At 65.7% G+C, this 56280-nt stretch carries 53 protein-coding genes and 2 tRNA genes (2 of these 55 running past the window's edge); 30 read left to right on the top strand and 25 right to left on the bottom strand.

The genetic code is table 11. The annotated features are described in order from the left end of the window. A protein-coding gene (locus AB4Y92_RS08550; protein ID WP_441819226.1) for an alpha/beta hydrolase crosses the window boundary here: on the bottom strand, positions 1-453 show its 5' portion. It extends 327 nt beyond the left edge of the window; only the first 453 of its 780 coding nucleotides appear in the window; its start codon is at positions 451-453; its stop codon lies beyond the left edge, outside the window. Between the two features lie 273 nt (positions 454-726). On the opposite strand from AB4Y92_RS08550, the gene AB4Y92_RS08555 reads away from it, so the two are divergent. Further along, positions 727-1773 carry a DUF2272 domain-containing protein gene (locus AB4Y92_RS08555; RefSeq protein WP_441819227.1) on the top strand — a complete coding sequence of 349 codons (1047 nt, stop codon included), beginning with the start codon at positions 727-729 and terminating at the stop codon, positions 1771-1773. A 41-nt stretch (positions 1774-1814) separates the two neighbouring features. On the opposite strand, the gene AB4Y92_RS08560 is transcribed toward AB4Y92_RS08555, so the two are convergent. Next, positions 1815-2150, bottom strand: a complete 336-nt coding sequence (locus tag AB4Y92_RS08560; RefSeq protein ID WP_441819228.1) for a DUF1244 domain-containing protein — start codon at positions 2148-2150, stop codon at positions 1815-1817. A 104-nt stretch (positions 2151-2254) separates the two neighbouring features. Between AB4Y92_RS08560 and folD the strand changes: the two genes are divergently transcribed. The 5 genes from folD to AB4Y92_RS08585 all read left to right on the top strand — a co-directional run bounded on the left by folD (position 2255) and on the right by AB4Y92_RS08585 (position 7896). Beyond that, the gene (folD, locus tag AB4Y92_RS08565; protein WP_057943219.1) at positions 2255-3133 is read left to right on the top strand and encodes a bifunctional methylenetetrahydrofolate dehydrogenase/methenyltetrahydrofolate cyclohydrolase FolD; all 879 of its coding nucleotides are present in this window, start codon (positions 2255-2257) and stop codon (positions 3131-3133) included. 315 nt (positions 3134-3448) lie between these two features. Then, complete coding sequence (gene guaB / locus AB4Y92_RS08570; protein ID WP_441819229.1) at positions 3449-4906, top strand: IMP dehydrogenase; 1458 nt, start codon at positions 3449-3451, stop codon at positions 4904-4906. A 118-nt stretch (positions 4907-5024) separates the two neighbouring features. Further along, the gene (guaA, locus tag AB4Y92_RS08575; protein ID WP_057943218.1) at positions 5025-6593 is read left to right on the top strand and encodes a glutamine-hydrolyzing GMP synthase; all 1569 of its coding nucleotides are present in this window, start codon (positions 5025-5027) and stop codon (positions 6591-6593) included. 672 nt (positions 6594-7265) lie between these two features. After that, a complete protein-coding gene (locus tag AB4Y92_RS08580; protein ID WP_441819230.1) occupies positions 7266-7424 on the top strand; it encodes a hypothetical protein in 159 nt (52 codons plus the stop codon). Between the two features lie 271 nt (positions 7425-7695). Beyond that, positions 7696-7896, top strand: coding sequence for a hypothetical protein (locus tag AB4Y92_RS08585; RefSeq protein WP_441819231.1), 201 nt, complete (start codon positions 7696-7698; stop codon positions 7894-7896). A 44-nt stretch (positions 7897-7940) separates the two neighbouring features. On the opposite strand, the gene AB4Y92_RS08590 is transcribed toward AB4Y92_RS08585, so the two are convergent. Beyond that, positions 7941-8624 (bottom strand): TetR/AcrR family transcriptional regulator, encoded by a 684-nt coding sequence (locus tag AB4Y92_RS08590; RefSeq protein ID WP_441819232.1) that lies wholly within the window; start codon positions 8622-8624, stop codon positions 7941-7943. A gap of 116 nt (positions 8625-8740) precedes the next feature. On the opposite strand from AB4Y92_RS08590, the gene AB4Y92_RS08595 reads away from it, so the two are divergent. Both AB4Y92_RS08595 and tadA read left to right on the top strand, forming a co-directional pair. Further along, positions 8741-9247, top strand: a complete 507-nt coding sequence (locus AB4Y92_RS08595; RefSeq protein ID WP_441819233.1) for a DUF1993 domain-containing protein — start codon at positions 8741-8743, stop codon at positions 9245-9247. A gap of 115 nt (positions 9248-9362) precedes the next feature. Next, positions 9363-9842, top strand: a complete 480-nt coding sequence (tadA, locus tag AB4Y92_RS08600) for a tRNA adenosine(34) deaminase TadA (protein WP_441819234.1) — start codon at positions 9363-9365, stop codon at positions 9840-9842. Between the two features lie 460 nt (positions 9843-10302). Here tadA and AB4Y92_RS08605 read toward each other — a convergent pair whose 3' ends face one another. From AB4Y92_RS08605 to AB4Y92_RS08620, 4 genes are all read right to left on the bottom strand, one after another. Further along, positions 10303-10860, bottom strand: coding sequence for a hypothetical protein (locus AB4Y92_RS08605; RefSeq protein ID WP_441819235.1), 558 nt, complete (start codon positions 10858-10860; stop codon positions 10303-10305). A 46-nt stretch (positions 10861-10906) separates the two neighbouring features. Then, entirely contained in the window at positions 10907-12040 is a 1134-nt protein-coding gene (locus AB4Y92_RS08610; RefSeq protein ID WP_441819236.1) for a Cache 3/Cache 2 fusion domain-containing protein, read from the bottom strand. 654 nt (positions 12041-12694) lie between these two features. Further along, a complete protein-coding gene (locus tag AB4Y92_RS08615) occupies positions 12695-13180 on the bottom strand; it encodes a DUF2721 domain-containing protein (RefSeq protein WP_057943213.1) in 486 nt (161 codons plus the stop codon). A gap of 108 nt (positions 13181-13288) precedes the next feature. After that, a complete protein-coding gene (locus AB4Y92_RS08620; RefSeq protein WP_441819237.1) occupies positions 13289-13786 on the bottom strand; it encodes a DUF2721 domain-containing protein in 498 nt (165 codons plus the stop codon). 68 nt (positions 13787-13854) lie between these two features. Between AB4Y92_RS08620 and orn the strand changes: the two genes are divergently transcribed. Then, entirely contained in the window at positions 13855-14421 is a 567-nt protein-coding gene (gene orn, locus AB4Y92_RS08625) for an oligoribonuclease (protein WP_441819238.1), read from the top strand. Positions 14422-14482: 61 nt separating this feature from the next. Here orn and AB4Y92_RS08630 read toward each other — a convergent pair whose 3' ends face one another. The 3 genes from AB4Y92_RS08630 to ppsA are packed head-to-tail and all read right to left on the bottom strand — an operon-like array spanning position 14483 to position 18234. Continuing rightward, positions 14483-14890: a DUF6508 domain-containing protein gene (locus AB4Y92_RS08630; protein WP_441819239.1), complete on the bottom strand. Its 408-nt coding sequence runs from the start codon at positions 14888-14890 to the stop codon at positions 14483-14485. A 4-nt stretch (positions 14891-14894) separates the two neighbouring features. Further along, the gene (locus tag AB4Y92_RS08635; protein WP_441819240.1) at positions 14895-15848 is read right to left on the bottom strand and encodes a mechanosensitive ion channel family protein; all 954 of its coding nucleotides are present in this window, start codon (positions 15846-15848) and stop codon (positions 14895-14897) included. Positions 15849-15855: 7 nt separating this feature from the next. After that, positions 15856-18234 carry a phosphoenolpyruvate synthase gene (ppsA, locus tag AB4Y92_RS08640; protein WP_441819241.1) on the bottom strand — a complete coding sequence of 793 codons (2379 nt, stop codon included), beginning with the start codon at positions 18232-18234 and terminating at the stop codon, positions 15856-15858. 135 nt (positions 18235-18369) lie between these two features. Here ppsA and ppsR point away from each other — a divergent pair, with 135 nt between their 5' ends. The 4 genes from ppsR (at position 18370) to AB4Y92_RS08660 (ending at position 20331) form a co-directional block, all read left to right on the top strand. Continuing rightward, entirely contained in the window at positions 18370-19191 is an 822-nt protein-coding gene (ppsR, locus tag AB4Y92_RS08645; RefSeq protein WP_441819242.1) for a posphoenolpyruvate synthetase regulatory kinase/phosphorylase PpsR, read from the top strand. A 351-nt stretch (positions 19192-19542) separates the two neighbouring features. After that, the gene (locus tag AB4Y92_RS08650) at positions 19543-20103 is read left to right on the top strand and encodes a DUF1249 domain-containing protein (RefSeq protein ID WP_441819243.1); all 561 of its coding nucleotides are present in this window, start codon (positions 19543-19545) and stop codon (positions 20101-20103) included. A gap of 22 nt (positions 20104-20125) precedes the next feature. Continuing rightward, positions 20126-20201: transfer RNA gene (locus AB4Y92_RS08655), tRNA-Ala, on the top strand. A gap of 54 nt (positions 20202-20255) precedes the next feature. Continuing rightward, positions 20256-20331: transfer RNA gene (locus AB4Y92_RS08660), tRNA-Glu, on the top strand. Between the two features lie 419 nt (positions 20332-20750). Here AB4Y92_RS08660 and AB4Y92_RS08665 read toward each other — a convergent pair. The 8 genes from AB4Y92_RS08665 to AB4Y92_RS08700 all read right to left on the bottom strand — a co-directional run bounded on the left by AB4Y92_RS08665 (position 20751) and on the right by AB4Y92_RS08700 (position 29162). Next, the gene (locus AB4Y92_RS08665) at positions 20751-21035 is read right to left on the bottom strand and encodes a hypothetical protein (RefSeq protein WP_441819244.1); all 285 of its coding nucleotides are present in this window, start codon (positions 21033-21035) and stop codon (positions 20751-20753) included. A gap of 477 nt (positions 21036-21512) precedes the next feature. Then, complete coding sequence (locus AB4Y92_RS08670) at positions 21513-22277, bottom strand: hypothetical protein (RefSeq protein ID WP_441819245.1); 765 nt, start codon at positions 22275-22277, stop codon at positions 21513-21515. Between the two features lie 181 nt (positions 22278-22458). Beyond that, entirely contained in the window at positions 22459-23358 is a 900-nt protein-coding gene (locus tag AB4Y92_RS08675; protein ID WP_441819321.1) for an STM4011 family radical SAM protein, read from the bottom strand. Between the two features lie 17 nt (positions 23359-23375). Beyond that, the gene (locus AB4Y92_RS08680; protein ID WP_441819246.1) at positions 23376-24758 is read right to left on the bottom strand and encodes an STM4012 family radical SAM protein; all 1383 of its coding nucleotides are present in this window, start codon (positions 24756-24758) and stop codon (positions 23376-23378) included. Then, positions 24755-25585: an STM4013/SEN3800 family hydrolase gene (locus tag AB4Y92_RS08685; protein WP_441819247.1), complete on the bottom strand. Its 831-nt coding sequence runs from the start codon at positions 25583-25585 to the stop codon at positions 24755-24757. Before AB4Y92_RS08685 ends, AB4Y92_RS08680 begins: the two co-directional genes overlap by 4 nt. Beyond that, entirely contained in the window at positions 25578-26732 is a 1155-nt protein-coding gene (locus AB4Y92_RS08690) for an STM4014 family protein (protein ID WP_441819248.1), read from the bottom strand. The genes AB4Y92_RS08685 and AB4Y92_RS08690 overlap by 8 nt, the downstream gene beginning before the upstream one ends. Positions 26733-26735: 3 nt before the next feature. Next, positions 26736-27647, bottom strand: a complete 912-nt coding sequence (locus tag AB4Y92_RS08695; protein WP_441819249.1) for an STM4015 family protein — start codon at positions 27645-27647, stop codon at positions 26736-26738. 117 nt (positions 27648-27764) lie between these two features. Beyond that, complete coding sequence (locus AB4Y92_RS08700) at positions 27765-29162, bottom strand: GntP family permease (protein WP_057943202.1); 1398 nt, start codon at positions 29160-29162, stop codon at positions 27765-27767. 424 nt (positions 29163-29586) lie between these two features. On the opposite strand from AB4Y92_RS08700, the gene AB4Y92_RS08705 reads away from it, so the two are divergent. Both AB4Y92_RS08705 and AB4Y92_RS08710 read left to right on the top strand, forming a co-directional pair. Next, the gene (locus AB4Y92_RS08705) at positions 29587-31818 is read left to right on the top strand and encodes a TonB-dependent receptor (protein WP_441819250.1); all 2232 of its coding nucleotides are present in this window, start codon (positions 29587-29589) and stop codon (positions 31816-31818) included. Between the two features lie 316 nt (positions 31819-32134). After that, positions 32135-35491 (top strand): hybrid sensor histidine kinase/response regulator, encoded by a 3357-nt coding sequence (locus AB4Y92_RS08710; RefSeq protein ID WP_441819322.1) that lies wholly within the window; start codon positions 32135-32137, stop codon positions 35489-35491. A 282-nt stretch (positions 35492-35773) separates the two neighbouring features. On the opposite strand, the gene AB4Y92_RS08715 is transcribed toward AB4Y92_RS08710, so the two are convergent. Beyond that, positions 35774-36439: a response regulator transcription factor gene (locus AB4Y92_RS08715; RefSeq protein WP_057943200.1), complete on the bottom strand. Its 666-nt coding sequence runs from the start codon at positions 36437-36439 to the stop codon at positions 35774-35776. 104 nt (positions 36440-36543) lie between these two features. Between AB4Y92_RS08715 and AB4Y92_RS08720 the strand changes: the two genes are divergently transcribed. The 9 genes from AB4Y92_RS08720 (at position 36544) to AB4Y92_RS08760 (ending at position 45278) form a co-directional block, all read left to right on the top strand. After that, complete coding sequence (locus AB4Y92_RS08720; RefSeq protein WP_441819251.1) at positions 36544-38529, top strand: 3-hydroxybutyrate oligomer hydrolase family protein; 1986 nt, start codon at positions 36544-36546, stop codon at positions 38527-38529. A gap of 263 nt (positions 38530-38792) precedes the next feature. Then, complete coding sequence (gene pssA / locus AB4Y92_RS08725; RefSeq protein WP_215058119.1) at positions 38793-39407, top strand: CDP-diacylglycerol--serine O-phosphatidyltransferase; 615 nt, start codon at positions 38793-38795, stop codon at positions 39405-39407. 350 nt (positions 39408-39757) lie between these two features. Then, positions 39758-40975: a class III poly(R)-hydroxyalkanoic acid synthase subunit PhaE gene (phaE, locus tag AB4Y92_RS08730; RefSeq protein ID WP_441819252.1), complete on the top strand. Its 1218-nt coding sequence runs from the start codon at positions 39758-39760 to the stop codon at positions 40973-40975. Between the two features lies 1 nt (position 40976). Then, complete coding sequence (locus tag AB4Y92_RS08735) at positions 40977-42047, top strand: class III poly(R)-hydroxyalkanoic acid synthase subunit PhaC (protein ID WP_441819253.1); 1071 nt, start codon at positions 40977-40979, stop codon at positions 42045-42047. A gap of 276 nt (positions 42048-42323) precedes the next feature. Continuing rightward, positions 42324-43052, top strand: a complete 729-nt coding sequence (locus AB4Y92_RS08740; protein ID WP_441819254.1) for an SGNH/GDSL hydrolase family protein — start codon at positions 42324-42326, stop codon at positions 43050-43052. Positions 43053-43060: 8 nt separating this feature from the next. Beyond that, complete coding sequence (locus AB4Y92_RS08745; RefSeq protein ID WP_441819255.1) at positions 43061-43474, top strand: DUF5329 domain-containing protein; 414 nt, start codon at positions 43061-43063, stop codon at positions 43472-43474. A 52-nt stretch (positions 43475-43526) separates the two neighbouring features. Continuing rightward, complete coding sequence (locus AB4Y92_RS08750) at positions 43527-43730, top strand: PspC domain-containing protein (protein WP_057943194.1); 204 nt, start codon at positions 43527-43529, stop codon at positions 43728-43730. A gap of 30 nt (positions 43731-43760) precedes the next feature. Beyond that, positions 43761-44174, top strand: a complete 414-nt coding sequence (locus AB4Y92_RS08755) for a hypothetical protein (protein ID WP_215058182.1) — start codon at positions 43761-43763, stop codon at positions 44172-44174. Between the two features lie 573 nt (positions 44175-44747). Next, positions 44748-45278, top strand: a complete 531-nt coding sequence (locus tag AB4Y92_RS08760) for a hypothetical protein (RefSeq protein ID WP_441819256.1) — start codon at positions 44748-44750, stop codon at positions 45276-45278. A gap of 203 nt (positions 45279-45481) precedes the next feature. Here AB4Y92_RS08760 and AB4Y92_RS08765 read toward each other — a convergent pair whose 3' ends face one another. After that, positions 45482-46294 (bottom strand): NRDE family protein, encoded by an 813-nt coding sequence (locus AB4Y92_RS08765; RefSeq protein ID WP_441819257.1) that lies wholly within the window; start codon positions 46292-46294, stop codon positions 45482-45484. A gap of 235 nt (positions 46295-46529) precedes the next feature. Between AB4Y92_RS08765 and AB4Y92_RS08770 the strand changes: the two genes are divergently transcribed. Both AB4Y92_RS08770 and AB4Y92_RS08775 read left to right on the top strand, forming a co-directional pair. Beyond that, complete coding sequence (locus tag AB4Y92_RS08770; RefSeq protein WP_441819258.1) at positions 46530-46871, top strand: hypothetical protein; 342 nt, start codon at positions 46530-46532, stop codon at positions 46869-46871. Between the two features lie 2 nt (positions 46872-46873). Beyond that, positions 46874-47047: a hypothetical protein gene (locus AB4Y92_RS08775; RefSeq protein WP_441819259.1), complete on the top strand. Its 174-nt coding sequence runs from the start codon at positions 46874-46876 to the stop codon at positions 47045-47047. 293 nt (positions 47048-47340) lie between these two features. Here AB4Y92_RS08775 and AB4Y92_RS08780 read toward each other — a convergent pair whose 3' ends face one another. Beyond that, a complete protein-coding gene (locus tag AB4Y92_RS08780) occupies positions 47341-48180 on the bottom strand; it encodes a LysR family transcriptional regulator (RefSeq protein WP_441819260.1) in 840 nt (279 codons plus the stop codon). A 109-nt stretch (positions 48181-48289) separates the two neighbouring features. On the opposite strand from AB4Y92_RS08780, the gene AB4Y92_RS08785 reads away from it, so the two are divergent. The 4 genes from AB4Y92_RS08785 to AB4Y92_RS08800 all read left to right on the top strand — a co-directional run bounded on the left by AB4Y92_RS08785 (position 48290) and on the right by AB4Y92_RS08800 (position 50687). Then, complete coding sequence (locus AB4Y92_RS08785; protein ID WP_441819261.1) at positions 48290-48784, top strand: lipocalin-like domain-containing protein; 495 nt, start codon at positions 48290-48292, stop codon at positions 48782-48784. Between the two features lie 67 nt (positions 48785-48851). Further along, the gene (locus tag AB4Y92_RS08790; protein WP_441819262.1) at positions 48852-49196 is read left to right on the top strand and encodes a 5-carboxymethyl-2-hydroxymuconate Delta-isomerase; all 345 of its coding nucleotides are present in this window, start codon (positions 48852-48854) and stop codon (positions 49194-49196) included. A gap of 87 nt (positions 49197-49283) precedes the next feature. Beyond that, complete coding sequence (locus tag AB4Y92_RS08795; protein WP_441819263.1) at positions 49284-49739, top strand: hypothetical protein; 456 nt, start codon at positions 49284-49286, stop codon at positions 49737-49739. A gap of 405 nt (positions 49740-50144) precedes the next feature. Next, the gene (locus AB4Y92_RS08800) at positions 50145-50687 is read left to right on the top strand and encodes a DUF4357 domain-containing protein (RefSeq protein WP_441819323.1); all 543 of its coding nucleotides are present in this window, start codon (positions 50145-50147) and stop codon (positions 50685-50687) included. 162 nt (positions 50688-50849) lie between these two features. Here the strand turns inward: AB4Y92_RS08800 and AB4Y92_RS08805 are convergent, their stop codons facing one another. The 4 genes in view from AB4Y92_RS08805 to AB4Y92_RS08820 are tightly spaced (each overlapping or abutting the next) and all read right to left on the bottom strand, a layout consistent with a single transcriptional unit that may run on beyond the window. Then, the gene (locus tag AB4Y92_RS08805) at positions 50850-51953 is read right to left on the bottom strand and encodes a hypothetical protein (RefSeq protein WP_441819264.1); all 1104 of its coding nucleotides are present in this window, start codon (positions 51951-51953) and stop codon (positions 50850-50852) included. Beyond that, entirely contained in the window at positions 51946-53748 is a 1803-nt protein-coding gene (locus AB4Y92_RS08810; protein WP_441819265.1) for an AAA family ATPase, read from the bottom strand. The genes AB4Y92_RS08805 and AB4Y92_RS08810 overlap by 8 nt, the downstream gene beginning before the upstream one ends. Continuing rightward, positions 53748-55676 (bottom strand): restriction endonuclease subunit S, encoded by a 1929-nt coding sequence (locus tag AB4Y92_RS08815; RefSeq protein ID WP_441819266.1) that lies wholly within the window; start codon positions 55674-55676, stop codon positions 53748-53750. Before AB4Y92_RS08815 ends, AB4Y92_RS08810 begins: the two co-directional genes overlap by 1 nt. After that, positions 55673-56280: the final stretch of a type I restriction-modification system subunit M gene (locus AB4Y92_RS08820; protein WP_441819267.1), read on the bottom strand. The gene runs 1846 nt beyond the window's last position; the window shows 608 of its 2454 coding nt (coding positions 1847-2454); the start codon falls outside the window, past its right edge; it ends in the stop codon at positions 55673-55675. The genes AB4Y92_RS08815 and AB4Y92_RS08820 overlap by 4 nt, the downstream gene beginning before the upstream one ends.

Below are 56280 nucleotides of genomic sequence, written 5' to 3' on the forward strand. Positions count from 1 at the left end.
GCCGGCCACGAAACTGGCCACGCCGCTGCCCAGGCTGCGGCCGATCACCGCGATCGGCTGGCCGGGATGCTCGCGCGCGACCTGGTCGAAGATCGCCAGTCCGTCGGCGACCAGCGCCGCTTCCTCCGGCGCGCCGTCGCTGGCGCCGAAGCCGCGGTACGACAGCAGGTAGATGGTGCGATCGGGAAACCACTGCGCCAGGGTCTCGCGCATGTTCTCGATGCGCTCGGCGTTGCCGCCGAAATAGATCAGGGCCTTCTCGCGCCCGGCGTTGAGGCGCCAGCCGCGCAGGACGATGTCGCCGCGCGCGATGGTGTAGTCGGTCATGTCCACGCCCAGGCGCGTGCCCTGGGGGAAATACATGAGCTCGCGTTGCTTGAAGTACATCCAGCCGCAGATGCTCAGATATCCGGCGGCGGCGACGCCGGCCAATGCAGCCAACGATTGAAGCATTCGGGGATTACGTGCCATCGATGCGGAAGCCTTCCTAGCGATGCGGAGGACGCGCGGTCTGCGGCCGCAGACGGCCGCCGGCGCGGTGTGCGATTACCGCGACGATAACCCGCCGCGACGATGCCCGCCAGCGCAGCGTTTGCATGACAGCGCGACACGATCACGCGACTTGCACGGACAATGGCTAGGCTGGCCGCAGGCGGGCTCATCCAGTCGTGCCAGCAACCCTGCGTTCGCCGATGTCGCGGACGCATCGCCCTGCGGAGATCGCCGATGTCGCACAAGTTCGCCCTCGCTTTGCTGATCCTGGCCGCGTTGTGCGCGCCGTCCGGCGCCGCCCGCGCCGCCGACCCCTGTCCGGCGCTGCGGGCGCAGGGCGGGGCGGCCGATACCGCGACCCGCATCGCCGCCGCGGCCTGCCTGGAAAACCTGCAGTGGTTCCGGCCCTTCATCGACACGCAGGGCCGCCTGGCCAGCGCCAGCGTGAGCGAAGCGGAAACCTCGCGCCTGGAAGACGGCGCCACCGAAACCTGGCGCCGCACCGCCAGCTATTGGCGCGACACCGGCCTGCTGCAGCGCATGGGCGGCTTCGCCGGCGCCGAGCAGTGCTTCGATCCCTACGGCAGCGGTTATTCCACCGTAGCCTGCCGCGCGTTCCTGATCGACAACCCGTGGTCGGCCGCGTTCGTGTCCTACGTGATGATGAAGGCCGGCGTGCGCGGCTTCCGGCCTTCGGCCAGCCATTACGACTACGTGCGCGACGCCTACCGGGCGCAGGACCAGAGCCCGTTCCTGTACCTGGACCCGGCCAGTTCGACCGCCGCGCCCGGCGATCTGTTGTGCGCGGTGCGCTCCAGCAACCGCGTATACGGCTACCAGGGGCTGATCGCCGCGCTCGACGGCGGCAACGGCGGGCTCAACATGCATTGCGACATCGTGGTCGGGGTCAATCCCAACAACGACGGCAAGGCGTATCTGATCGGCGGCAACGTCCAGCAGGGTGCGACGATGCGGCTGATGGCGGTCAACCGCAACAACCAGTTCTGGCCGCTGCCGCTGCGCAGCGAGACCCAGGTCGAGTGCTCGCCCGACACCGTCGCCGCCTGCGACATGAACAAACTCGACTGGGCGGTGTTGCTGAAGCTCAAGCCCGAGGCCACGCTGGCCCAGCTGGCGCCGCCGACGCCGTTGTTCGCGCCGCAGCAGGCGCCGGCCTCGGCGCAGCCGTCGGGTTGCTGCGTGCAGTGCGTGCTGGGGTCGAACGTGCCGCGTTGTCCGAATCCGAATGCGCCGGGGATAAAACCGCAGACGCAGGACTGATCGTGGCCTTCGCGGTCGCGCCGCGATGATCGGGCGGCCGCTCAGCCGTGGTGTTTCTGCGCCGCCTCGAACGCCGCCAACTGCTCCGGCGTCGCGTCCTTCTGGAACTGGGCCTTCCATTCGCCGAACGGCATGCCGTAGACGGCTTCGCGCGCCTCGTCCTTGCTCATGCCGATGCCGCGCGCCTGCGCCGCTTCGCGGTACCAGTCGGCCAGGCAGTTGCGGCAGAAGCCGGCCAGGATCATCAGGTCGATGTTCTGCACGTCGCTGCGCTCGTGCATCAGGTGCGCGAGCAGGCGGCGGAACGCGGCGGCCTGCACGGCGATGGTTTCGTGATCGGCCGGGGCGTGGTCCGAAGTCGGGTCGGGAAGGCTCATGACGGGGCTCGCGATGCGATTAGGGGGCGGGATCGGCGAAAATCGCGCGAACGAATGGGGGATAATGCGCGGCCACGACTTTACCGCAGAGCCTTCGACCCCGCATGACGCCCGCATCGCACCCGGCCCGCATTCTCGACGGCAAGCGCATCGCCGAGGACCTGCTCGACAACCTCAAGGCCCAGATCGACGCGCGCGTCGCCGCCGGCCTGTCGCGGCCCGGGCTGGCGGTGGTGCTGGTCGGCGCCGATCCGGCCTCGGCCGTGTACGTGCGCAACAAGCGCCGCGCCGCGCAGAAGATCGGCATCCGCGCGATCGACTACGACCTGCCGGCCGACACCGGCAACGATGAACTGCTGGCCCTGATCGACCGGCTCAACGCCGATCCCGATGTCCACGGCATCCTGGTGCAGTTGCCGCTGCCGGACCGGCGCGACGCGACCGCGCTGATCCACCGCATCGACCCGAAGAAGGACGTGGACGGCTTCCATCCGGAAAACGTCGGCCATCTGGTGCTGCGCCAGTTCGGCCTGCGCCCGTGCACGCCGCGCGGCATCACCATGCTGCTGGGCTACACCGACCGGCCGGTGCGCGGGCAGAGCGCGACCATCGTCGGTGTCAGCAACCACGTCGGCCGGCCGATGGCGCTGGAGCTGATGATCGCCGGCTGCACGGTCACCAGCTGCCACAAATTCACCCCGCCGGCGGTGCTGGAAGCCTCGGTGCGCGGCGCCGACATCCTGGTGGTGGCGGCCGGCCGCCCGGGCCTGATCCCGGGCGAATGGGTCAAGCCGGGGGCGGTGGTGATCGACGTCGGCATCAACCGCCTGGACGACGGCCGTCTGGTCGGCGACATCGGTTTCGAAGCCGCGGCCCAGCGCGCCAGCTGGATCACCCCGGTGCCGGGCGGGGTCGGGCCGATGACGGTCGCGACCTTGATGCAGAACACGCTGGAAGCGGCCGAGGCGGCGGATCGGGGCTGAGGGGCTGGAGCAGGCGGCCACGGTCGCGCGTCGCTTCTTGGCTCGTCATTCCCGCGAACGCGGGAATCCAGTGACTTTAGCCGGCACTTTCCCGACCCGCGTCCGGCAGGACTTCAAGCGTTCTCGCACGAAAGGCCCTGGATTCCCGCGTTCGCGGGAATGACGAGCATAAAAAACCGCGGGGTCGGTTATCCCAAAGCCCGGCTTAATACCCTGCGAAAAGCCGCAAACAGAACGCCCCTTTCCGTCCGCAACCCCAGCGCCGGACCCCGGGTTCGGGTTAGAATGGCGCGCTTCATCCTCCCGGGCCCGCCCATGCTGCGCATCCAGGCTGAAGCGCTTACTTACGACGATGTCTCTCTCGTCCCCGCGCATTCGATCGTCCTGCCTAAGGACGTAAACCTCTCCACCCGCCTGACCCGCGACCTGTCGATCCGCCTGCCGATCCTGTCGGCCGCGATGGACACCGTCAGCGAAGCCCGCCTCGCCATCGCGCTGGCCCAGCTCGGCGGCATCAGCATCCTGCACAAGAACATGAGCCTGGAAGCCCAGGCCGCGCAGGTCGCCAAGGTCAAGAAATTCGAGGCCGGGGTGATCCGCGAACCGTTCACGGTGGGGCCGGAAACGACCATCGGCGAAGTGCTCAAGCTCACCCGCGCGCGCAACATCTCCGGCGTGCCGGTGGTCGATGGCGGCCAGCTGGTCGGCATCGTCACCAGCCGCGACATGCGCTTTGAGACCAAGCTCGACGATCCGGTCCGCCACATCATGACCAAGCGCGATCGCCTGGTCACCGTGCGCGAAGGCGCCAGCGACGATGAAGTCGTGCAGCTGCTGCACAAGCACCGCATCGAAAAGATCCTGGTGGTCAACGACGGCTTCGAGCTGCGCGGCCTGATCACGGTCAAGGACATCCAGAAGAAATCCGACAACCCCAACGCCGCCAAGGACAGCGCCGAGCGCTTGCTGGTCGGCGCCGCGGTCGGCGTCGGCGGCGACACCGAGGCGCGCGTGGAAGCGCTCGCCGCGGCCGGCGTGGACGTGATCGTGGTCGATACCGCGCACGGCCATTCGCAGGGCGTGCTCGACCGGGTGAAGTGGGTCAAGACGCGCTTCCCGCAATTGCAGGTGATCGGCGGCAACATCGTCACCGGCGAAGCGGCGTTGGCGCTGATGGATCACGGCGCCGATGCGGTCAAGGTCGGCGTCGGCCCGGGTTCGATCTGCACCACCCGCGTGGTCGCCGGCGTCGGCGTGCCGCAGGTGACGGCGGTGGCGATGGTGGCCGAGGCGCTGCAGGATCGCATCCCGCTGATCGCAGACGGCGGCATCCGCTATTCGGGCGATATCGGCAAGGCGCTGGTCGCCGGCGCGTCCACGGTCATGGTCGGCGGCCTGTTCGCCGGCACCGAGGAAGCGCCGGGCGAAATCGAACTGTTCCAGGGCCGCAGCTACAAGAGCTATCGCGGCATGGGCAGCATCGGCGCGATGGAGCAGGGCTCCAAGGACCGTTATTTCCAGGACGCTTCCGACGCCGACAAGCTGGTGCCCGAGGGCATCGAAGGCCGCGTGCCGTATCGCGGCTCGCTCAGCGGCGTGGTCCACCAGCTCGCCGGCGGCCTGCGCGCCACCATGGGCTACGTGGGCTGCGCGACCATCGAGGACATGCGCAAGAAGCCCAGCTTCGTGCGCATCACCAACGCCGGCTCGCGCGAAAGCCATGTGCACGATGTGCAGATCACGAAAGAACCGCCGAACTATCGCGCCGGCTAACGCCGGCGCGCGGGATTCGTGATTTGGGATTCGGGATTCGGCAAAGCCGAACCCGTCCCGAATCCCGGCGTTCCGCCTTTACCGAATCTCGAATTCCGAATCCCCAATCCCGGCCCCCATGACCGACATCCATAGCGACAAGATCCTGATCCTCGACTTCGGTGCGCAGTACACGCAGTTGATCGCGCGGCGTATCCGCGAACTCGGTGTGTATTGCGAAATCTGGGCCTGGGACCACGATCCGGCGGAAATCGCCGCCTACGGCGCCAAGGGCATCATCCTGTCGGGCGGTCCGGAATCGACCACCGAGCACGGCTCGCCGCGCGCGCCGCAGCAGGTGTTCGACGCCGGCCTGCCGATCCTGGGCATCTGCTACGGCATGCAGACCATGGCCAAGCAGCTCGGCGGCGAGACCGAAGCGGCGGATCAGCGCGAGTTCGGCCACGCCGAAGTGTCGCTGGTAGCGCACGACCGCCTGTTCGACGGCTTGAAGGATCACCCCGGCTCGCCGCCGCGCCTGGACGTGTGGATGAGCCATGGCGACCACGTGTCGAAGGCGCCGGAGGGTTTCGTCGTCACCGCCAAGACCGACCGCATCCCGGTCGCCGCCTTCGCCAACGACGCGCGCGGCTGGTACGGCGTGCAGTTCCATCCGGAAGTCACCCACACCAAGCAGGGCCAGACCCTGCTGCGCCGCTTCGTGGTCGATATCTGCGGCTGCCAGACGCTGTGGACCGCCGCGCACATCATCGACGACCAAATCGCGCGCGTGCGCGAGCAGGTCGGCAGCGACGAAGTGATCCTCGGCCTGTCCGGTGGCGTCGATTCCTCGGTGGTCGCAGCGCTCCTGCACAAGGCGATCGGCGATCAGCTGACCTGCGTGTTCGTCGACACCGGCCTGTTGCGCTATAACGAAGGCGACCAGGTGATGGCGATGTTCGCCGAGCACATGGGCGTCAAGGTCGTGCGCGTCAACGCCGCCGACCGCTACTTCGAAAAGCTCGCCGGCGTCAGCGATCCGGAAGCCAAGCGCAAGATCATCGGCAACCTGTTCGTCGAAATCTTCGACGAGGAATCGCAGAAGCTCGCCAACGCCAAGTGGCTGGCGCAGGGCACGATCTACCCGGACGTGATCGAGTCGGCCGGCAGCAAGACCGGCAAGGCGCACGTCATCAAGAGCCACCACAACGTCGGCGGCCTGCCCGAGCACATGAAGCTCGGCCTGGTCGAGCCCCTGCGCGAGTTGTTCAAGGACGAAGTGCGGCGCCTGGGTGTCGAGCTCGGCCTGCCGCGCGAGATGGTCTACCGCCATCCGTTCCCGGGCCCGGGCCTGGGCGTGCGCATCCTCGGCGAGGTCAAGCGCGAATACGCGCAACTGCTGGCCCAGGCCGATCACATCTACATCGACGAACTGCGCAAGGCCGGCCTGTACGACAAGACCAGTCAGGCCTTCGCGGTGTTCCTGCCGGTCAAGTCGGTCGGCGTGGTCGGCGACGCGCGCGCCTACGAGTGGGTGATCGCGTTGCGCGCGGTGGAAACCATCGACTTCATGACCGCGCATTGGGCGCATCTGCCGTACGAGTTCCTCGGCACGGTGTCCAACCGCATCATCAACGAACTGCGCGGGGTTTCGCGCGTGGTCTACGACATCAGCGGCAAGCCGCCGGCTACGATCGAGTGGGAATGAGGCAAGCGCGCGCGGCGCGTTGAGCGAAGCGATACCGACCGCCTGCGCATTTGGTGCGCAGGCGGTTTGCGTTTGTGGGGATGTGAATTGAAATCTGCCGGCATGTCGCGCTGTCGATGTCGCGGCCCGAAGACGCGTGGCCGCTGATAGAGCGAGCGCATCGCAATCCGCGATCGCCACCGCGATGGCGCACGCTGCCGCAGCGTTGAGCAGGCGATCGGCTTCGCACTGAGGCGACGGACGCCGGATGTGTGATAGCTAACGCGTTTTCGCCCGCATCCGGCGACTAGGGTTCGTTTACCCCCGCGCACCGAAAACCGTCGCCACCGGTACAAGGATGTTCGAAAGGGATGGACGAGCTCGTCATCGTCAGCCTGTTTCCGCCGTCGGCCCGTCGGCCCGCCGGCCGTCGCGCCGCGGCCGTCGCCGCGCCCGTGCCGCGATCGTTTCCGGCTTGGCGCCAACCGCGCGCATCGCTCTGTTCGCAACCCCGAATCCCAACGGCGACGTTCGCGTTCGCGAACGCCGGCAATCGCCGGTCGCGCCGCATCGCACAAGCAACACGAGCCGCGGACGGAGTCGCGGCGAATCGCGCTGGACGGCGTCCGCCGCCGGCGTTCGAGACGGCCGGGAAAGGACGCTCCCGGTTGTCCCTCATCAATGGAGAGGACGATGAATAGGAAGCCCCGTATCAAGCTGCTGATGGCGTGCTGCGCGTTCGCGATCGGCCTGGGCATCAGTCTTACCGCGTTCGCGCGGCCGTGCTGCAGCAGTTGCAATCCGGACGATCCGGATTCGCGTTGCTGGGCCATCTGCTCGCCGGACTGCTGAGCCGGCAGCGGGGAAGGGGCGGGCGACCGCCTCTTCTCCCGGCGCATCTACCGGTCCCCAATTAGGACCGATTCTGTCCGCAACACCCCGTAGCCTGATCTCAAGCCGGCCCGCCGCCGGCCTTCGCGACGCCCGGCGGCGATCTTCGTCGCGGCCGTCGCCGTCTTGTCGATTCGCGCCGTCCCGATTCGTCGTCTCAGACAAGGGCGGCCGAATCCGCGCGATGCGCAAGCGGAATTTGCGCCGTCCGACATCGACCAGGAGCAATGCCATGTCGAGAACTCTGCCGGTAGCCGCGGCCCTGCTGGCTCTGCCGCATCTGCTGGCGATAGCCGCGTCGCGCAATGAGCCGGCCGCGCGTCCGCGTGCCATGGCGACCCCGCCGGACATCGTCTGCGTGGCGGTGGCGCCGCGCGACAAGGCCGTCGTGCGCGGCGCGGGGGCGGCGGCGCCGCGTTATCTGCAGCGCTGACAGCGCCACCGCGGGACAGGCCTGCGCCGCACGCGCCGCCAGCGTCAGCGCCCGGGCCAGACCTGCAAGGCGGTGCGCAAGACTTCGTGCAGTTGCGCCGCGCTGGCGCCGTCGCGCGCCTGGATCGACAGGCCTTGCACCACCGTGGCGAGGAATTTCGCCAACGCGGCCGCATCGGCGCCGGCATCGACATCGCCTTCGCGCTGGCCGCGTTCGATGCGGGCGCGAAAGCCGGCTTCGATCGACAAACGGTGCGCGCTCAATTCCTCGCGCAGATGCGCGGCCGCGTTGCCGCCGCCGACATCGGCGGCGATCAGCATGCAGCCCGAAGGTTGTCCGCAGCCGCTGAATCCGTTCGCGATGGCTGCGAACAAACGCTCGAACGCCTCGCGCGCGGTCACTTCCGGCGCTTGCAGAGTGGCAGCGTGGTTGCAGCGGAACTGCTGCAGATAGCGCCCGATCGCCTCGCGGAACAACTGCTCCTTGCTGCCGAAGGCGGCGTACAGGCTGGGCGGGGCGATGCCCATCGCCGCGGTCAGGTCGTTCAAGGACGTGGCCTCGAAGCCCTGGCGCCAGAACAGCTGCATGGCCGTTTCCAGCGCCTGCTCGCGGTCGAACGCGCGCGGCCGCCCGCGTGGCCGCGAGGGCTTTTTCGCGGGCGCGTCTTCGCCGCCGGCGGCTTCCGGATTCGCAACGCCTATTTCCATAGCGATCGATAATAAATTCATTGACCGGCTCCGGGCAAGCGCTCAGACTCGCGCTCGGCCAGCGCCGCCGGCGCCGGTCCGCGCTGCCTCGACCGGCCGCGTCCTTCTGTTTCCCCGCCACGAAAACAGGATTCCCCATGAGCCTTTCGCTCTACGACGTCTCCGTCCCGGCCTTCAGCCGCGGCCTGGACGTGCTGTCCCATCTGCTCGACAAAGGCGTGGCCTACGCCGACGAACAAGGCCTGGACCATTCGGTGCTGATCGCCGGCCGCCTGGCGCCGGACATGTACACGCTGATCGGGCAGGTGCAATCGGCCAGCGACGCGGCCAAGTTCGGCGCCGCGCGCCTGGCCGCGATTACGCCGCCGAGCTTTCCCGACACCGAAACCAGCGTGGACGAACTGCGTTCGCGCATCCTCAAGACGCAGGATTTCCTGCGCAGCGTGTCGCCGGAGAGCATGGAAGGCGACGAAGAGCGCGAGATCGTGATCCGCCCAGGCGGCCGCGAACTCACGTTCACCGCGCGCGACTACCTGCGCGGCTTCGTCCTGCCGAACTTCTACTTCCACCTGACCACCGCCTACGGAATCCTGCGCAACCAGGGCGTGCCGCTGGGCAAGATGGACTACCTGCGCGGCTTCTGAGTCCGCGCCGGCCCCGCGCACCGCAGCCGCGCGCTGCGGATGCGCGCGCCGGGCCAGTGGACGATAATCGCGTCCGACGCCGTGCCTTCGCCGCGGCCGGACCCGCGCGACGCCCGTGAGCGAACAAGCCGACATCGACGAATACTGGATGCGCCGCGCGCTGGATCTGGCCGAGCGCGCCGAGCGCGAGCACGACGAGATTCCAGTCGGCGCGCTGCTGGTATCGGCCGCCGGCGAGCTGCTGGGCGAGGGCTGGAACCAGAACATCGGCAGCTTTGATCCCAGCGCCCACGCCGAAATCGTGGCCTTGCGCGAAGGCGGGCAGCGCCTGGGCAATCACCGCCTGCTCGGCACGACCCTGTACGTGACCCTGGAGCCGTGCGCGATGTGCGCGATGGCGGTAGTGCATGCGCGCGTCGCGCGCGTGGTGTTCGGCGCCCGCGATCCCAAGACCGGCGCCGCCGGCAGTGTGTTCGATCTGTTGACCGATCCGCGGCATAACCATCGTGTGACGGTGTTGGGTGGGGTGCTGGGCGAAGAGGCGGGGGCGCGGCTGACGGCTTATTTCCGGCGCAAGCGGGGCAAGCCGGGGTAATTCAGAGCTGGAGTTTGTTCGAAAATCTCGAAAAAACAGGTCCGTCATTCCCGCGAAGGCGGGCTCCGCTTTACTTCGGCGGAGCCAAGCGTCCAGAGACTTCAGCACCATCCCTCCAGACCGTCATTCCCGCGAACGCGAGAATCCGGAGACTTCAGCGTCATCCTTCCAGACCGTCATTCCCGCGAACGCGGGAATCCAGGGACTTCAGCGCCATTCCCCCAAACCGTCATTCCCGCGAAGGCGGGAATCCAGGGGCTTCAGCGCCATTCTTCCAGACCGTCATTCCCGCGAACGCGGGAATCCAGCGACTTCAAACGTTCTCGCACGAAAGCCCCTGGATTCCCGCGTTCGCGGGAATGACGAGCAAAAGCTGATGCTCGACACTCGACGTGGAAACTTCGAACACGCTCACGCCGCCGAGTCTCGACGCAAGTCAGATGTCACCACCCGTGGAAACTCAACGCAACGCGTCGAGCGCCTTGCGCGCATCCTCAATAAAACGCCGCGCCTCTTCCGGCGAATTCAGATTCGTCGCCAACTGCGCGATCACCTGCTGCGGCGTGCTGAGCGTTTCGAACGCCTCGTCGCACAGCATCCCCGCGATCGGCCCCAGATAGTTCACCGCCGCCTGCTCGATCGCATCGCGCACACGCCGGTCCACCCGCACCGGCGATGCCGCCGGCGTGGGCGTCGGCAGGCGCCGCGCCGCCAGGTCTTGTTCGAAGCCGCCCAGCAGCCATTGCATCGAGCTCTCGCTCAAGGCCGCCTTGGCCGAGGCCGGCGAGTCGCCGGACTGGAAGCGCAGCTTGGCCGAGGCGACCATCGCCAGGCGCTGCACCGCCTCGTCGTTGCGCATCATGCGGAACAGCACTTCCTGCACCTGTCCGCCGTTCAAGCGGATGATGCAGGAGTGGTTTTCCTCGGTGACGATGAACAAAAAGCCGGAGGCGCGTTTTTGCACCAACGTCCTCAGCTCGCGCAGGACCTCGATCAGCGGTCGGAAATCGTTGGACATGAAGAGGTCTACCTCGCGTCGCCGCGCCTGGTCGGAATACTGCGGCTCAGCGTTGCTTGCTGAGCCGTTCCATCGCTACCCGGACACTGTAGGACAGACGTGAGATCGCACGGGCCAGCTTGCCGATTTCGTCCTTGAGGTCGGCCTCGACAATGGTGTGATTCCACTTGCCGACGCTGAGCTCCTCGGCCACCGCGGTCAGGCGCTGGATCGGGCGCAGCACGCGATTCATGATCAGGCTCCATTGCAGGCCCAGCAGCAGCGCGCAGACCATCAGGCCGATGCCGCCGATCCACAGCGACTGCCGCAGGATCACCCGGTTGACGTCGCTCTTGGGATAGGCCGTGACCAGGTTGAAGCCCCAGCCGGGGACTTCCTGCTGGGTAACCACCCAGTCCTGCGGCATGTCGCGCACGACCCGCTCGACTTCCTTCGGATCGATGGTGGCGCCGGTCTTGGACTGGAAGCGCAGCTTGTCCTTGCCGTCGAACACGGCGATGAAGCCGGACTCGAGCACGTGGCTGTCGCTGACCACCTGGTTCAGGGCCTGCAGGTCGGTCTTGTAGCCGACGTACCAGATGCCGACCGGGTGCTGATCGTCCAGGCCGGCGAAAATCGGCTCATAGCCGGTCACGTACGGATTGCCGAGGATGTCCACCACGCCGTAGAAACTCTGCGCCTTGCGGATCTGCGCGATCGCCTGGCCCTGCGGGTCGAGCACGGTGCCGACGGCGCGGCTGCCGTCTTCTTTCTTGACGTTGGTGGCGATGCGCACGAAGTCGTCGCCGGCGCGCGAGAAAATGGTGGCCGTGCCTTCGGCGATGGAGGTGACCGAATCGACCAAGGTGTAGTTGTTCGCCTGCGGCACGCCGCCGAAGAACAGGTCGTTGGTCAGGCGCCCGTCGATCCGGATCTGCGGGCCGACGCTGGTGGTGCCGACGCGATCGGCCTCATGGCGCAGCAGGCGCATCGAACTGTGTACGCGGTCGAGCATGACCGAGCGGGTGACCGCGAACAGGCTCTGCAGCGCGACGGTCTGGCCGTCGATCACGCGGCCGGCATTGGCGCGCACGCGGTTGGCTTCGGTGACGGCCAGGATGATCGTGAGCGCGGCGACCACGACCAGGACCAGGGCCAACACCGGCAGCAGCAGGCGCACCCGCAACGAGTGACGAAGCATCGCATTCTCCCCGAACGCAATTAATAGAAAATGTAATCAAGGCGTCGCCGCATGAGCACGTCTGCGCCGGTGATGCGGACGCAGTGGCTTCCTTCCCGTCATGCTTAAGCGAATGCGACTTGTGGCGGTACGATAACTTATCGATCCGGTGGTCGCAGCCTTTTACTGTGCGCAAATCAGCTGGATTTCTCGATCTCGCAAGCGATCAGTTGGGCGGCTGATAGGGGTGGGAATGTATCTCGTAGTGAATGGTGATGTATTCGAAGTGCCAGTTATTACGTGACGCGGTAAGGGTTGTTATGGCTTATTTTATTGGGCGCGATATTCGGGCGATGAGCCCGGAGCGGCGCGGCGCAAAGGTTTCGTCACGGTCCGTGGCGCAATCGTAGTGGCTTGCGTTATCCGGTGTTGTGACAAAAATGCAAGATCGGACAGGCGTCTCATCACGAGCTGTCGCCAAGCTGTCGAACGCGGATTCGGATTAGTACGAAAGTAGTAGGACTTAGGGCGGATTCGCCGCGCGCTGGCGCCGCGGTTCACGAAACCATTCGGCTCTGCGCGCGAATGCCGCGCACCGGATGCGGTTCGCGGTTGCGCCTCATGGGCGGTGTTCGCGTTCGCGGATATACCGCGCCGGTAGCGCGGTAATCGCGATCAGTCGGATTTTTTCTTGCGACCGTTGTCGCGATCGAATTCCCGTTTCACTTCGGCATCCAGCATGCTCACGCTCATGCGCGCCTCGCGGCCCATGTTGATGCAGGCGGCCAATACCAGCAGCACGCCGCACATGGCCAGCGCGGTCGGCACGCCGGTGATGCGGTAGTCGGTGAACTGGTCGATGCCGATCGACAGGCTGGTGGCGACGAAGGCGGTCATCGCGCCGTACAGCAATTGCAGGCAGGTCAGAATCAGGCGCACCCGCCGCCGGTGCAGGATGATGCGCGCTTCGAGAAACTGGCGGGCGTGATCGTCCACGGTGTCTTCCAGCGTCGCCAGTTGCTGGCGCATGCGATCGACCACGCGCGCCAGGCGGTTGTTGGACGACACCAGCAGCGATGCGGTCGCGGTCAGGAAAAACGCCGGCGTGATCATCGCCGAGACCACGGTGTAGTGCGAATTCAATTGGACCAGGTCGGCCATGACGGGCTCCGTCTTCGTTGCGGCGCGCTTTCGCCGGCGGCGCTTCCACGTTCGATGATGCGGCAAAGCATGCGGGTCAGCGTGGCCCGGGTTGCCGCGCTCGCAGTTTCAGTCGTGCTTTTCCTGGGGCGGCTTGGCCCAGCGTTTCATCGCGCTGATATGGCCGTGATCCATTTCCTCGTTGACCGCCTCCACCGCGAGCGAGGACTCGCGCGCCAGCAGCAGGCTGGCGGCGAACATCGACAGCACGCCGAACGCGGCCAGCACGGTCGGGATGACGCCGAGCCGGTAACCCAGCACCGCGTCGCCGGCCACCGTCAGACTGGTGCAGACGAAGAAGCTGATCGCGGTGTAGAGCAACTGGCTGCCGCGCAGGATGATGCGGCTGCGTTTCTTCTGCCGCAGGATGTGGCGCTCGATCAGGTCGCGCTCCTCCGGGTCGTCGGCCTCGGCCAGTTCCTTGATCAACACCCGGGCGCGGTCGATGACCCGGGCGAGGCGGTTGTTGGCCGACAGCAGCAGCGAGGCGGTCGCGGTCAGGAAGAACGCGGGCGCCAGCATCGCGGTCAGGATCGCGTAGTGGGCGAAGGTGACGTTCTGGTTCATTGCGGTGCGGCGGGCTCGGGCGGGGGCTGTGGGCTATCATGCCGCGACATGGACATGACGGCGAGGCTATGACGGACAAGACTGGGCACGAGCACCGGCTGATCTGGATCGATCTGGAGATGACCGGCCTGGATACCGACCGCGATTCGATCCTGGAAATCGCCACCGTCGTCACCGACGCGCAGCTCAACCTGCTGGCGCAGGGCCCCGAGCTGGCCATCGCCCATCCGCTGGAGCGCCTGGGCGCGATGGACGAATGGAATCGCAACCAGCACGGCAAGTCCGGGCTGTGGAAGCGGGTGCTGGAGCAGGGCGTGCCGATGGAAGAGGCCGAAACGCGCACGCTGGACTTCCTGGCCCAGTGGGTCCCGGCCAACACCTCGCCGATCTGCGGCAATTCGATCTGCCAGGACCGCCGCTTCCTGCACCGCTGCATGCCGCGGCTGGAGAAGTACTTCCACTACCGCAACCTGGACGTCAGCACGCTCAAGGAACTCGCGCGCCGCTGGGCGCCGGACGTGCTGGCCGGGTTCAGCAAGGAAAGCAAGCACACCGCGCTGAGCGACGTGATGGATTCCATCGCCGAGCTCAAGCATTACCGCGCGGCGATGGGGAAGCTGGGCGGGGTGGGGTAAGCGCGCCGGCGCCGCTCGTTCGCTGCAAGGCGGCGTTGCGGCGAGGCCTGCAGCGACGAGGTCAGGCCGCTCGCGTCAGTTGCTGCAACCGCGTCAACAACGCGCGTACATAGCCCTTATCGACCGCAACACCCCAAGCGCCGTCGCCGAATCGTTCGGCGCGGTTGCAGGCGGTCAGCAGCGAGCGCAGCGTGGCCAGATCGGCGCGTGCGATGGCGTCGGGATCGCGCAGCAATGCGCCGCAACGTTCCGGGTCGTAGCTGTGATCCCGCCAGCAAGGCTTGTCGAGGGTGCGGAAGAATTCGGTCACCGCGGGGTGGTAGGCCGGCCCGGCCCAACGAAACCTGTCGGCCTCGGGATCGAAGCCCACATGCGTGCCGATCACCGCCTGGAAATCCGGTTCGTACAGGCGCGGCAGGAACGCGAGCAACTCGGCGCAGTCCGCCGGACCGGGCAGGTCGGCGGACATGCGGTTACTTCTTCGCTGGCGCCACCGGCGCCGGCACGTCGCCGTCATCCGCCACGGCCTTGGTCAACAACTCCGCGATCGGCCGCCCATCCGCATCGTGGTGATACACGTGCAGATCGCGCTGCGGATACGGAATGTTGAGGCCCTTGCCGATCAGCTCGTTGCGGATGCCTTCGACCAGGTCGCTGCGGGTGCGCACCAGGTTGGCGGTCTTGACCCAGGCGCGCAGTTCCAGATTCACGCTGCTTTCGGCGAGCGCGGTGACCAACACCTCCGGCGCCGGATCGGCCAGCACATTGGCATGCGTCTTCGCCAGAACCAGCAGCGTTTCCTTCGCGGTCTTGAGATCGTCGTCGTAGCCCACGCCGACGGTCAGGTCGATCCGGCGCTTGGGATTGGCGGTGAAGTTGATGATGGCCGCGGTGGTGATCAGGCTGTTGGGCAGCACGATCACCCGGTTGTCGATGGTGCGCAGGCGGGTCTGGAACACCCGGATCTGCTCGACCGTGCCTTCCACACCCGCGGCCTGCACGGTGTCGCCGGCACGGAACGGGCGCAGCACGATCAGCATCACGCCCGAGGCGATGTTGGACAGCGAGTCCTTCAACGCCAGGCCGATCGCCAGGCCGGCCGCGCCGAGCACGGCCAGCACCGAGGTCATCGGCACGCCGACCGCCTGCAAGGCCGCGACCGCCACGATCACCACCATCGCCGCATAGGCGATGTTGCGCAGGAAGCCACGCAAGGTGACTTCCATGTTGGCGCGGGTCATGACCCGCTCCAACGCGCGCGACATCCATTTGGCCAGCCACAGGCCGATCAGCAGAATCGCCAGCGCGCTGAGCAGCTTCAGGCCGGCGGTCTGGCCCCAGGCCGTCAGTTTGTCGATGTCGAACCCGGCCTCAAGTCCCAGCAGGGACTTGGGCGCCAGGGCCTGCGCTGCGTCCTTTTTCGCCATGCCCGATTCAGGCCTTGGCCTTCGCCTTGGCCAACCGCAGCCAGGTATCGACCACGGTGTCGGGATTCAGCGACACCGACTCGATGCCCTGATCCATCAGCCACTCGGCCAGATCCGGATGATCGCTGGGGCCCTGGCCGCAGATGCCGACGTACTTGCCCTTGGCGCGCGCGGCCGAGATCGCCATCGACAGCAGCTTCTTCACCGCCGGGTCGCGTTCGTCGAACAGCTTGGCGACGATCGCCGAGTCGCGGTCCAGGCCCAGGGTGAGCTGGGTCAGGTCGTTGGAGCCGATCGAGAAGCCGTCGAAGATTTCCAGGAACTCGTCGGCCAGCAGCGCGTTCGACGGAACCTCGCACATCATGATGATCTGCAGGCCGTTCTCGCCCTTGCGCAGGCCGTTCTTCTCCAGCACTTCGATCACGCGCCGGCCTTCGTCCAGCGTGCGCACGAACGGGATCATGATCCAGCAATTGGTCAGGCCCATTTCCTCGCGCACCTTCAGCACCGCCTGGCATTCCAGGGCGAAGGCGTCGGAGAAGGAGGGATCGACATAACGGCTGGCGCCGCGGAAGCCGATCATCGGGTTTTCTTCATGCGGCTCGTAACGCGAGCCGCCGATCAGGTTGGCGTATTCGTTTGACTTGAAGTCCGACAGGCGCACGATCACCGGATGCGGCGCGAACGAGGCGGTGATGGTGGCGATGCCCTCGGCCAGACGGTCCACGTAGAACTGCACCGGATCGGCGCCGTAACCTGCGATCTTCTCGTCGATCTTCTTCTTGGTCGCCGCGTCCTGCGAGGCGTATTCCAGCAGCGCCTTGGGATGGATGCCGATGTGGCTGGCGATGATCATCTCCAGCCGTGCCAGGCCGACGCCGGCGTTGGGCAGCATCGCGAAATCGAACGCACGCTCGGGGTTGGCGACGTTCATCATCACCTTGAGCGGCGCCGGCGGCATCTTGTCCAGATCGGCGACGTGGCGCTCGAAGGGCAGGGCGCCGTCGTAGATGTAGCCGGTATCGCCTTCGGCGCAGCTGATGGTGACGACTTGGCCTTCCTTGATCGCGTCCAGGCCGTTACCGGTGCCGACGACCGCCGGCACGCCGAGTTCGCGCGCGATGATCGCCGCGTGGCAGGTGCGGCCGCCGCGGTTGGTCACGATCGCCGCGGCGCGCTTCATCACCGGCTCCCAATCCGGGTCGGTCATGTCGGCGACCAGCACGTCGCCGGGCTGCACGCGGCTCATATCGTCCAGGCTGCGCACGACGCGGGCGACGCCCGAGCCGATCTTCTGGCCGATGGCGCGGCCTTCGGCGACCACCGGGCCGCGCTTTTCGAGCTGGTAGCGCTCGATCTGGGTAGCCTTGCCGCGCGACTTCACCGTTTCCGGGCGCGCCTGGACGATGAACAGCTTGCCGCTGACGCCGTCCTTCGCCCATTCCACGTCCATCGGGCGGCCGTAGTGCTTTTCGATCACCAAGGCCTGCTTGGCGAGCTCATGGACATCGGCATCGTTGATCGAGAACTTGGAGCGCAATTCCGCCGGCGTGTCTTCGGTGCGCACGCGCTCGCCGGCCTTGTCCGAATACACCATGCGTAGCTGCTTGGCGCCGACGCTGCGGCGCAGGATCGCCGGCTTGCCCTGGGCCAGGGTGGGCTTGTAGACGTAGAACTCGTCCGGATTGACCGCGCCTTGCACGACCATCTCGCCCAGGCCGTAGCTGGAGGTGATGAACACCACGTCGCGGAAACCCGATTCGGTGTCCAGGGTGAACAACACGCCGGACGCGCCGACGTCGGAACGCACCATCAGCTGCACGCCGGCCGACAGGAACACGTCTTCGTGCTTGAAGCCATGGTGCACGCGATAGGCGATGGCGCGATCGTTGTAGAGGCTGGCGAAGACTTCCTTCACCTTGCGCACGACATCGTCTTCGCCGGTGACGTTCAGGAAGGTTTCCTGCTGGCCGGCGAAGGACGCGTCGGGCAGGTCTTCGGCGGTGGCCGAGGAGCGCACCGCGACGGCGACGTCGCCGCCGCCGTTCTCGCTGCACAGCTTGCGGTAGGCGGCGCGGATGTCCTGATCCAGGTCCGGCTGCAGCGGGGCCTCGATGACCCAGCCGCGGATTTCGCCGCCGGCCTGGTTCAGCGCCGGGACGTTTTCCACGTCCAGCGTGGCGAGCTTGTCGAAGATGCGCTGGTGCAGGTTGTTGTGGGCGATGAAGGCCTTGAAGGCCTCCGAGGTGGTGGCGTAGCCGCCTGGGACCGACACGCCCAGGTTCGCCAGATTGCCGATCATCTCGCCAAGCGAGGAGTTCTTGCCGCCTACGCGGGCCAGGTCGTTGAGGCGCAGCGCGTGCAGCCAGAGGATGTTCTCGTTCAAGACACACTATCTCCGTGGGGGGCGAGGACGCGTCCGGGCGCGGCCAAGCGGATATGATCGCCCGGGTGTCGGGTGCATACAAGCTTGATCCGGCGAGGTTTTTCGTATTGGTGCAGCTTTCTGACGAGGTTATCGATGGCAGGGACCAGACCGGTTTTCTACGTTTCCGACGGCACGGGCATCACCGCCGAGACCATCGGCCATAGCCTGCTGACCCAGTTCACCGAGACCCGTTTCGTGACCGACCGCCTGCCTTTCGTCGACAGCGTCGAGCGCGCGCAGGAGGCCGCGGCCAAGATCCGCGAGGCCGCGGTCGCCCACGGTGTGCGCCCGGTGGTGATCAATTCGTGTATGGACGGCGACGTCGGCGCGGCCCTGGCCGAGAGTGGGGCACTGATGCTGGACGTATTCGCGCCGTTCATCGAGCCTTTGGAGCGCGAACTGCACGAAACCCGCCAGCGCCGGATCGGCCAGGCCCACGGCATCGCCGATTTCGACACGTATCACCGCCGCATCAACGCGATGAACTTCGCCCTGACCCACGACGACGGCCAGAGCGTGGACTACAACGAGGCCGACCTGATCCTGGTGGCGGTGTCGCGGGCCGGCAAGACCCCGACTTGCGTGTATCTGGCCCTGCATTACGGCGTGCGCGCGGCCAATTACCCGCTGACCGAGGAAGACCTGGAGCACGACCGCCTGCCGCCGCGGCTGCGGCCCTACCGCAACAAGCTGTTCGGCCTGACCATCGACCCGGTCCGGCTGCAGCAGATCCGCCAGGAACGCCGGCCGAACTCGCGCTACGCCCAGCTCGACACCTGCAAGCGCGAGGTCGCCGCGGCCGAGATGATGTTCCGCGCCGAGCGCATCCCGACCTTGAGCACCACCCACACCTCGATTGAGGAGATCGCCAGCAAGGTGCTGACGACGCTGGGGATTCATCGGGAAATGTTCTGAGGTGCGCGGGCAGGGCGGTCCGCTGCGGCCGCCGTTGACTGTCTGCGTCGCTGCGGGTGCGCTCGCCGGGCCTGATTTCAGGGTGTTTTCGGCTGCTCGCGTGGCCTAAAGAACGGCGATGAACTGCGCCCGGCGCGGACGCGCACGCAACAACGCCGACCGCGGCGGACAGCGGTCATCGAACAAGCGTAGAAGGAAGGCCGATCCGGCGTGCGGAAGGCTGAATGGCCGCTGGCCCGGGAAGCTCGAAAGCGGCTTCGAAGACCATCGCGAAAGAGCCTATAAATTAAGGGTTTTTCGTCATTCCGTCAATCCTGCCGCGAACGCCCGCACAAGAGTAGGATCGCCTGCATGACTCAATCCGCCTCCCGCTTCGCGCGCATCCCCAAACTCAGCCGCTTCGGCTGGTTGATGGGTCTGTACGCGGAGAATCACGATCGTCTGACCCGCATGTTCGCGCCGGCCGAACTCGCGCGCGGCACCTATCTGTCCGATATCGGCGACGGCCTGGTTCTGCGCCTGGATGTGATCGAGCAACACCGCTACACCACCGAAATGCGCTTGACGTATGCGCTGCTGGACCCGCTGACCGGCGAGCCCGATCCGTCCGCGTATCTGCGCCTGTACCACGACGCGCATCAGGTCGAAGCCACGCACTGCTACATCGGCCGGCGCTGGCAGGACGTGATCGGCATGTACCCGCCGCCGGCCGAAGTCATCGGCCATCGCATGCGGATGAATACTTTTTTAGGAAAGTGGCTCGAGTATCTAGCGGAACGTGGTCATTGCATGGCAACATTGCGCCCCGTCGAGCACGACCCGGCGTCACCGGATCCACACGGACCTGGTTTCGCCGGAACGGCAAAAAAAGTTGGCGATGACCGCTTGACGACATCGCTGAACAGCCGCTAAGATGTTCGTCTTTCCAGCACGTGGGGCCATAGCTCAGCTGGGAGAGCGCTACAATGGCATTGTAGAGGTCGCCGGTTCGATCCCGGCTGGCTCCACCACTCTTCGAAATTGAAAGGGTTTTCGACGAGTTAGCTGCAAGAACAATCAGTTTTGTCCCCATCGTCTAGAGGCCTAGGACATTACCCTTTCACGGTAGCGACCGGGGTTCGAATCCCCGTGGGGACGCCAAAAAACGCAGAAGGCCGCCGAAAGGCGGCCTTCTGCGTTTCTGTGTTCGCGACATGGTCAACGCAGTGCTGCGTCATATGTGCGATGTCGAAAGCGCGTCGGTGCGTGAGGTGGGTTGCGGCGGCGGCCCACCATCAACCGAAATGAGCGGCGGTATTGCAGCGTAATTCGGGGGGGCGTGGACATTCCCAGCCCCGGGTCGCATCCTGACGACCGCTTTCGACCCAAAGCGGACATCCGCGGGCATTGGCCTTCCACTGAGCGAGCGGAATGAGATGACACGGAACCTGTTGGTCGCATTGACGATGGTGGTCACCGCAACGGTGGCTGCATGCGCAACTGGAACAAAAGATCCACCGCCTCCGCCGCCCCTTCCTTGGCACGTGAATGCATATATCGGCTTTGAGCGAGCCGATGACCTAAATCAGCCGGGCATCGATGATGAGTGGTACTTGCAGAACTCGCTTCATATCGACGGTTCCAAGATCAAGCTGCACAAGCAGACGGTGATCTGCAGAAGCGGCAAGGTGTGGTCGTCGGAAGGCGATGGTGGTGCCGAGTTCTTTGAAGGTGAAGTCAACGGTGGACTGGATGTTGGAGTTGCAGTTCTTCGGTATGCGGGGTGCGATCAATGCCTCTCGCATCCTGAGGCGCAAAAGCCAGTCAGCCTGCCGATTCACCTTGTCTCGCCAGGAGTTATTCAACTTGGATCCGTGGTGTACAAGCGAGACACCAGGCCATACCCGGACACGTGCCCACGAGATACCTGAATCGATGCCGGCTGCGCGGTGAAAACCTGATTCGAAGGGGTGTTCGATGGGCGCGGGCGAGTCGGGAGGTTAAGTTCGGATCCCCGTGGGGACGCCAAAAAACGCAGAAGGCCGCCGAAAGGCGGCCTTCTGCGTTTCTGTATTCGCGACATCGTCAACGCCGTGCTGCGTCATGAAGCGCGTCGTGCGTCGCGTCGTCGGCGGAGTTGCGATAGGTACTTCTTCACGATCATGCGCGACGACAAGCGCATGCGATCACGAGGCTTCGCAGAACCTGCGAAGCCTCAGGCGCGAGCCAGGAACTATCGATGCAGACGACGATCGGATCGCGATGACGCATCACGCCGATCCGCGACCAAGCAGACACGACATGCAACGGCGCAGCCGCCGTTGCGCGTCCGATTCAGCGGCTCAGTCCGCCGACGGCGGCGTTTCCAGCATGCCGTCGGTAACGAACTGGAGGATCTGGTCGGCGCCGTTGGTGAGCCAGGGCTTGCCCGGGAAACCGTACAGCGACATGGTGCCGTTGATGGTGCGGGTGTTGCCGCCGGCGCTGGCGAATGCTTTCTGGTAACCGGTGAAGACTTCCAGCGCGACCTTGGTCTTGATCGACTTGGGCGCGCCCTTGCTTTCCAGTCGGTGCTGCAGGCCGCCGTCGATCGCCGGCACGCGGCATTCGTAGGTCACTTCGGCGATTTGCTGGCCATGGATGTATTCGTTCGGATGGGTCTTGCTCGACAGCGCGCGGCACTCGGAACCCGAGGCGGCCGCGCTCTGCGCCAGCATCGCCGAGACCAGCGCGGGCTTGGCTTTCTTCGCGGAAACCTTGGGCATTTCGGCGAGCAGGCCGTCGGCGAACTGGCTGTACTGGGTCTGGAACGACTGTTGCGACTGCTCCAGGGTGGCGATGTCGAACTGATCCTCGCCGGAGAATTCCGGACGCACGTAGTCGTTGAGGCGCTTGGCCGTGTCGACATCGTTCTTGAGCATGACCTGGATGTACATATCCGCGACTTGTTCCGGCTTGAGCCCGGCGCCGGGCGCCTTCGCGGCTTTCTTCGCCTTGGCCTTGGCCGATTTGGCGCTCTTGCCGGCCGGAGCGGCGAGCGACGGCGGCGCGACTGCGCAGATCAGCAGTGCGGCCAGGGCGGTGTTCAAGATCCTGTTGGGAGACATCGTGCTTCCTTTGCGGTGGGAGTTGGAGGTGCCGGCCCGCGGCGCGGCGCGGGTCGTGGCGAACGGGTCCGGCGATGCCGGGCAGGGGCCATGGACGGACGAAGCCCGGGCGGCGTTCGCCGGGCCGGGGAAAAGGGGTTTGAACATACTGCGGTCCTTTGCGGGAAGCGGTGGCAAGCGCCTAGGGCGCGGCCTCGATCGGCGCGGGGGCGGGGCCCGGCGCAGAGGACAAGACGAACGAGGGCACCCGTTCCAGTACGCCGCCGGCGTAATCGCGTTGAAACGGCAGGTCCTTGCGGTGGGCGTAGCCGATGTAGCAGTCGCAGCGCGCGTTGGGGCAGGCGCGCGGGCGCAGCCGCGCGGCGAAGCTGCCGTCGTACAGATTGCCCAGCGGCTCGGCGACGAAATGGCAGCGGCGCACGTTGCCGTCGCCGTCCACCGAGACCACGTTTTCGCCGGTCAGGCAGGGCGCGCCGAGGCTGGGCGAGGGTTCCAGGTTGTAGCGGAAATGCGGGTCGATGGCCTGCAGCCGGGCGATTTGGGCCTCGTCGTAGTAACCGGGCGGGCGTTCGTCGTAGGCGTTGAGCCACAGCGGCGTGGCCGCGGGCAGTTCCTGGCGCAGGGCCTCGATTTCATCCAGGTGTTCGTGCATGGCGACCATGCCGACGCTGTGGCGCACGCCGCGCCGGTTCAGCTCGCGGCAACGCGCCAGGAACGCCGCGCGGCTGACTTGGCTGGGGTGGTAAGTGCACCAGAGCGCGAGCTTGTCGAGGTCGGCCTGATCGAGCCAGCGCATGCCCACGCACAGATTGGTCTGGATCGCGACCCGGCGCAGCCGCGGCAGTTGGCTCAGCCTTACCAGTGCATCGCGATAGTGGCGGCGCACCAGGCCTTCGCCCCAGGGCGTGAACAGGATCGACAACTGCATCGTCTGTTGCCCGGCCCATTCGACGAAGCGCGCCAGATCCTCCGCGTCGCGGCGCAAGGCGGCGCGGGTGTCGTAGGTCTTCGCGAACGGGCAATAGCCGCAGTCGTAGTTGCAGCTGCTCAGGCGGCCGCGGTAGAGCACCGACAGATGCATGTCAGCGGCGAACATGCTCAGCCCAACCTGTAGTCGTGCATGCGCTCGGCGATCTGCGCCGAGGTCAGCCACGGGCCGATGGTGTCGGCGCGGGCGAGGCCGGCCTGGGTCAGTTCGATCAGGTTGTCATCGGCCGCGGCCAGGCCGAGTTCGAACAATTCGCGCAGTTGCGGCAGATCGTCCAGGCAATCGGCGCCGAAATGGCGGCGATAGTCGGCGCGATCCAGGCCCGGGCGGATCAGCAGCGACTGGATCGCGTGCCGGCGGCGGCGATCGTCCGCGCTCAGGCGGATGCCGTAGTCGGCGCTGGCGAAGGAGGCTTCGTCGCGGGCGAGGTAGTGATCGAGTATCTCCGCGACGCTGCGCCGCGCCACGCCGTATTCGCTGGAGTAGTGCAGAGCCGAGGTGTAGGAACGCGCGCCGCAACCGATGCCGACCATGCCGTCGCTCTGGCAGCAGTACACCGGCCCGCTCAGGTCCGGCGCGTGCGGCGCGCGGAACATGCGCATCGACACCTGGCTGTAACCGGCCGCGAGCAGGCGTTCGCGGCCGGCTTCGTACAAGGCCAGGCGATCGTCCACCGGTTCGGCCTGCAGGGCGAAACCGGCGCGGGCGCCGTTCTTGGCTTCGATCCGGCCCAGGCCGGTCAGCGGACGCACGTACAAGGGATACAGATAGAGTTCTTCCGGAGAATGCGCCAGCGCGCTGTCGATGGACGCGAGGAAACTCTCGCGGGTCTGGCCGGCGATGCCGTAGATCAGGTCCAGATTCATGGTGGCGATGCCGGCTTCGCGGATCGCGGCGATCGCCTGTTCCACCACCGCGCGTTGTTGCGGCCGCACCAGCGTGCGCACCTCGGCGTCGCTGAAACTCTGGATGCCCATGCTGACGCGGTCGATGCCGCGCTCGCGGCACAGGCGCAGTTTTTCGAGATCGACGGTTTCCGGCGACACCTCGATGCCGGCGGGCACGGCCTGCAGATCGATCGCGGCATGGCGCTCGACCAGATCGAACACGCGCCGCAATTGCTCGGCGTCGAGATAGGTCGGCGTGCCGCCGCCGAGGGCGAAGCGCACGAAGCGATGCTCGCCCAGCGCCGCCGCGGTGGCGCGCAGCTGGCGTTCCATCTGCTGCAGATAGGCCGCGACCTTGGCCGGTTCCGGCCGCGCCAGCGCGAACAGATTGCAAAAGCCGCAGCGGTAGGAACAAAACGGGATGTGCAGGTACAAGAACAAGGCGTCGCGGGGTTCGTCCGCCCACAGCTGCGCCAGCGATTGCGCCGGCTGCAGCGGCCGGTACGCGGTCTTGTGCGGGTACGAATACGAGTACGCCTGATACGGCGGCAAACGCAGCAGATCGGCGAGACGGTGCGGCGCGGCGGGTTGGGCGATGGCGTTCATGGATTGAGCAGGAAATGCGCGTAGGGCACGGTCATCACTGTGTCGTGGGCGAGGCGGTGGCCGTGATAGCCGTCCTCGCCGTAGGCGGTGCCGTGGTCGGAGCAGACGATCGCGAACGCGCCGCCGCGCGCGCGCAGGGCCGCGAACAGCGGCGCCAGCGCGCCATCGACGTAGCGCAGCGCGGCGCAATGGCTGTCGTAGCCGTCGCATTCGGCGCCGGGCAGGTAATGGCGATTGGGTTGGTGCAGGGCGGAGACGTTGATGAAGACGAAGCAGCGGCGATCGCGCAACTCGTCGCTGCGCAATCGCTCGCAGGCCAGTGCGACTTGGCGCTCGGTCGAATCGACCGCGGTGACGCCGAAGCCGGGGTTCCAGTGGCTTTCGTCGAACAGGTCCGGAAACTGCGAGCCCAGCGGATTGCGTTTGTTGAAGAAACCCACGCCGCCGATGCAGATGGTGCGGTAGCCGGCATCGCCCAGGCCGGACACGATGTCGGCGCGATCGCGGAACACATGCGTCCCGGCCGCAGTGGTTTCGCTGCCTTCGAAATCCAGCGCGAACAGGCGTGGATGCGGGCCCGGCCGCGCCGGCGTCGGCAGGAATCCGGCGAAGAATGCGGCGTGCGCGGCGTAGGTGAAGCTTCCTGGCGTATGCCTGGGCTCCCAGCCGGCCGGCGGCAGGTGTTGCGCCAGCACCGGCAGTTCGCCGCGTTCGAAGCAGCGTTGAGCGGCGTCGAAGCGCAGGGTGTCGAGGGTGATCAGCAGCAGATCGCGATGGCCGACGATGGCGCGCATGTCGGGATTGGCGAAACCGGCGGGCTCAGACATGGGCCGGCTCGGCGATGCGGCGGGACGGATGGGCCGGGTGCGTCGCCGACATGCGGGCCTGATCCTGATACGTGCTCAGGCCCTGCCATTGCAGGTTCAGCAGCAAGTCGCCGAAGGCGTTGGCTTCGAGAATCCAGGCGCGGCCGTCGCGCAGGATCAGGTCGAAACCGATCATGCGGCTGTCAGCGAATGCCGCCGCGGCGCGCTCGGTCGCCGTATCCAGCGCGCGCATGGTGTCGGCGTCGAGCCAATCGCCCAGCTCGGCGCGGCGATTACCCAGATGCAGATTGGTCAACGGCCCGCGGCCGATCCGGGCGATGCGATGGCGTGCGCGTCCGTCCAGGGCGATGGTGCGGATGTCGTAGTGACCGGCGGCGCCATCCGGCGCGCGCGGTTTGGCGATCCAGCGTTCGGCATAGGCTTCCTGCGCGGTGATTGCGTCGATCAATCGTGCGATCCGGCGGCTGTCGCCGTAACGTCGCGGCTTCAGCGAATTGAACACCCGCACCGTAGCCTCGCCCGGCGATCCGGTTTCGACCAGTTCGGCCGAGCCGTACAACGCTTCGCCGCCTTGGCGATTGCAGCGATACGCCAATACACCGGCGCCGGAGGAACCAAAACGCGCCTTGACGAACACCTGCGCGCAGGCGTGTTCGCGCATGAGTTCGCGCAAGTGCGCATAGCCGTCGATGCGGCCGAGCAGCGGCGCGGTTGCGACGTCGTGCGCGCGCAGGCGCTGCTGGCAGGCGAGTTTGTCGCTCATGCCGGCGATGTCGTCGGGTGGGTTGAGATAATTCGCCTGCGCCGGCAAGGCATCGAGCAGATCGCGAAAGCCCGCGAACCAGTAGTGCTGATAGGCGAGTTCGCCGTGTTCCAGCTCACGCGGCCGCGGCGCGGGCTCGCCGAGCCGGCGCCAGCCGCGTTCGATTAGCGCCGCATGCAGGCGCGGCGCTTCTCCGGGCGATTCGATCTTCACCAACGCACGCGGCCGCCGCGCGATCGCCTCAAAGGCGAGGCCGGGATCGTCCAGCAAGGCCTCGTAATGCAGTTCCTCGGCCGCGCCCAGGCCGCGCTCGCGCAGGGCCTGCTGCAGCCCCCGGAGCCGGCGGCTGCCGCGTGGGCCGATCAGCAGCCAATCGGCGGGCACGGGTTACTCGGATACGGCGACGTAACGGTCGCCGTCGTCCTCGTCTTCATGGTCTTCCAGCACCACCGTGCACGGCAGCGCCTGCAGCTTCTGCTGCCACGGCGGCGAGATGTAGTGATGGCTCAGGTCGATACGCTCGATCGTGCCCAGGTGCGGGCTTTCGGCCAGCGCTTGCGCGCCGACGTCGCCGATCGTGCCCAGCGACAGGTCCAGGGTCTGCAGCGATCCCAGCCACGGCTGTTGCGCCAGCCATACCGCCAGTTCGTCGCTGATTTCCGAATCGCGCAGGCCCAGGTAACGCAGCCGCCGCGGGTCGATCTTGGCGAGCAGATTCTGATACGGGGCGATGCCGCCGTCGAAGCCGTAGCCGTCGCTGCCCAGCCACAGTTCCAGGTGATTGAGCGCCGGCAGGGTCGAAGCGGCGATGGCATCGACGATGTTCGAGGGCAGGCCGCCGCATTCGATCGCCAGTTCTTCCAGCGAATCGTGTCGGAACGCCTGCAGCTCCAGATTGGTGGAGCCGCGCACGCGCAGCGACTGCAGATTCGGGAACGCCGCCAGCAGCGGGTTGTACGAGGTCTGGATGATCCAGGAGATCTCGCAGTCCTCAAAGGTCATGTCGCCGATGAACAAGGCCTTGAGCGCGGGCAACTGCGCGCGACGCTCGATCAAGCCATCGAGATAGCCGCCGGGGCCTTCTTCCTGCGCCTCGCTCCATGCGCCGATGATCAGCGCTTCGAGCTGGGAGGGATCGACCTGCGACAGAAAGTTGTCGAGCAGATCGCGCTGGCTTTCGGCGCTGTCGTAATCCTGGGTCAGGCGATAGACCACGTCGCCGCCGGCGGGCGTGTCGCCCATGCTGAAGTTGACGACGCGTTTGCCGCGGTAGATCTGCGAATATTCGCCGATGGTCACGTGGGGCTCCTTGCCTGCACCTGCTGAAGAGAGCGCCAGCATAACCAAGGTCTCGGCTTATGTGGGAGGGCTGAAGCACCTCCCACAACAGACTTCGTGCTTACGCGGCGAACGCGCTCAGACCAGTCCGGTCGCGTAGTACAGGCCGATCACCACGAACACCGCCGCGGTCTTGACCAGGGTAATCGCGAACACATCCTTGTAGGCCTGACGATGGCTTAGACCTGTCACCGCCAGCAAGGTGATCACCGCGCCGTTGTGCGGCAGCGTGTCCATGCCGCCGGAGGCCATCGCCGCGACTCTGTGCAGCACCTCCATCGGAATCGATGCGGCGTGGGCGTTGGCGATGAAGGTATCGGCCATCGCCGCCAGGGCGATGCTCATGCCGCCGGAGGCCGAGCCGGTGATGCCGGCCAGCGCGGTCACGGTGATCGCTTCGTTGACCAGCGGGTTCGGAATCGCTGCCAGCGCATTGGCCACCACCAAAAATCCCGGCAGCGCCGCGATCACCGCGCCGAAGCCGTATTCGCTGGCGGTGTTCATCGCCGCCAGCAGCGCGCCGCCGATCGCCGCCTTGCTGCCTTCGGCGAAACTGGCCATCACCGGTTTCCAGGCGAAGACCAGCACCGCGGCGATGCCGATCAGCAGCGCGCCTTCCACCGCCCAGATCGCGGCGATCTTGGACACCTCCTGCACCACCGGCGCGGCGTCGCCGATCACCGCCGGATCGAAGCTGTGCTGTTTGCCGTAGGCCTGCGGCAGCCACACGCTGAAAACCTTGTTGGCGATGCCGACCAACAGCAGCGGCGCGATCGCCAGCAACGGATGCGCCAGCTTGCCGCCGGCGAACGGCGCCGGTTCGTTGATGAGGTTGTCGCCGTAGCCTTCGCCGGCCTTGAGCGCGGCGCGGCGGCGCCAGTTCAGATAGATCAGGCCGGCGATCAGGATGAACACGCCGCCCAGCGTGCCCAGCACCGGCGCGGCCCAGGTGTCGGTGCCGAAGAACGCGGTCGGGATGATGTTCTGGATCTGCGGCGTGCCCGGCAGCGCGTCCATGGTGAAGGTGAACGCGCCCAGGGCGATGGTGCCGGGAATCAGCCGCTTGGGAATATCGCTCTGGCGGAACAGCTCGGCCGCGAAGGGATACACCGCGAACACCACGACGAACAGCGACACGCCGCCGTAGGTCAGCAGCGCGCACACCGCGACGATGGCCAGCATCGCGCGCTCGCGCCCCACCAATCTTATCGTTGCCGCGACGATCGATTTGGAAAATCCGGAGGTTTCGATCAATTTCCCGAAGATCGCCCCGAGCAGGAACACCGGGAAGTACAGCTTCAGAAACCCGACCATCTTGTCCATGAACAAGCCGGTGAACATCGGCGCGACCAGACTGGGATCGGTCAGCAGCACCGCGCCCAGCGCGGCGATCGGCGCGAACAGAATCACGCTGTGGCCGCGGTAGGCGACATACATCAGAAAGCACAACGCGGCCAGCACGATCAAAAACGCCATCGGTTCGATTCCCCAGCGGACAACGCCGGCGGCTTGGCCCGGCTGCGCGCAGTGTCGGCAATGCGCGGGTGGGCGGGGCATTGTCCGAAGGTACAGCTGCCCGGCGCGGGCCGCGCCTCATAGGCTTTGCGCCATGACGGGGGAGCTTGCCTCCACCGCCGCTGTTCGCATGTGCGGCATGGATGCGGCAGGGATGCGGCGCCTTGGGCGGCGCGAATCGCGTGGGATGCGGCCGGATCGGGCCGCGCTCGCCGTCTCGCGCTTCGGCCACGATGCGCGGCCCGCAGGACGCGGGGCACATGCGGCCGGGGGCAAGGAATGCAACGACAGCGGCGGTGGCGGCGACGCGACTGCTTGTGCGCGGGCCGCCGGCAGCCGATTCGGAACCGGCGCGCGCACCAATCGGATTGGGGAGAACACACTAGTGAAACTGAGCATCAACCAGCACCTTCGCCGCCAGGGCTTGAGCCTGGCCATCGCCAGCGCATTGATCGCGCCGGCCGCCTGGGCCCAGGACGCCGCGCCGGTCGGCGAGGCCAAGACCCTCGGCGGACTCACCGTGACCGCGCGCAAGCGCGAGGAAACGCTGCAGGAAGTACCGATCTCGATCACCGCCTTCACGCCCGAGGCGCTGGACCGCCTAAACGTCGAGGACCTCAGCGATCTCGACGCGCAGGTGCCCAACCTGACCATCTACGCCGCGCGCGGCTCCAGCAGCACCATCACCGCTTACATCCGTGGCGTCGGCCAGTCCGATCCGCTGTGGGGCGTGGACCCGGGCGTGGGCATCTACATGGACGATGTCTACATCGCCCGTCCGCAGGGCGCCTTGCTCGACGTGTTCGACGTGGAGCGCATCGAAGTGCTGCGCGGCCCGCAGGGCACGCTGTACGGCAAGAACACCATCGGCGGCGCGATCAAGTACGTCTCGCGCGGGTTGCCGACCCACTTCGACGGCTTCGCCTCGGTCACGGTCGGCAATTACGGCCAGCTCGACGTCAAGGCCGCGGTCGCCGGCCCGATCGGCGGCCCGACCCAGGGCGGCGATGCGACCTTGCGCGGACGCCTGTCGGTGGCCAGCCTCAACCGCGACGGCTTCGGCAAGAACACGTTCACCGGCCAGGACGTCAGCGACAAGGAAGTGCTGGCCTTGCGCGGCAGCCTGGGCGCTTATGTCAGCGACGCGCTGGATTTCCAGTTCGCCTTCGACTGGATGGACGATCAGTCCGGCGTGCGCGGCGCGAAGATGCTCGCGGCCAACCGTTTCGCCCCCGGCTTCCAGCCCTTGAACGACCGCTACGACATCCGCAGCGGCATGCCCAACATCAACGACACCACGATCAAGGGCGCTTCGGCCACGATCAACTGGCGCGCCAACGAGGACTGGACCTTCAAGTACGTGCTGGCCAAGCGCGAGTCCGACACCGAGACCAACATCGACTTCGACACGCTGCCGAACAAGATCGCCGACGTGAAGGCGTTCTACAGCGATCAGCAGGTCAGCCACGAGTTGCAGGCCAACTACGACAGCGGCGGCCGCGCGCGCGGGGTGATGGGCGTGTACGCCTTCGACGGCGAGGCCGGCGGGCAGGTGCTCAACAACTTCTTCAACGCCAGCTTCGGCGATACCCAGGGCACGGTCTATACCGATTCGATCGCGTTCTACGGCGACTGGACCTTCGATCTGACCGACAAGCTCAAGCTCGACGTCGGCGCGCGCTACACCGACGAGGACAAGCGCGCCAAGGTGCTCAACCGCGGCTATCGCGACGCGAACTTCACCATTCCCAACGGCGTGGTCGCGGCCAACTTCGACCGCCGCATCAACTTCAAGAACACCTCGCCGAAGGTATCGCTGGATTATCAGCTCACGCCCGACATCCTGCTGTACGGCCTGGCCACGCGCGGCTTCAAGTCCGGCGGCTACAACATCCGCGCCCAGGCCGCGGCGGTGCCGCGTTCGGCCGAGCCGTTCGACGACGAGGTCGTGGACAGCGATGAAATCGGCAGCAAGATGGCGTTCTTCGATCAGCGCATGTTCTTGAACCTGTCGTACTTCCACAACAAGTACAAGGACATCCAGTTGTCGGTGTTCACCGCCTACGACAGCAACGGCGACGGCACCAACGATGCGTTCTTCGGTGATTTCACCAACGCCGGCTCCGGCACCGTGCAGGGCCTGGAGGTGGAGTACCAGTGGCTGCCGAACGAGCATTGGCTGGTGTCCGGCAACGTGGCGTGGCTGGACGCGAAGTACGACGAGTTCATGTACGCCGGCGTCAACATCGCCAATGAGCAGGAGTTCACCAACGCCCCGGATTTCTCCGGCGCGGTGAACGTGGAGTACCGCATCGATCTGTCCAGCGGCGGCAATCTCTCGGCGCGCGTGGGTTACAGCTATCAGAGCGACGTGGTCGCCACGACCGAGATCGTGCGCACCGGCGCCAAACCGATCACCCAGGACGGCTACGGCCTGGTCAACGCCGGCGTGACCTGGAAGAGCGGTGGGCCGTGGACGGTGGCGTTGCAGGGCAGCAATCTGGCGGACAAGGAATATCGCACCACCGGTTACAGCCTTAATTCGGCGCTGGGCGTTTACACCGGCTTCTACGGGCCGCCGCGTCAGTACACCTTGTCGGTGAAGTACGACTTCTGATCGGCTGCGAGCGGGCAGCGCGGCTGGGGGGCCGCGGTGAGCCTCCGTCTTTTGGGCGGGGGCTCATTTTTTTTAGAGCAAAGGCAAATCCCCCTTAGTCCCCCTTTTTCAAAGGGGGAGATCCGGTAGGTAGGTGGACGGAGGCTGATGCAGCGTAGCGGTCCGTGGCTTGAGCTGCAGTCGCGACGATAGCTGTAGCAATCGCCTTTGCCGTTGCCGTTCCCCCCCTTTAAAAAAGGGGGGCAGGGGGGATTCGCTTTTGCTCTTCCCACCAAACAGCACGCTATCCTCCCCCGATGCCTCCCCGTCCGTGCCCATGCTGAGCCTCACCACCGTAGCCCTGGCCAGCTTGGCCTGGCTGGCGTTGATGTTCGGCACCGCCCTGTACGCCGAGCGCCGGCCGGGCGTGCTGGCGCGGCACTGGCGGCATATCTACGCGCTGTCGCTGGCGGTGCACTGCACCTCGTGGACGTTCTACGGAACCGTCACCCAGGCCGCGCGCTACGGCTGGCCGTTGCCGCCGACTTTCCTTGGCTCGATCCTGCTCTACGCCCTGGCCGTGGCCTTCATGGTCAAGCTGGTCAAGCTGGCGCGCGAAACCAACGCGACCTCGCTCGCGGATCTGATCGCCACGCGCCTGGGCAAGGACGCGTGGCTGGCCGCGACCGTCACCCTGGTCGCCGCGCTCGGCCTGATTCCCTACATCGCCCTGCAGCTCAAGGCCGTGGCGATGAGTTTCGCGATGCTGACCACGCGCGCCACCGATGGCGCCGCCTTGCCGGCTTGGCGCGACAGCGCGCTCTACGTCGCCCTGGCGATGGCCTTGTTCGCGATGCTGTTCGGCACCCGCCGCGCCAGCGCGGCCGAACACAATCGCGGGCTGGTGCTGGCGATGGCGTTCGAGTCGGTGTTCAAGCTCGCCGCGATGCTGGCGCTGGGCGTGTTCGTCTGGTTCGGCGTGGACGATATGCCGAAGGCCGCGGTGGCCGCCGTGCCCGCGCCGCCGGCCGGCGGCTTCGCGCCGTTCGTGCTGCTGGGCGCGCTGGCGATGTTCATCCTGCCGCACCAGTTCCATGTCGCGGTGGTCGAATGCCGCGACGAGCGCGACGTGCGCACCGCGCGCTGGCAGTTCCCGCTGTATCTGTTGTTGATCGCCTTGCCGGTGTTGCCGCTGGCCAAGGTTGGCCAGTCCGTGCTCGGTGCGCAGGTGCCGTCGGATCTGTACGTGCTCGCGCTGCCGTTGGCGCAGGGCCATGAAGCGCTGGCCCTGTTCGCGTTTCTCGGCGGCCTCAGCGCCGCCACCGGCATGGTCGTGGTCAGCACGCTGACCTTGAGCCTGATGATCGGCAACCACTGGTTCGCGCCGAACCTGCTGCGCGGTGCGTGGTCGCGCAATCGCGATCTGCGCGGACGGGTGCTGGCGCTGCGGCGCGGCGGCATCGTCGCGATCATGCTGCTGGCGTGGGGCTACAGCCGATTGATCGCCGGTAGCGAAGCGCTGGCCGATGTCGGCGCGGTGTCGTTCTCGGCGTTGGCGACGCTGTCGCCGGCGCTGGCGTTCGCGGTGTGGCGGCCGCAGACGCCGGCGCGCGCGGCGATCGTCGGCATCGCCGCCGGTTTCGCCGCCTGGGCCTGGGTGTTGCTGCTGCCGCTGTTGTTCGAGGCGCGCGGGCTGTCGCCGGAATGGCTGCGCAGCGGGCCGTTCGGCCTGCAAGCGCTGGCGCCGGAAAATCTGTTCGGCCTGACCGGCTGGAGCCGGCTGGGCCGCGCGGTCGGCGCCAGCTTGTTCGTCGGCACGCTGGCGACGGTGCTCGCGGCGATGTGGCGGCGCGAGTCGCCGCGCAGCGCGCAGCCGGGTCTGGATGCACAGACCTTGCGCGATGCCGGCCTGCGTTTCCTGCCGCGCGAACGCGTCGCGCAATTGCTCGACGGCGTGCCGTTGGGCGCGCCGGTCGAGGCGGCGGTGGAAGCCGGCGTCGAACGCGAACTGGCCGCGGTGCTGGGCTCATCGTCGGCGCGGGTGCTGCTGGACGCGGCGCGGCGCGAAGCCGGGCGCGATCTGGACACGGTCGCGGCGATCGTCGGCGAAGCCTCGGCCGATCTGCGCTTCAATCAGCGCGTGCTGGAAGCGGCATTGCAGAACATGAGCCAGGGCATCAGCGTGGTCGATGCGAGCCTGCATCTGGTGGCCTGGAACCGGCGCTACGCGGAGTTGTTCGGCTATCCGCCGGAGTTGTTGCAGATCGGCCGGCCGATCGCCGACCTCGCGCGTTGGGCGATGCAGCGCCTACCGCCGCCCGGCGATCTGGAGCAAGCGCTGGAACGGCGCCTGGCCTTCATGCGCGCCGGCACTCCACACTTGTCCGAGCGCGTGCTGGCCGACGGCAGCATCATCGAAATCCGCGGCAATCCCATGCCCGGCGGCGGCTTCGTCGCCACCTTCACCGACGTCACCGCGTTCCGTCGCGCGCAGGCCGGGCTGATCCAGGCTAACGAAACTCTGGAACAACGCGTCGCCGAACGCACCGCCGATCTGGAAGTCGCCACGCGCGAAGCCGAACGTGCCAACGAAGCCAAGAGCCGCTTCCTCGCCGCGGTCGGCCACGACCTGATGCAGCCGCTGCACGCGGCGCAGTTATTCACCGATGCGCTGAGCCAACAGCTCAACGATCCGGCCCAACGCGAGACCGCCGCGCAGATCGGCGGCGCGCTGGATTCCACCGGCGATCTGCTGACCGGGCTGCTGGACATGTCGCGCCTGCAGGCCGGCGGCCTGGTGCCGCAGCCGCGCGAGTTTCCGCTGAGCGAAGTGCTGGAACCGCTGGCCGCGCAGTTCGCCGCGATCGCCGCCGCGCGCGGTCTGCGCCTGAGCTACGTCGCCACGCGCGCCTGGACCCGCAGCGATCCGCAACTGCTGCGGCGGGTGCTGCAGAACTTCCTCGCCAACGCGGTGCGCTACACCGCGCATGGCCGGGTGCTGCTCGGCGTGCGCCGCCGCGACGGCATGCTGGCGATCGAAGTGCACGACACCGGCCCGGGCATCGAAGCGGCGCAGCGCAGCGCGATCTTCGAAGAATTCCGCCGCGGCCCGGACGCGCCGGGGCAGGGCCTGGGCCTGGGGCTGTCGATCGCCGACCGCATCGCGCAATTGCTGGAAGCGCCGTTGACGCTGCACAGCCGTATCGGCCGCGGCACCGCGTTCGGTGTGCGCTTGCCGATGGCGCATGCGCCGCGTTTACTCGCCTCCGTCGCGGTTGCGGCGCCGCAGCGCGGCCTGAGCGGCTTGCGCGTGCTGACCGTGGACAACGATCCGCAGGCGCTGTCGGCGCTGGGCGAGGTGTTGCGGCGCTGGGGCTGCGAGGTCGAAGCCGTCGCCGACGGCGAACACGCGCGCGCGGCGATGCGGGCGCGGCCGGCGGCCTTGTGGCTGTTCGACTTCCATCTGGACCATGACGACACCGGCCTGGCCTTGGCCCAGCGCCTGAGCGAGGAGTTCGGCGCGCGGCCGTGCCTGCTGCTCAGCGCCGACACCGGCGCGCAGGTCCGCCAGGCCGTACACGCGGCCGGGCTGTCGCTGCTGGCCAAGCCGGTCAAGCCGCTGGCGCTGAAATCGGTGCTGGACCGCTTGCTGGCGGCGGGCGGCGTGGAGCGCGGAAGCGTGACGACGGGATAATTGCGCCGAAGTTTCGGTGGACGCGCGTCGTGAAGACAAAGTCAAGAAAATTCCGTGGCGATTTTTTAGCCAAACCTATTGCAATGCTTATGTCATAAAGGATTGCGCGGACTCTTCCCGATCTGTCCGCAGGTTTGTCCACAGGCTGTGTGGACAAACCTGAGCAGGCGGTTTGATGAAGCAGGTGAACGAAAATGCGATTGCGGTGAGCGACCGTGAGCGTGCGCGCTCCAGGTTGGCGTCGATTGTGAATTTCTGACTGGGATGTTCCGCCGGAGAGTTTCAGTCTTCGATCCGGCGCGCCGGGTCCGACAGTTCCAATTCGCGCAACACCACGCCGGCCTGAGTGCGATTGCGCACGCCGAGACGGTCGAAGATCGCGGACAGATGCGCCTTCACCGTCCGCTCCTGCACGTCCAGGCGGTCGGCGATCTGCTTGTTCAGCAATCCTTGCGCGACCAGGCTCAGCACCCGGAACTGCTGCGGCGACAGACTGGCCAGGCGCGAAGCCAGATCGGCGTCGCCGCGATCGCTGTGAGTGCGCGCCACCGCGGCGCGCAACGACGCCGGCAGCCATTGCTCGCAGGCCAGCACCGCGCGGATCGCATCGCGCAGTTCGTCCAGTCCGGAACTCTTCGGCAGATAACCGGCCGCGCCGTGATCGAGCGCGCGCCGCACCACGCGCGGATCGTCGTTGGCCGACACCACCGCGACCGCGGTGCCCGGGTACTGGGCGCGGATCGCCGCGAGCCCGGCCAGACCGTGATTGCCCGGCATGTGCAGATCCAGCAGCACCAGATCGATGCCGGGCTCGGCTTCCAGCGCCGCCAGCGCATCGTCGAGCGTGCCGGCCTCGCGCACCACGGTGTCGGGTACCGCATCGGCGGCGGCCTGGCGCAGCGCGGCGCGGAACAGCGGATGGTCGTCGGCGATCAGCAGGGTCGGCATCGGCGGTAGCCTAGCAGGCCCGTCGCGGCCGCTCCGCGCCAGGACCGGCAAGGCTGTACGAAAGTACGATGAGGGTGGGGCGGCGAACTTGTTAGCCTGCGGGCATGAGCGCCCATTGCCTACGCACCGCCGCGGTTTGCGCCGCATTCGTCCTGTCGGTCTGCATCGCCTCGCCCGACGCCGCCGCGGCCAGCGCGCGCGCCGCCCGGCCGGCCGGACCGGGCACCGTCAAGGATTCCAAGCCGATGTTCACTCAACAACGCCAGACCGAGCATCGCGGCGAGCACGACGATCTGCTCAGCGCCGGCCTGGGCCTGGACGGTCTGCGCGCGATGGTGCCGCCGGCGTTCGCCGACGCGACCCATCCCACCGCGGCCGAACTGCGCCGTCGCGCGTTGTGGGCGAACTGGCGCGGCATCGCCGATCTCGCCCCCGGCGGCGGTTACGGCGAGCTCTACGGCAGTCTGGCGCCGGTGCCGGGGCGCGAGTTCAGCGCTTTCGCCACCGTGCCGGGCGCGCGCCAGCCGCATCGCGTGCTGGTGCAGGTGCCCGATGGGTTCGATCTGAAGAAGCGCTGCGTCGTGGTCACCGCGTCGTCGGGATCGCGCGGCATCTACGGCTCGATCGCCGTCGCCGGCGCCTGGGGCCTGCCGAAGGGCTGCGCGGTCGCGTACACCGACAAGGGCGCGGGCACGGATTATTTCGATCTCGACGCCGGCCGCGGCGTGCGCGCCGACGGCACCCTCGGCGGCGCCGACGACTCTCTTGCGTTCACGCCGAAGGCCGGCCAGCGCGAGGGCGGGGCCGGCATCGCCTTCAAGCACGCGCATTCGCAGGACAACCCCGAGGCCGACTGGGGCCGGCACGTGCGCCAGGCCGCGCAATTCGCGCTGGCGTCGCTGGATCAGGCGTTCCCGCAGCAGGCGCCGTTCACCGCGGCCAACACCCGCATCATCGCCGTGGGCATTTCCAACGGCGGCGGCGCGGTGCTGCGCGCGGCCGAACTGCGCGGCGACGGCGCGCTCGCCGACGGCTGGCTCGACGCGGTCGTCGCCGGCGAGCCGAACATCTACGTGCAAGGCGCGCGGCCTTTGTACGACTACACCACGCAGGCGGCGCTGCTGATGCCGTGCGCGCTGCTGCACAAACCGCTGGCGGCGATGCCGGTGGCGCCGATCACCGGCGACAGCGCGCAGTCGTATTGCGATTTCGCCGCGTCGGTGGGCTTGCTCGGCGATGAAGCCAAGCAGGCCGGCACTCCGGCGCGCGCGCAGGCCGCCTACGAGCGCATGCGCGACAGCGGCTGGAGCGACGATGCGCTGCGCGCCGGCGCCTTGTCGGTGAATTTCGATCTGTGGCGCGCGGTTGCCGCGACTTATGCCTCGGCTTACGGGCGGTTCGCCCCGGCCGCGCAGGCGCGCAGCAAGGATCCGGATCAACCCTGGGTGCGCTACGTCTATGCCGCGGCCACGCCGGCGAGCAAGGACGTGCCGGCGGCGTCGCGCGCGGCCAACGACAACGAACGCGCGGCCTGGTGGGCCGACGCCAGCGGTATCCCGCCGGGCGCGGGCGTGCAACTGTTCGGCCCGGCCGCGAGCGATCCGCAGCAGCGCCTGGCGCCGTTGGCGGGCCTGCGCGAATTGTGGAGCGGGCAGTTGCTGCAACCGGCGATCGCGCCCGACTCGGCGCAGACGCTGACGCGCGCGCACGAACGCGTGCGCAAGGGCATCGAAGAAACCCGCGCCGGCACGCCGCGCAAGGGCCTGCCGATCGTGGTGGTGCACGGCCTGGACGACGGCCTGATCCCGCCTGCGTTCAGCAGCGCGCCTTATGCGGCGATGGCGCGCAAGGCCGGCGCCCGGCTCAGTTACTGGCAGGTGCGCAACGTTCAGCACTTCGACGCGTTCCTGGGCCTGCCGGCGCTGGGCGCGCGCTATCTGCCGCTGTTGCCGTATGTGTATACGGCGCTGGACCGGGTGGACGCGTACCTGGAGCGCGGCGAGCCGCTGCCGGCCGATGCGGTCATCGAGACCACGCCGCGCGCGCAGGGGCAGGGTTTGAAGGCGGAGAATCTCGCGATTCCGGAGTGACGCCGAACGGGCGTCGCGGTCGGCGACGCTCGCGGCCTTGCAGGCGCATCGGTCTGGTGCTTTGTGCCGGAAGCCCCGTCGCAGCGACCTCGCCGCTGATTTTCTGCCGCCGCGCGCGCGCCTGAGCCGATTCATTCCGACCCTTTCGACGCCAGCCCGCGCCGGCTTTGCGACCTTGGCCCCTTGCGGCCCACGCGCCTGCTTTGGCACGCTGAACCTCCCCTTGAACGGCCCATGCGCCGTTCGCCACGGAGCAGCGCCGCATGCCGCGTCATTTTTCGATGCTCCGCGAATTCCATCTCGCGGATTGGTTCACCCTCGCCAACGCCTTCTGCGGCACCGGCGCGATCTTCGCCGCGATGCGTTTCCTGCAGGAAGGCGGCGTGCGCGATCTGATGATCGGCATGGCGCTGATCCCGCTGGCCTTCATCTTCGATGCGCTCGACGGCCGCGTCGCGCGTTGGCGCAAGTCGTCGTCCACCTTGGGGCGCGAACTGGATTCGCTGGCCGACGTGATCTCCTTCGGCGTCGCGCCCGCGGCGCTGGCCTACGCCTGCGGTCTGCAGGGCGGCTGGGACTGGGTGGTGCTCAGTTACTTCGTCGGCTGCGGCGTCAGCCGCCTGGCGCGTTACAACGTCACCGCCGAGGCTTTGTCGGGCGACGAAGGCAAAGTCAAATACTTCGAAGGCACGCCGATTCCGACCAGCCTGGCGCTGGTGATCGTGCTGGCGATCGCGGCATGGCAGGGCGCGATCGGCGCAGACCTGTGGTTCGGCGGTGTGCGCATCGGACCGTGGTTGTTCCATCCGATGGTGCTGATGTTCGCGTTGTCGGGGTCGTTGATGATCAGCAAGACGTTGCGTATTCCCAAGCCCTGATGGCTGTTCCCCCCTTTGAAAAAGGGTGAAGGGCCGCTGCTTGCGAACCGCAGGTTCGCGCGGCACTGAACGCACGCAGGCTATGCCTGCGGGCCGGAGGGTAGGGGGGATTTGCTTTTTGCGCTGAATAAAGCAACAGCAAAAGCTCAAATCCCCCGCGCCTGCTTCGCAGGCGCCGCCCCCTTTTCTAAAGGGGGCAACAGCAGGGGTGTCGTCGGTGGTTGTATCGGCCACACCCCCTGAATACGCCACCAACGCACACCCAGGCACCACGCCGATTCTCTGCGACGCCGTCACCACCGCCGCGCAACGCGCCATTGCTATGATCGGCGCAAACCCTGGAGACGGCGATGGCGAATTTCGGTTTCGGCTCGAACAACCCCGGCGATTTCGGCGCAGGCGTCAGTGCGCAGGATTTCGACCGGCTCGCGCGACAATACTGGGGCGCATGGGGCGAGATGATGCGCGGCGCCACGCCGCAGTCCGCGCAACCTTCGGTGCCGGGCTGGAACGAGGCGATCAACTGGTGGTCGCAGATGGCCAAGGGCGGCAATCCGCAAGTCGAAGACACCCTGGACCGTTTCAACAGCCAGGCGCGCGGTTGGTTCGGCGAAATCCAGAAACTCGCCGCGCAATTCGCCGGCAGCAACGCGTCGGCCGGCGATATCGCCGGTGCCTGGAAGCAGGCGCTGGGCGGGGGCGGCGCCAATCCGTTCGCGGACATGTTCGGTTCCATGCGCGGTCCGGGCCAGCAGGATTTCAGCCGCTGGGCCGAGCAGATCGCGCCGTTCCTGGAGCGCGCGCAGCACGAAGGCCAGTCGCTGCTCGGCCTGCCGGCGTTCGGTTTCGCGCGCGAGCATCAGGAGCGCGTGCAGCAACTGGCCCAGGCCAATGCCGATTACCAGAAGCAAAGCCAGGCCTATAACGCGCTGATGGCCGAAGCCGGGCAGGAGGCGTTCTCGCGCTTCGAGGACAAACTCGCCGAGCGCAGCGAACCGGGCCGTCAGATCACCTCCGCGCGCGGCCTGTTCGATCTGTGGATCGACGCGGCGGAAGAAGCCTATGCCGAGATCGCGCTGTCGCCGCGTTTCCGCGACGCTTACGCCGCGCTGGTGAATTCGCAGATGCGTCTGCGCGCCGGTGTGCAGAAAGAGATCGAACAGGCCAGCGGCAGCCTCGGCATTCCGACCCGCACCGAGATCGACTCCGCGCATCGCAAGATCGTCCAGCTCGAACGCGAGCTGCGCCGTCTGCGCGATGAACTGCACAACGCCAAGCCGGCGCGCGCCGCCGAGCCGCCGGCCAAGGCGGTGGTGAAGAAAGTCGCGACCAAGGCCTCGGCCAAGGCGCGCACCGCCGCGGCCAGCGCCGCGGTGCCGAGCAAGTCGGCCGCGCCGGCGCGGCTCAAGGCCGTGCCGTCCGCCGCCGCCGCGCCGTCGGCGGCGAAGAAGGCAGTGAAGAAGACCGCGATCGCGCGGCCGCAGCCGCCGTCGAAACCGCTCGCCGCCGCGGCGAAGCCGGGCAAGCGCGCCAAGACCGCCAAGCTGGCCAAGCAGGGAGCGCGCTGAGATGACCGCACCGATCAATTTCAGCGCCGAATCGCTGGCGCAAGAAGCGGCGGCCGCGCAGGGCAAACTGCGCGCCGGCCTGGACACGCTGCGCGAGGTCGGCGACATCGATTACGGCGCGACCGAGCGCGAAGAAGTCTGGCGCGACGGCAAGGTCGTGCTGTACCGCTTCCGCGGCGACAAGGCGCCGACCGCGAAGGTGCCGCTGCTGATCGCCTACGCGCTGGTCAACCGCCCGTACATGGTCGATCTGCAGGCGGACAAATCCATCGTGCGCGGCCTGCTCGAACGCGGCCAGGACGTGTACATCCTCGACTGGGGTTACCCGGACCGTTCCGACCGTTATCTGGAACTGGAGGATTACATTCAGCGTTTCCTCGGCGGCGCGGTCGATCATCTGCGCCGCGAATACCGCATGGATTCGGTCAACCTGCTGGGCATCTGCCAGGGCGGGGCGTTCTCGTTGTGCTACTCGGCGCTCAACCCGGGCAAGGTGCGCAACCTGATCACCATGGTCACGCCGGTGGATTTCCACACCAGCGACAACATGCTGTCGAACTGGACGCGCGGGCTGGACATCGACCAGTTCGTGGACACGCTGGGCAATGTTCCGGCCGATGTCATGAACTGGTGCTACCTCACGCTCAAGCCGTGGCGCTTGTTCGTGCAGAAGTACGTGGGCCTGATCGACATCCTCGACGACAAGCGCGCGCTGGAAGATTTCCTGCGCATGGAAAAGTGGATCTTCGATTCGCCCGATCAGGCCGGCGAGGCCTTCCGCCAGTTCATCAAGCAGTTCTACCAGGGCAACGGCTTCGTCAACGGCGGCATCGACATCGGCGGGCGCGCGGTGGACCTGGGTTATGTGCAGATGCCGGTGTTGAACATCTACGCCGAGCAGGATCATCTGGTGCCGCCGGCGGCGTCGAAGGCGCTGGCCGATCTGGTCGGCACGCAGGACTACAGCGAACTGTCGTTCAAGGGCGGCCACATCGGCATCTACGTCTCCGGCCGCGCCCAGCGCGAAGTGCCCGGCGCGATTCACGACTGGCTGAGCGAGCGTTCGCGCTGAGTCGTCCTGGCGTCGCTGCGGGCGCTGGCTTATCGCGATTATGGTCGCTGCTGGAATCCTTCTCCCGCTTGCAGGAGAAGGTGGCCCGAAGGGCGGATGAGGGGCTCGCGGCGACCACGGCCCTCACCCCAACCCCTCTCCCGCGCAGCGGGAGAGGGGCTCGCAAGCGCAGTCGGTCGATAGCTGCCTGCTTCAGCGCAAGCCGCCCGATCGAGTCTCGATCCCCCGATCCCGCTCGGGTTAGGCTGGACCCACCTTTGCCATTGGGAACCCGGCATGCGCCGCATCCTGACCGCGTTGCTGTTCACCGTATTGACGGCCTGCGCCGTCGCTCCGGGCAAGGATGCCGCCGCCACCGCAAGCGCCGCCGTCGCGGCCGACCCGTCGCCGCCCGGCACCGCGCCGCGCGATTCGCGCGAATGGGAGCACACGGTGCAGGCCTGGGAAGCGCAGGACGCGCGCGTGCGCCGCATGCCCGGCGCGGTGGTCTTCGTCGGCAGTTCCTCGATCCGCCTGTGGGCCACGCTGAGCGAAGACTTCCCCGGCACGATCACGATCAACCGCGGCTACGGCAGCTCGCGCGTCTACGACTCGGTGTATTTCGCCGATCGCATTGTCAACGCCTACCAGCCGCGCGCGGTGGTGTTCTACGCCGGCGAGAACGATCTCAACGAAGGCCGCACGCCGCGCCAGGTGCGCGACGATTTCGTCGCCTTCGTGCGCCGCGTCCAGGCCGGCACGCCGAAGGCGCGGATCGCCTTCATCTCGATCAAGCCCAGCCCCTCGCGCAGCGCCTTGCTGCCGCAGGTGCGTCAGGCCAATGCGCTGATCCACGACTACATCCGCGGCGCCCGCGGCGTGGATTATCTGGACGTGTTCACGCCGATGCTGGACCCCGCCGGCCAGTCGCGGCCGGAGCTGTTCGTGGCCGACCGCCTGCATATGAACGCCGAGGGATACGCGATCTGGACGCGGGTGGTCGGCGCCTGGCTGGACAAGCTTTAATCGGGCGCATGACCTCGATTCCAACCATCCCGCGCCGGCCGATCGCCTCGGCCTGGCTGGCCCTGGCCCTGCTGGCCGCGGGCGCGGCCCAGGCGGCGCCGTCGGCGGCGGCCGAACGCGAAATCCAGCAGCTGATGCAGGCGCTGGGGCAGTCGGGTTGCCAGTTCGAACGCAACGGCAGCTGGTACGACTCGGCCCAGGCCCAGGAACACTTGCAGAAGAAGCTGGCCTACCTGCGCAAGCGGGATCTGGCCGACACCGCCGAGTTGTTCATCGAACGCGGCGCCAGCCAGAGCAGCCTCAGCGGCAAGCCCTACCACGTGCGTTGCGGCAAGGGCCCGGCGATGACCGCGGCGTCCTGGCTGCAGGCCAGACTCGTTCAGCTGCGCGCCGCCGCGCGGGCGACGCCGCCATCACCGTGACGCGATAAACTGGCGCCGACCCTCGCCGCCGAGCCGCTCGGAGAGCGCCACGATGACCAGCGCCACGCGACCGCTCTGCCGTTCGCGCCATGACCGCATGCTGGCCGGCGTAGCCGGCGGCATCGCCTTGCGCCTGCACTGGAATCCGGTGCTGGTGCGCGCGGCCTTCGTGGTGTTGGCCCTGGCGACCTTCGTCCTGCCGGTGGCGCTGGCGTATCTGATCCTGTGGCTGCTATTGCCGGAAGAGGGCTGCTGACTGAGCGCATGGTTGCGAATCGCCGCTGCGATCGTCGGCGCGGTGTGGACCTCGCCGGTCACCGCGCTCGGCCTGCTCGCCGGCTTGCTGGCGACGCCGTTCGGCGCGCGTCCGCGCTGGCGCGGCGACGACCTCGCCCTGGTGTTCCACCACTGGCCGTGGGGGCCGGGCGGGGCGATGACATTGGGCAACGTGATCCTGCACACCGGCGACGATCTGGATTCGCCTTGCCGCACCTACGCCCACGACGCCGGCCATCGCGAAGAACCGCCGATCCGCCTGGCCGATCACGAACGCGCGCACGTCTATCAGTACATGGTGCTGGGTCTGTTGTTTCTGCCGCTGTATCTGGCTTGCGGCGGCATCAGCGTGCGCAACCGCTTCGAGCGCGCGGCCGATCGTTATGCGCAGACCGGCCGCGGCTGGTGGCCGTGGGCGAAGTGACCGCGCCGCCGCCGCGCGGCCGCGCCGACTGAATACGGCGGCACGCGGATTCAGCGATTGCGCATACGAATCCGATCACGAAATTTTGATCCTTGCCTAACGCCGGCGGCGTTAGCCTGCACGCGTCGGAGAAAAACCAACGGACGCAAGTTCGATGCAATCGCTCCGACGACGGAAGGCCCGGACACCCGAAGAACATCTTCGAGGCCTGGGCCTTCTTATTTGTGTCCTGCACATCTTGTGATGGCGCATTTTTCGTTTGAACTTTGACGGATGTTCGCAGTGTGTAGTGACGAAATATGTGTTTGCTGAGTAAGCGATCTGTACTCCTTACTTATGACGACGCGAATGCACTCGATTGTTGTGTAAGCGAGCTACGCATTCGCGCGCGATCGGACTCCATTGGAGCGGGCTTGTCGCTTTCGCGGCGACATGCGTTTGGTTAAATACGTGAACCCGAAAGCGCGGTCGCACGGCGAAGCGAATGCTTCAACGTGATCACCAAAGCGATCGGGCATCGCGCGACAGCCGACGCGCGGTGATGCATGGAAATCACCACTCACAGGGAGTCTTATGAAAGCAATCTCATTAGTCGCCGCCGCTGTGCTCGGGCTTGCCGCGGTCAGTCCGGCGCAGGCGCAGTTCACCATCCCCGCCGGCCCGTTCGCCAACGAACAAGCGCTGGTGGCGTGGTGGAACGCCAACAACACCAGCGGCATGGTCACCGAAGTGTTCCTCAACGGCCGCAAGGTCTACGACAAGCCCACCGGCTTCGGCCCGGCGATGGTCGCGCCGTACTACTTGTGCGAACTCACCCAGGACGTGCGTGCGCGCTGCAACAGCACGCTCGATGGCTCCACCCGGCTAGATTGGCTGATCGACCAGTTCGACACCGGCGTCGGCACCCGTCCGGCCTTGGCCGACACCGACATCTACCTCGACAACCAACTGGTCCGCCCGTTCGCCACGCCCACGCGCAGGGCGCAGGTGTTCTTGCTGAAGTGTACGGGCGATTACAGCCGTCGCGGCGGCTTCAACTACTACAAGTTCAGCTACCTCTTCCCGGGCTTCGGGCCGCCCGCGCCGCCTCGTACCTGCTACTGATCGCCGCCGTCATTAGCGATGGCCTGTGCGGTTCATTGCACAAGATGAAAGCAGCCCGCAGGTCGGACGACCTGCGGGCTGTTTCGTATGCGCGATGTCATTGGATTTAGCAGCGTTTGTTCATGACGCGCGTCGGGCGATCCGGCCGTTGGATGCGCTCTCGCTTTCCATGAGCGTGAAAACGCGGCGAAACTCCTCTCGCCTCAACCGCGCCGCAACGGCAACTCCACCGCCGTTTCGCCGCCGGCCGCGCCATTGGGCCCGTAGCGCCGTTCGATAAAACCGATCGAATCCTCGCCGATCAGCACGATGCTGCTGCAACGCGTGCCGTAGCGTTCGCCGAGCACGAACGGCGGCGACAGCATGCGCTCCAGTTCCAGGCCGACGCCGGTGTCGGGCAGGGCGGTGTCGGGCGCGAGAGTGGTGTCGGCCATCGCCGCGAGCAGCATCGCCAGTCCCGCGTCATGGCTGTTCGGCGGCTGCTTGTGATCGGCTTGTTGCGAGGCCGGCGATTCCAGCCACGCCGACAGCGCGCGCGTGGCCAGGCCGCTCTTGGGCCAGGGCGCGTCGAAGGCGCCGTTGGACATCGCGTGCACGCCCGGTTCGACCGCGTGCGCCTGGAAGTAGGGATGGTTGCTGCCGAACATCAACTCGCCGCCGTCCCACAACAGCAGATTGAAACGGCCGAATCGCATCGCTTCGGGGCGCAGGGTCTGCAGATATTCCGACGCGGTCATCGCGCCGTGGATGAAGTCGCGCACCAGGGCGCCGCGCGAACGCGGCGCGGCGTCGGGATTGAGTCCGTCGCGCACATTGGTCACCGCGGCCAGGCGGCCGCGATCGGAAATCATCAGCCAACTGCCGCCTTGCAGCAGATCGCGGCCGCCGAAGGCGTGCGCGTCGTCGGGATCGGCCGCGGCCGGCGCGGTGGGGCGTTGATGGGCTTCGTCGCGGTTGGCGATCAGCGCCAGCCGGTAACGCGGATGGTGTTGCCAGGCGAGAGCGATCAGACACATGCGGCGATTCTAACCAACCCCGGCCAGGATGACGCGACGGCCGTCGCCGTCCGCAGCGTCCGCGCGAGGACGGAAATTGTTCACAAGCCGCGCCGGCGCGCAACCGACAGGCGGCGCAAATACGCCAGGACCAATGGCAGATGCAGCGCCGCGAGGCTGGCCATAATCTGGCCACCGTCTCAACAGATGAGATCGCTCCACTGTCTGCTAGCCGGCGCAGATGGGAGGGTAAGCGATGAATCGTGGTGCCAGGATGTTGTTGCAGCTGTTCGCGCCGGCGTTGGTCGTGGCCGCGGGCGGCATGGCGGCCGGTGCGTTATTGCTGCAGACAGGCGTCGCATCCGCCGATTTGGCGTCGGCGACGGACGAATACGCGCGGATCGCGCGATGGCTGCAATTCGGCAGCGCCGGCGCCGGCGTAATGATGACGATGTACTCGTTGTGGCGTTTATGGCGATGGGAACGCGGCATGGAGCCGCAGTGTCCCTGCGGCGGCCTGTTGTCGCGACCGGTCAGCGGTCGCGGCGGCCGCGCTCGCCGCTGCCTGGGCTGCAGGCGACCTCACCCGGAGAACTGATCATGCTCGCAACCGCCGCCGCCATCCGCTGCATCGTCGCCGCATGGCCGAACCTTGCGCGCAGCGCGCCGGCGGAGCGCGCATGGCGGGACGAGGCGGGCGAGGGCGATGAGCAGGCCGGCCATGCGGCGTCGGTTGCGTACCCCGATGGCGAGGATGGAGAAGAGTCGCACTGAGCTGCGGTTGGGGTGTTCCATGACGCGGGCGAGTCGGTTCGGCGCGAAATCTTCCAGCCCACTCCGGCATTGATCGTGGCGGCCATGCGTCCGGGCGGATGCTCTCAGCCGTTAGCCCCGGAAACGAAAGAGCCCGCTTCCAGGCGGGCTATCCGCTTGAATCAACACGGCGCAAGGCTGCGATGTGTTTCGGGGGCGCCCGCTATCGGCCAGAAGCGAACAGTTACGTCTCTTCGAATCGCGCCACGCAATATTGCCGGCACAACCCTCTGCTGTCCCGAGACGCAGTGCCTTCACTGGAACGCCAGCGTGAGAACGCGCAAGGCATCGCGCGTGCGCCGGTCGCTGAGGTTGCTGTAGAGCATCACGTCCTGCGAGCGAATCGGCGGCAGCGACAGCAGTCCGCTGACATCGACCGCGCCCGGCGGCGCCGCGCGCCGCGCCAGCACCGCCACCGCAAGGCCGGCGACCGCGGCGGCGCCCAGGATCGCGGCGCCCTTGCCGAGGAAGACTTCGCGCCATTCGATGCCGGCCCGGTCGAGCGCGCGTACCGCCTCCATGCGGATGCGGCACGACTCGCCTTGCGTCGCCAGCGGCAACGGCTGGCCGGCGCGCGGCTGCCAGCCGGCCGCCGCGAACCATGAAAAGGTTTCCGCGAATGCGATTTTTCCGCGCTTGCCGCGATCCTCGGGGCGCAGCACCAGCACGGCGTCGAGTTCCCCGCGTTCCTGGCTTTGCAACAGTTCGTTGGTGCCGGCGATGCGCATCTCGACCAGCAGGTTCGGATCGTGGTCGCGCATCTGCCGCAACAAATACGGCAGTTCGCTGCCGACCAGCAACTGGTTGATGCCGATCGCCAAGCGGCGCTGTTCGGTCTCGAAGGCGGCGGCCGCGCGATCGTGGGACGACACCAGTTCGCGCGCCACGCCGAGAAAGGCCAGCCCCTCGGCCGACAGGCGGACATGCCGCGGCGTGCGTTCCAGCAGGCGGCGGCCGAGTTGTTCCTCCAGGCGCCGCAGCTTGATGCTGATCGCGGACTGGGTGGTGCCCAGCACGTCGGCGGCGCGGGTGAAGCTGTGCAGGTCGGCCGCCAGCAGGAACGCCCTGACCGCGTCCACGTCCATGGCTTTCATCTGGATAGATTCGATTTTTAAATGGCAGATATCTTTGTAGATGCATTTTTCATATCTATCAAGCGGCTTAGGATGAACCGGTCGATCCCAAACACAAGGACTCACCGCGATGAAACTATTGAGCGGCGCATTCGTCGCAGTGCTGGCGGGGCTGGCCGCGCCCGACGCGCAAATGCCGGCACGCGCGTTTCCACTGCAAGGCACCTGGGGCCTGGTCGCCGCGGACAAGATCCTGCCGGATGGGCAGACGACGCGGGACTACGGCGAGAATCCGAAAGGCCGGCTCGTGGTCGATGAGAAGGGGCGGTATTCGCTGCAGATATTCAAGTCCGAACGCCAGCGGTTCGCCAGCGACAACAAGCCCGACGGCAGCGCCGACGAATTCAAGTCCGCGGTCTTGGGCAGCAGTGCCCACTACGGCACGGTGACGATCGACCAGCCGGCAGGATTGTTGGTGTTCTCGATCGAAGGTTCGTCCTTTCCCAACTGGGAGGGCACGACCCAGAAGCGCCGGTACAAGCTCGACGGCGCGCAGCTGCGTTACGAGGTGCCGCCGCGGGCGGACGGAAGCATCCCGGTTTCCGTGTGGCGCAGGCTCGATTAAACCTTTCCTCAGCGCGTTCGGAGGCGGTCGCGTCCTCCGTATCCACCCTGCAAGCGATGGAGCCGTCATGCCGCATTTCGTAGTCGATTGTTCTCAGGGACTGCTTCAGATTCACGATGAGGAATCGATCATCGCCCGGCTGCATCGAGTGGTGAGTTCAACGGGGTTGTTCGAAGAATCGGACATCAAGGTCCGCATACACCCGTTCGGCACCTATGCCGTCGGCGGCGGGCGAGAGGATTTCATCCATACCTTCGCCTGGATCATGCAGGGGCGCAGTGTCGAGCAACGCGCCGTCTTGGCGAAGGCCATCGTCAGCGAGCTGACCGGGATGTTTCCGCTGCTTCCGCGCATTGCCGTGAATATCGACGAGTTCGAGCGGGCGACTTATTTCAATCGAACCATGCTGTGACTCCGGGGCCGGTTTCCGGCGCGGTCGGCATGTCGGTCCGCGCCGGTTGACGGATAATCCGCCGTCAGCGGGGAAGGCGCTTGCGAGTTGAACGATGTCCAGACGAGCGCGGAGAGGCCGGCCGTCGCGGAGCCTCTGGCCGGCATCAAAGCCTGTGCCCAGCCCGAACAAGCACAAAAAAGCCCGCGATCGCTCGCGGGCCTTTTTTCTTGGTGCCGGAGGTGGGACTCGAACCCAACGCTGTTCAACTTTCGACGACAGTTTGTGGATATAGACTTGCAACCTACTGACGAGGAGATTCAGGGGTTCTACGTGAGAGCGGTTCTGCCCGCCCATGCGTATCTCTCTGGGGTGCTCGTCGAAAAGATGCACCTTGTCTATAATCAGTCCTTTGAGCTGCATCAGGGGATCGTTGAGGCCGAGGCCCAGGAATCAAGCAGCTTGAAGTGGGAATTGACCCAGGCGCTGCAGGATTTGGGTAAGCGCGATCTTGACCAGTTGATCAAGGAAGTTGCAGCTGAGATAGACGTCGGCAACACCTAGCGACGGCGCAATTACGCACGTTGTGTGAGCGTCTACGTAAGAGACCATTTAGAAGATAAAAGAATGACAAGTCACCCACAGACGATTCAGATTTTCCTGCCTGCCGGCGATCCCCAAGGTATTCGCGTGGCGGAAATTACTACCCGAATTGTCCGTGTGATCGAGGTTCCGCGGAGTCTGCTAGCTGACTTCATGCGAATGTCCGAAGCGGAGCAGGTGTGCGTATATTTTCTGTTCGGAGAGGACGAAGAGGACGGCTCGCCAAAGGCCTATATAGGACAGACCGGATCCCTCAGGGCGCGATTGGCACAGCACAACGCGAGCAAGGCGTTCTGGAGCAGGGCCCTAGTTGCGGTATCGCTCACAAACAGCCTAACCAATACCCATGGGAGCTATTTGGAGTGGATGTCTATTCAGCGCGCGAACCAAGCTGGTCGTTATGTCCTGGACAACGGGAACGGGGGAGGTCGGCCCCATGCGCCGGCGCCGCTCCAAGCCGATTGCACTGAGATTCACGACACGCTACGTGTGTTGCTCGCAACCCTCGGACATCCATTGTTTGATGCTGTTGCGAAGATCTCCGTATCCCCTGGAGGTTCTGCGGTCGAAGTAAATGATTCGAATTTCTATTACTGTCGAAGTCGCGATGCTGACGCACGAGGACTGTACACAGAGGAGGGCTTCGTGGTGTTGAAGGGGGCAACTGGTCGTCTCGATACGACTCCGTCGTACACATACCGGGGTCGCGAAAAGCTTATACAACAGGGTGTAATCAAAGTGGAAGGCGACCGCATTCGTTTCGACCGCGATCACCTATTCAATACGCCCAGTGGGGCCAGCGACTGCGTGACAGGTCGAGCAACGAACGGGTGGGTCGAGTGGAAGCGTCCATCAGGGACGACGCTGCACGAGGAAGTGCGTGTACAGGCCGTTGCAGCTGGCCAGTAGTCAATGCGCAAACTTAAAGTTTGCGCATTTCACTGTTCTTTCGTTGTTATTTAATAGGGTTTAAAAGTTTTTTGCGAACGAGTAAAAACCGCAATTCCAGCGCTGTTTTAGTCATTTGAAGCTTTTGGCGACGGTCAAAGTCAGATGACTTTCTCACTTGTACTATTGGACCGTCGCCAACTCTTCAAGCCAGGCCTGCGCTCGTTCAGGCTCGAGTATCGATCGCCCAAGAAGGTCGTGAACTTCATGGTGCGGCTCGGTAGGCGAGAGGGCCGTGGACCAATGCTGCACGTACGCGATGAGCTCTGTCAGAGTGTGCCTCGCCTGTGCCTCCTTGACTCTTCGGCTCTCGCTGCGTCTGAGAATGTCTTGATGCTTGGCGTACTCTGCCTTGAACTCTCGGGTCCATCGGGCAGCTAGGTTGAGTAGTCCGTCGAGATTTGCCGCCTTGGGGTGATCATCTGATCCGATTGCCGAGCATCGTACAGTCGCTGCATGAGAGTCATAATCAAGCTGCAAGACGCCATTAGCCGGGCGTAAGTACGGATGGAACCAGTCAGCAAAGTTGCCAGCACTATGCACGGGCTTATTGCCCTTATTGGGTGCTTCGTTACAGGTACTACAGATAACCGTCAGGTTGTCCTGGCACACACTTAGCAAAGGGAACGCGCTCTTGGTGACCCAATGGTCTACGTGCGGCGTATCACCCAGCGGTCCGCTGCAGAGTACGCACACTTGTCGAGCATTGGGGTCATTGCTCAGACGGTGCGCAAAGCGAAATGTATCGACGAAATTCGCATACGTAACCCCACCTGCCGCGATTGGGGTGCCATCCGGCAAATAGGGCAGCCCAGCGCGAAATCCCTTCTCGTAGAACGCCTCAATCAGCGTTTTAAATGCACCCCAATTCGTCCCAGTCGCAAGCGGGCAAGTCACCGGCCATGCGGTAGGCGCCGGTTGGAACTGCGCTCCGAGTGCTGAGACAGACTGCACCCAACCCATTAGCGCAGCCTTCTCAGCGATCGGCATGCTGGCCAGCTGACGTGCATGGTCCAGCAGCTGCCGGCCGACATCAATACGTTGAAGGAACGCCCAGAGCCAATCCGCTTCAATAGCACTTGGCAACACAGGCGGCTGCAAGTCTGCTTGGGTCAGATTGGCTGCCGTGGTCCCCGGATTGCAAAGCCATAGCGAGAACGTTCGAATCAATTGCTGGCAGGCAGCGAGCGCCGGGGAGCATTCCACGCGATGGATGAGCTTAAGCATCGCCACCCCGCCACTTGTGCAGCAACGTGCGCAATTCGCTGCGGTAGAAGCCCGATCCCATCCGAGCAATCAGTCGCTCCAGGTCGGCGATCTCCTCGACCGTACCGGTCGTCTGACTCAACTTGTCTTCGATGAACTCCTGAGCACGCTTGCCAATGCTGTCGTCGGCACCAAACACCGTCATCATCAAAGCACTTGGGTCCGTGCCGAATGTGGGCTCGTTGACGGCGCGCACATTCGAGCCCTGCGCGGTCTTCTGCACCATCACGATCTCGTTGTTGAAAACATCCGACAGCACGATAGCCGAATGAGTAGAGATCAGCACATCATTGCTAGTATGGCCGATGGCGTCGTCGATGATGTCGACAATCTCGCGCTTCCATTTGTCGTTGAAGTGGGTCTCAGGTTCGTCGAGCAGCAACAAAGCGTCTTGCTGACCCTGCAGTAGGTGAAAGAGTGCCATGCGGCCTAGCACCATCTGTTCGCCATCCGACAACTCCTCGTACCTCAGTACGCCGATGTCGCCGACATCGGGGGTGTCGCCATCAACAGGCGCCTGCGCACGGCGCAACCGCAGCAGTACATCGTCGAACAGTCCGGTTTGGTTCAGTTCCAACAAACGGGTGAACACGTCGAAAGCGCTTGCATCCTTGGAACCGCCCAACAATGCCCATAGTGCCTCGCCCGGCGTATTGCAAGTCATCAGTTCGTCGCGGGCCGCCGAGGCGAAGCTTCGGCTTTGAGCATCGAACGGACCCTTCAAGTCAAACAATAGGGTGCGGCGGGTTTCCGCCGGGTGCGGCTCAGCGATCACATCGCTGGCGCACAACCACCAGTCGTGCGCGGTCTCGCAAAGCCTCTGATCCCATCGAGACGCAAGCAAGCGTGAACGGAACGTCACCGCCACCAAATGGTGCCAGCCGCCACGTTCCAGTAACTCCTGCAGCGGGGTCTCGTTGGTGGCCCGACGCCGAAGCTGGTCCACGGACGCATCAACATTCGCGTGATCCGGGTAGGTTGTCGTTTCCACAATGGCTTGCGGCAGTGCCACCGCCAGCAGCGCACATTTGAGCAGGGTGGCATCCAGCAATATGGGCCGACGAAAGCGGTCGGTCTCGGAGGGGCTGGCATTTACGACCGGCAGCGCAGGCTCTGCCTCGGTTCGGCGCAAGGCTTGCAAGGTGCTCTCCTGTTCCGCGGTCCAACCTGCCGGTCGCTCTTCGCTCTGTGGGTCGTCGCCGGTGTCCAGTAAACCCTCCGCCCGCTGATTACGATTCCACACCGATCGCCACGGGCGTAGATCGCCCGTGGTGTAGGCCAATAGCGCCGACGGCAGTGCAATTTGCGGTGGCGTGCTGTCGCGTTGAGGCCACCTGCCAGGCTCAATCAAGGCCGTGAAGCCAGGCACGGCGGGGGCACCGTTCAGCGCCAAATGCTCAATGCAATCCTCAAAAATCTCCTGGCCACCATGGTCATCAAACGCGAAGCGCTCTTGGAGCCACAGGCTGGCCAAATGGCGATCCCCCGGGCAGTGCAGCAGCAGCGTGCGGTGGTTTGGTGAGCCCCGCTCACCCAGCTCGTACACCAGACTCACCGGGAAGGCAGGCACGCGAAGATCGGCCAGAGCCAAGAACACCTCGGCCACCGCTCGCAGTAGGTTCGACTTGCCGCTGCCGTTAACACCAACCACAAACCGAATGGCGCACTCGCGATCCAACGGTGAGTCATTAGCAAAGCAGACCTTGATGTTGGATATGGGCGGGTAGTTCTGCAGGTGCAAGTAACGCAGGCGCATTACTCAGCCTCCAACTCGATATGCGCAGCGGGCACCTTGAGAGCAGCGGCAAGGTCCAAATTCAGTTGATCGATGGAGGCGTAGTGTCGACCTTGGTCTATTAGGTGAGTGAAGTCCTTGCCGTCGCCATCTTCAAGCGAGATAACCTGAAACATGCCGTCCGCGCCGGCGCGTTCGGAAGCTTCATGGTCCACCTGGACTTGAAAGTAGTATCGCTGCGCATTCGCCGGTGTCGACAAGACCTTGTGCAGTGTTTGCATATCAGCCATGCGTGTGAACTCCTCCGCTCGTAGGGGACGAAACGCCTTGAGATAGTCGCGTTCGCCGGTCTCGGGATCGTCCTTTGGCAAAGTAACTTTGGCGATCAAGCCCACGGCGGCCAGTTGGCTGAGCGAGCGTCGGATGCGGTTGCCGTGCGACGTACCGAAAGGTTGCAGGCGCTCGGTCACCATCGCGTCGTCGCAGAAGCGGGCGAATACGTCTGGGTCCTCGACCAGCAGTGACTCTCCGCTGGTCTGGCAGTACGTGGTGAAGGCGGCCAAGACCTGGCGCTGGAACTCACTCAGTTCACCCAGCAGCCAATGGCGTGCCGGGTGCACCGTCGGATCGGCTTGGACGCTGGTCGTTGCAACGGGTTTCACACTCAGTGCGATCCCGCTGCCGCGCTCGCGAAGCAAGGTGTCGCGGGCGCGCGCAGCCTCCGCAATTTCTTCCGAATGCATCTGCCTCCACTGCGAGGTCAGATCTCCAGAGAAGGCTTCTCCCACGACTGCTTGGCCGAAGGAATCAAAGGCACGGGCGGAGTCTATTACTTGCTTGGTCCACTCACGAAGCAGACGTACATGCTTAGAAAATACAACTTGTCGGTCACGGGGGGGTACCGGAATCTGGATAGCCTGAATATTTGGTGCGTTGATGTTAGGCTGCGCAACACTTCGTACCGCTTTTCGGAGCATCTGCTGAACGTAGGGCGTGGAGAAGAGCGCGCGGACGTATTCGGGCTCGATCGAGTCGGCTAATCCGAATTCGATTAAATAAGCACCAGCAACACACTGATCCTCTTTCCCGTCAAAGAGTGCGAAGGGGCCAATGGTTCCGCTGCGACTGATGACGAGCGTGCCAGGTTTCAGCGCATGCTCTCGAATCTGCTTTTCCGTCAGCGCCAGCTTTGGTGCTTCCCACCACCTAATTGTGCCATCAGCGTTCATGTCAGTCGTGCGTAGCACATGAATGCCAGTGTCGCTGTACGATTGGTCGGGAAAGCGTGGGCCGTACTTGCTATAAGTCGTGTGCTTGCCGAAGGGCTCCATGGGCCACTGCGTCGATGCCCCGGCAATTCCGAAGTGCTCTTCGAAGAGAGCTTTTCCCAAGCTATCGCATAGGCTGATCGCACGTTGCTTGGCCTCGCGAAGTGCGTCCACCTCCTGTAGTACATCGACGATGCGCTGTTGTTCGGGAAGGGTCGGGAGTGGGAGCCGGATTGACTCAATGGCGGACTGCCGAATGTTCTGAATGTTGGCGCCTTGGACCTGCCGGTCCTTCCAAAAACGAAAGCCCTCTGAAGACAGCCAAAATGAGAAGTATTGAGGCAGCAGCAGTTCTGGTCTGCTCCTGACGACGGCGTTGAAGGCCCCCCAAGTTCCTTCAAATTCTTCCTTCAGGATCGCAGACTTGCCGACAAGGGTTGCGCTACCAGAAGATGTACAGACAACGATGTCGTTTCGCTGCAGGTACTGGTCACCGCCGACAAACGCGCGGTTGACCCAAACTAAGTCGCGGTCAGTGATCAGCTGTTGCTGAATATTCCCTGCGCGCAGTACCGGAACCCCCCCCTCGAAGGGGGCGCCTGCCGCGTCAGCTTGAGAAAAGGTCACGCCTCTAACTACACGAGCCAGCGACGGTGCCAGTTGGACTTGCGGCCAGATCATTCCCGTCCCTCAACCATCGCCAGCAATTTGTCCAACCTATTGATGATGTCTTGCTCCGTGGCCTTTAGCGCATCGATCAACTCAGCCACGCTCTTGTCGCTCTTAAGCTGCGTGAAGTCGAATGGCTTGTATTGCGCGGCGGACAGGTTCCACTCACGAGCCTCGATGCAGTCAGGGTCGAGCAAACCATCCTTGAGCGTGCCCTTGTCGTCGTACAGGCCCGCCGCCAGCATGGTTTGCACGTAGGTGGGCCGCACCATGCCGTCGGCGTCGTGTGAGCCAATCGGCGTGCCTTCCCCGTTCTGCCATTCGTCGTTACGGATCCACGCGCGCACAGGCGCCACCCAGTGCTTGGCCGCTTTGAGGTCGGTGGCCTGATCTACGGCCAGACTGCGTAGCGTGACGTCGAAGCCGTCGAGCTTGCCGACCTCGCGGGCCACATCTGTCAGCTTCTGATCGATATTGTGCGCCGTCAGGCACTGTGGGGGCTGGTTAGCTCTAAGAAGGCCCAGCACATACGGCTCGGCTTGGGCCTCTGCGACCGCCGTCTTCAGCAAGTCCTTCCACATTGGCAACGAAGGCGACGCTTCCTTTTCGAAGAAGG

This window comes from Lysobacter sp. TAB13 (assembly GCF_052113885.1).
GTDB lineage: Bacteria > Pseudomonadota > Gammaproteobacteria > Xanthomonadales > Xanthomonadaceae > Lysobacter > Lysobacter gummosus.

Coding starts and splice junctions, on each gene's coding strand:
- AB4Y92_RS08555 (WP_441819227.1), top strand. CDS start 727: ATGTCGCACAAGTTCGCCCTCGCTTTGCTGATCCTGGCCGCGTTGTGC.
- AB4Y92_RS08560 (WP_441819228.1), bottom strand. CDS start 2,150: ATGAGCCTTCCCGACCCGACTTCGGACCACGCCCCGGCCGATCACGAA.
- folD (WP_057943219.1), top strand. CDS start 2,255: ATGACGCCCGCATCGCACCCGGCCCGCATTCTCGACGGCAAGCGCATC.
- guaB (WP_441819229.1), top strand. CDS start 3,449: ATGCTGCGCATCCAGGCTGAAGCGCTTACTTACGACGATGTCTCTCTC.
- guaA (WP_057943218.1), top strand. CDS start 5,025: ATGACCGACATCCATAGCGACAAGATCCTGATCCTCGACTTCGGTGCG.
- AB4Y92_RS08580 (WP_441819230.1), top strand. CDS start 7,266: ATGAATAGGAAGCCCCGTATCAAGCTGCTGATGGCGTGCTGCGCGTTC.
- AB4Y92_RS08585 (WP_441819231.1), top strand. CDS start 7,696: ATGTCGAGAACTCTGCCGGTAGCCGCGGCCCTGCTGGCTCTGCCGCAT.
- AB4Y92_RS08590 (WP_441819232.1), bottom strand. CDS start 8,624: ATGAATTTATTATCGATCGCTATGGAAATAGGCGTTGCGAATCCGGAA.
- AB4Y92_RS08595 (WP_441819233.1), top strand. CDS start 8,741: ATGAGCCTTTCGCTCTACGACGTCTCCGTCCCGGCCTTCAGCCGCGGC.
- AB4Y92_RS08605 (WP_441819235.1), bottom strand. CDS start 10,860: ATGTCCAACGATTTCCGACCGCTGATCGAGGTCCTGCGCGAGCTGAGG.
- AB4Y92_RS08610 (WP_441819236.1), bottom strand. CDS start 12,040: ATGCTTCGTCACTCGTTGCGGGTGCGCCTGCTGCTGCCGGTGTTGGCC.
- AB4Y92_RS08615 (WP_057943213.1), bottom strand. CDS start 13,180: ATGGCCGACCTGGTCCAATTGAATTCGCACTACACCGTGGTCTCGGCG.
- AB4Y92_RS08620 (WP_441819237.1), bottom strand. CDS start 13,786: ATGAACCAGAACGTCACCTTCGCCCACTACGCGATCCTGACCGCGATG.
- orn (WP_441819238.1), top strand. CDS start 13,855: ATGACGGACAAGACTGGGCACGAGCACCGGCTGATCTGGATCGATCTG.
- AB4Y92_RS08630 (WP_441819239.1), bottom strand. CDS start 14,890: ATGTCCGCCGACCTGCCCGGTCCGGCGGACTGCGCCGAGTTGCTCGCG.
- AB4Y92_RS08635 (WP_441819240.1), bottom strand. CDS start 15,848: ATGGCGAAAAAGGACGCAGCGCAGGCCCTGGCGCCCAAGTCCCTGCTG.
- ppsR (WP_441819242.1), top strand. CDS start 18,370: ATGGCAGGGACCAGACCGGTTTTCTACGTTTCCGACGGCACGGGCATC.
- AB4Y92_RS08650 (WP_441819243.1), top strand. CDS start 19,543: ATGACTCAATCCGCCTCCCGCTTCGCGCGCATCCCCAAACTCAGCCGC.
- AB4Y92_RS08670 (WP_441819245.1), bottom strand. CDS start 22,277: ATGTCTCCCAACAGGATCTTGAACACCGCCCTGGCCGCACTGCTGATC.
- AB4Y92_RS08675 (WP_441819321.1), bottom strand. CDS start 23,358: ATGCATCTGTCGGTGCTCTACCGCGGCCGCCTGAGCAGCTGCAACTAC.
- AB4Y92_RS08680 (WP_441819246.1), bottom strand. CDS start 24,758: ATGAACGCCATCGCCCAACCCGCCGCGCCGCACCGTCTCGCCGATCTG.
- AB4Y92_RS08685 (WP_441819247.1), bottom strand. CDS start 25,585: ATGTCTGAGCCCGCCGGTTTCGCCAATCCCGACATGCGCGCCATCGTC.
- AB4Y92_RS08700 (WP_057943202.1), bottom strand. CDS start 29,162: ATGGCGTTTTTGATCGTGCTGGCCGCGTTGTGCTTTCTGATGTATGTC.
- AB4Y92_RS08710 (WP_441819322.1), top strand. CDS start 32,135: ATGCTGAGCCTCACCACCGTAGCCCTGGCCAGCTTGGCCTGGCTGGCG.
- AB4Y92_RS08715 (WP_057943200.1), bottom strand. CDS start 36,439: ATGCCGACCCTGCTGATCGCCGACGACCATCCGCTGTTCCGCGCCGCG.
- AB4Y92_RS08720 (WP_441819251.1), top strand. CDS start 36,544: ATGAGCGCCCATTGCCTACGCACCGCCGCGGTTTGCGCCGCATTCGTC.
- pssA (WP_215058119.1), top strand. CDS start 38,793: ATGCCGCGTCATTTTTCGATGCTCCGCGAATTCCATCTCGCGGATTGG.
- phaE (WP_441819252.1), top strand. CDS start 39,758: ATGGCGAATTTCGGTTTCGGCTCGAACAACCCCGGCGATTTCGGCGCA.
- AB4Y92_RS08735 (WP_441819253.1), top strand. CDS start 40,977: ATGACCGCACCGATCAATTTCAGCGCCGAATCGCTGGCGCAAGAAGCG.
- AB4Y92_RS08740 (WP_441819254.1), top strand. CDS start 42,324: ATGCGCCGCATCCTGACCGCGTTGCTGTTCACCGTATTGACGGCCTGC.
- AB4Y92_RS08745 (WP_441819255.1), top strand. CDS start 43,061: ATGACCTCGATTCCAACCATCCCGCGCCGGCCGATCGCCTCGGCCTGG.
- AB4Y92_RS08750 (WP_057943194.1), top strand. CDS start 43,527: ATGACCAGCGCCACGCGACCGCTCTGCCGTTCGCGCCATGACCGCATG.
- AB4Y92_RS08760 (WP_441819256.1), top strand. CDS start 44,748: ATGAAAGCAATCTCATTAGTCGCCGCCGCTGTGCTCGGGCTTGCCGCG.
- AB4Y92_RS08765 (WP_441819257.1), bottom strand. CDS start 46,294: ATGTGTCTGATCGCTCTCGCCTGGCAACACCATCCGCGTTACCGGCTG.
- AB4Y92_RS08770 (WP_441819258.1), top strand. CDS start 46,530: ATGAATCGTGGTGCCAGGATGTTGTTGCAGCTGTTCGCGCCGGCGTTG.
- AB4Y92_RS08775 (WP_441819259.1), top strand. CDS start 46,874: ATGCTCGCAACCGCCGCCGCCATCCGCTGCATCGTCGCCGCATGGCCG.
- AB4Y92_RS08780 (WP_441819260.1), bottom strand. CDS start 48,180: ATGAAAGCCATGGACGTGGACGCGGTCAGGGCGTTCCTGCTGGCGGCC.
- AB4Y92_RS08785 (WP_441819261.1), top strand. CDS start 48,290: ATGAAACTATTGAGCGGCGCATTCGTCGCAGTGCTGGCGGGGCTGGCC.
- AB4Y92_RS08790 (WP_441819262.1), top strand. CDS start 48,852: ATGCCGCATTTCGTAGTCGATTGTTCTCAGGGACTGCTTCAGATTCAC.
- AB4Y92_RS08800 (WP_441819323.1), top strand. CDS start 50,145: ATGTCTATTCAGCGCGCGAACCAAGCTGGTCGTTATGTCCTGGACAAC.
- AB4Y92_RS08805 (WP_441819264.1), bottom strand. CDS start 51,953: ATGCTTAAGCTCATCCATCGCGTGGAATGCTCCCCGGCGCTCGCTGCC.
- AB4Y92_RS08810 (WP_441819265.1), bottom strand. CDS start 53,748: ATGCGCCTGCGTTACTTGCACCTGCAGAACTACCCGCCCATATCCAAC.
- AB4Y92_RS08815 (WP_441819266.1), bottom strand. CDS start 55,676: ATGATCTGGCCGCAAGTCCAACTGGCACCGTCGCTGGCTCGTGTAGTT.